56 protein-coding genes and 1 pseudogene (1 of these 57 cut by a window edge) are annotated in these 55481 nt (G+C 67.6%); 24 read left to right on the forward strand and 33 right to left on the reverse strand.

The genetic code is table 11. The features are described 5' to 3' along the window. The 7 genes from inhA to H289_RS0109530 form a co-directional block, all read right to left on the reverse strand. Positions 1 to 116, reverse strand: partial view of an NADH-dependent enoyl-ACP reductase InhA gene (gene inhA, locus H289_RS0109500; protein ID WP_020100545.1) — the start only. It extends 694 nt beyond the left edge of the window; 116 of the gene's 810 nt are visible here — the first part of the coding sequence; its start codon is at positions 114 to 116; the stop codon falls past the left edge of the window. A gap of 58 nt (positions 117 to 174) precedes the next feature. After that, a complete protein-coding gene (fabG1, locus tag H289_RS0109505; protein WP_029105018.1) occupies positions 175 to 927 on the reverse strand; it encodes a 3-oxoacyl-ACP reductase FabG1 in 753 nt (250 codons plus the stop codon). A gap of 86 nt (positions 928 to 1013) precedes the next feature. After that, positions 1014 to 1931, reverse strand: coding sequence for a DUF58 domain-containing protein (locus H289_RS0109510; RefSeq protein ID WP_029105019.1), 918 nt, complete (start codon positions 1929 to 1931; stop codon positions 1014 to 1016). A 53-nt stretch (positions 1932 to 1984) separates the two neighbouring features. After that, positions 1985 to 3133 (reverse strand): chaperone MoxR1, encoded by a 1149-nt coding sequence (gene moxR1 / locus H289_RS0109515; RefSeq protein ID WP_020100548.1) that lies wholly within the window; start codon positions 3131 to 3133, stop codon positions 1985 to 1987. Between the two features lie 176 nt (positions 3134 to 3309). Then, positions 3310 to 3990, reverse strand: coding sequence for an NlpC/P60 family peptidoglycan endopeptidase RipB (gene ripB, locus H289_RS0109520; protein ID WP_020100549.1), 681 nt, complete (start codon positions 3988 to 3990; stop codon positions 3310 to 3312). A 58-nt stretch (positions 3991 to 4048) separates the two neighbouring features. After that, positions 4049 to 5482: an NlpC/P60 family peptidoglycan endopeptidase RipA gene (gene ripA, locus H289_RS0109525; RefSeq protein WP_029105020.1), complete on the reverse strand. Its 1434-nt coding sequence runs from the start codon at positions 5480 to 5482 to the stop codon at positions 4049 to 4051. A 237-nt stretch (positions 5483 to 5719) separates the two neighbouring features. Then, the gene (locus H289_RS0109530) at positions 5720 to 6349 is read right to left on the reverse strand and encodes an Rv1476 family membrane protein (RefSeq protein ID WP_020100551.1); all 630 of its coding nucleotides are present in this window, start codon (positions 6347 to 6349) and stop codon (positions 5720 to 5722) included. Between the two features lie 161 nt (positions 6350 to 6510). Between H289_RS0109530 and acnA the strand changes: the two genes are divergently transcribed. Further along, on the forward strand, positions 6511 to 9333 hold the full coding sequence (gene acnA, locus H289_RS0109535; RefSeq protein ID WP_020100552.1) for an aconitate hydratase AcnA: 2823 nt from the start codon (positions 6511 to 6513) through the stop codon (positions 9331 to 9333). 62 nt (positions 9334 to 9395) lie between these two features. Then, positions 9396 to 9962, forward strand: coding sequence for a TetR/AcrR family transcriptional regulator (locus H289_RS0109540; protein WP_020100553.1), 567 nt, complete (start codon positions 9396 to 9398; stop codon positions 9960 to 9962). Positions 9963 to 10020: 58 nt separating this feature from the next. Here H289_RS0109540 and speB read toward each other — a convergent pair whose 3' ends face one another. Next, positions 10021 to 11031: an agmatinase gene (gene speB, locus H289_RS0109545; protein WP_020100554.1), complete on the reverse strand. Its 1011-nt coding sequence runs from the start codon at positions 11029 to 11031 to the stop codon at positions 10021 to 10023. A gap of 88 nt (positions 11032 to 11119) precedes the next feature. Here speB and H289_RS0109550 point away from each other — a divergent pair, with 88 nt between their 5' ends. After that, positions 11120 to 11719, forward strand: a complete 600-nt coding sequence (locus H289_RS0109550) for a helix-turn-helix domain-containing protein (protein WP_020100555.1) — start codon at positions 11120 to 11122, stop codon at positions 11717 to 11719. Here the strand turns inward: H289_RS0109550 and H289_RS0109555 are convergent, their stop codons facing one another. After that, positions 11720 to 13123 (reverse strand): purine-cytosine permease family protein, encoded by a 1404-nt coding sequence (locus H289_RS0109555; protein WP_020100556.1) that lies wholly within the window; start codon positions 13121 to 13123, stop codon positions 11720 to 11722. Between the two features lie 217 nt (positions 13124 to 13340). Here H289_RS0109555 and H289_RS0109560 point away from each other — a divergent pair, with 217 nt between their 5' ends. From H289_RS0109560 to H289_RS0109570, 3 genes are read left to right on the forward strand one after another with little or no spacing between them, the layout of a single operon-like run. Then, entirely contained in the window at positions 13341 to 14738 is a 1398-nt protein-coding gene (locus H289_RS0109560) for an amino acid permease (RefSeq protein ID WP_020100557.1), read from the forward strand. After that, the gene (locus H289_RS0109565) at positions 14739 to 15533 is read left to right on the forward strand and encodes a carbon-nitrogen hydrolase family protein (RefSeq protein ID WP_020100558.1); all 795 of its coding nucleotides are present in this window, start codon (positions 14739 to 14741) and stop codon (positions 15531 to 15533) included. Then, positions 15530 to 17251, forward strand: a complete 1722-nt coding sequence (locus tag H289_RS0109570; protein WP_020100559.1) for a flavin monoamine oxidase family protein — start codon at positions 15530 to 15532, stop codon at positions 17249 to 17251. Before H289_RS0109565 ends, H289_RS0109570 begins: the two co-directional genes overlap by 4 nt. Before the next feature lie 109 nt (positions 17252 to 17360). Here H289_RS0109570 and H289_RS0109575 read toward each other — a convergent pair whose 3' ends face one another. The 14 genes from H289_RS0109575 to H289_RS0109640 form a co-directional block, all read right to left on the reverse strand. After that, positions 17361 to 17555: a helix-turn-helix domain-containing protein gene (locus tag H289_RS0109575; RefSeq protein ID WP_029105025.1), complete on the reverse strand. Its 195-nt coding sequence runs from the start codon at positions 17553 to 17555 to the stop codon at positions 17361 to 17363. 96 nt (positions 17556 to 17651) lie between these two features. Then, positions 17652 to 19277, reverse strand: a complete 1626-nt coding sequence (locus H289_RS0109580; RefSeq protein ID WP_020100561.1) for an ABC-F family ATP-binding cassette domain-containing protein — start codon at positions 19275 to 19277, stop codon at positions 17652 to 17654. A 40-nt stretch (positions 19278 to 19317) separates the two neighbouring features. After that, on the reverse strand, positions 19318 to 20148 hold the full coding sequence (locus H289_RS0109585) for an enoyl-CoA hydratase (RefSeq protein WP_020100562.1): 831 nt from the start codon (positions 20146 to 20148) through the stop codon (positions 19318 to 19320). Positions 20149 to 20195: 47 nt separating this feature from the next. Continuing rightward, positions 20196 to 20561 (reverse strand): thioredoxin, encoded by a 366-nt coding sequence (gene trxA / locus H289_RS0109590; protein WP_020100563.1) that lies wholly within the window; start codon positions 20559 to 20561, stop codon positions 20196 to 20198. A 65-nt stretch (positions 20562 to 20626) separates the two neighbouring features. After that, positions 20627 to 21727 carry an NADH:flavin oxidoreductase gene (locus H289_RS0109595; protein WP_020100564.1) on the reverse strand — a complete coding sequence of 367 codons (1101 nt, stop codon included), beginning with the start codon at positions 21725 to 21727 and terminating at the stop codon, positions 20627 to 20629. 69 nt (positions 21728 to 21796) lie between these two features. Next, a complete protein-coding gene (locus H289_RS0109600) occupies positions 21797 to 22480 on the reverse strand; it encodes a DUF8548 family protein (RefSeq protein WP_020100565.1) in 684 nt (227 codons plus the stop codon). Between the two features lie 101 nt (positions 22481 to 22581). After that, positions 22582 to 23109, reverse strand: a complete 528-nt coding sequence (locus H289_RS0109605) for a hypothetical protein (RefSeq protein WP_020100566.1) — start codon at positions 23107 to 23109, stop codon at positions 22582 to 22584. Between the two features lie 12 nt (positions 23110 to 23121). Next, complete coding sequence (locus tag H289_RS0109610) at positions 23122 to 23499, reverse strand: metal-sulfur cluster assembly factor (RefSeq protein ID WP_020100567.1); 378 nt, start codon at positions 23497 to 23499, stop codon at positions 23122 to 23124. Next, entirely contained in the window at positions 23496 to 24014 is a 519-nt protein-coding gene (gene sufU / locus H289_RS30210; protein ID WP_051128427.1) for a Fe-S cluster assembly sulfur transfer protein SufU, read from the reverse strand. The genes H289_RS0109610 and sufU overlap by 4 nt, the downstream gene beginning before the upstream one ends. Continuing rightward, a complete protein-coding gene (locus tag H289_RS0109620) occupies positions 24011 to 25267 on the reverse strand; it encodes a cysteine desulfurase (RefSeq protein WP_020100569.1) in 1257 nt (418 codons plus the stop codon). Before H289_RS0109620 ends, sufU begins: the two co-directional genes overlap by 4 nt. Before the next feature lies 1 nt (position 25268). Next, positions 25269 to 26039, reverse strand: coding sequence for a Fe-S cluster assembly ATPase SufC (sufC, locus tag H289_RS0109625; RefSeq protein WP_020100570.1), 771 nt, complete (start codon positions 26037 to 26039; stop codon positions 25269 to 25271). Further along, positions 26036 to 27217, reverse strand: coding sequence for a Fe-S cluster assembly protein SufD (gene sufD, locus H289_RS0109630; RefSeq protein WP_020100571.1), 1182 nt, complete (start codon positions 27215 to 27217; stop codon positions 26036 to 26038). The genes sufC and sufD overlap by 4 nt, the downstream gene beginning before the upstream one ends. Further along, on the reverse strand, positions 27217 to 28644 hold the full coding sequence (gene sufB / locus H289_RS0109635; RefSeq protein WP_020100572.1) for a Fe-S cluster assembly protein SufB: 1428 nt from the start codon (positions 28642 to 28644) through the stop codon (positions 27217 to 27219). The genes sufD and sufB overlap by 1 nt, the downstream gene beginning before the upstream one ends. Further along, a complete protein-coding gene (locus H289_RS0109640; RefSeq protein WP_020100573.1) occupies positions 28641 to 29390 on the reverse strand; it encodes a helix-turn-helix transcriptional regulator in 750 nt (249 codons plus the stop codon). The genes sufB and H289_RS0109640 overlap by 4 nt, the downstream gene beginning before the upstream one ends. Positions 29391 to 29487: 97 nt before the next feature. Between H289_RS0109640 and mptB the strand changes: the two genes are divergently transcribed. Genes mptB through H289_RS0109660 form a run of 4 tightly spaced genes read left to right on the forward strand, consistent with a single transcriptional unit; the run spans position 29488 to position 33833 of the window. Next, complete coding sequence (gene mptB / locus H289_RS0109645) at positions 29488 to 31167, forward strand: polyprenol phosphomannose-dependent alpha 1,6 mannosyltransferase MptB (RefSeq protein WP_020100574.1); 1680 nt, start codon at positions 29488 to 29490, stop codon at positions 31165 to 31167. After that, complete coding sequence (locus H289_RS0109650) at positions 31158 to 32093, forward strand: ABC transporter ATP-binding protein (protein WP_036420326.1); 936 nt, start codon at positions 31158 to 31160, stop codon at positions 32091 to 32093. The genes mptB and H289_RS0109650 overlap by 10 nt, the downstream gene beginning before the upstream one ends. After that, the gene (locus tag H289_RS0109655) at positions 32090 to 32872 is read left to right on the forward strand and encodes an ABC transporter permease (RefSeq protein WP_020100576.1); all 783 of its coding nucleotides are present in this window, start codon (positions 32090 to 32092) and stop codon (positions 32870 to 32872) included. Before H289_RS0109650 ends, H289_RS0109655 begins: the two co-directional genes overlap by 4 nt. Before the next feature lie 46 nt (positions 32873 to 32918). Continuing rightward, positions 32919 to 33833 (forward strand): COX15/CtaA family protein, encoded by a 915-nt coding sequence (locus tag H289_RS0109660; RefSeq protein WP_020100577.1) that lies wholly within the window; start codon positions 32919 to 32921, stop codon positions 33831 to 33833. A gap of 174 nt (positions 33834 to 34007) precedes the next feature. On the opposite strand, the gene H289_RS0109665 is transcribed toward H289_RS0109660, so the two are convergent. Beyond that, a complete protein-coding gene (locus H289_RS0109665) occupies positions 34008 to 34943 on the reverse strand; it encodes an ATP-grasp domain-containing protein (protein WP_029105027.1) in 936 nt (311 codons plus the stop codon). Between the two features lie 18 nt (positions 34944 to 34961). Here H289_RS0109665 and H289_RS0109670 point away from each other — a divergent pair, with 18 nt between their 5' ends. Next, positions 34962 to 35936 carry a quinone oxidoreductase family protein gene (locus H289_RS0109670; RefSeq protein WP_020100579.1) on the forward strand — a complete coding sequence of 325 codons (975 nt, stop codon included), beginning with the start codon at positions 34962 to 34964 and terminating at the stop codon, positions 35934 to 35936. Here H289_RS0109670 and H289_RS0109675 read toward each other — a convergent pair. Both H289_RS0109675 and H289_RS0109680 read right to left on the reverse strand, forming a co-directional pair. Further along, on the reverse strand, positions 35933 to 36862 hold the full coding sequence (locus H289_RS0109675; RefSeq protein WP_029105028.1) for a DUF1254 domain-containing protein: 930 nt from the start codon (positions 36860 to 36862) through the stop codon (positions 35933 to 35935). The genes H289_RS0109670 and H289_RS0109675 overlap by 4 nt on opposite strands. 33 nt (positions 36863 to 36895) lie before the next feature. Further along, the gene (locus H289_RS0109680) at positions 36896 to 37912 is read right to left on the reverse strand and encodes a heme o synthase (protein ID WP_225433633.1); all 1017 of its coding nucleotides are present in this window, start codon (positions 37910 to 37912) and stop codon (positions 36896 to 36898) included. Between the two features lie 228 nt (positions 37913 to 38140). Here H289_RS0109680 and tkt point away from each other — a divergent pair, with 228 nt between their 5' ends. The 12 genes from tkt to H289_RS32920 all read left to right on the forward strand — a co-directional run bounded on the left by tkt (position 38141) and on the right by H289_RS32920 (position 48262). Beyond that, a complete protein-coding gene (tkt, locus tag H289_RS0109685) occupies positions 38141 to 40234 on the forward strand; it encodes a transketolase (protein WP_020100582.1) in 2094 nt (697 codons plus the stop codon). Between the two features lie 26 nt (positions 40235 to 40260). Next, a complete protein-coding gene (gene tal / locus H289_RS0109690; RefSeq protein WP_020100583.1) occupies positions 40261 to 41370 on the forward strand; it encodes a transaldolase in 1110 nt (369 codons plus the stop codon). Further along, complete coding sequence (gene zwf, locus H289_RS0109695; protein WP_020100584.1) at positions 41367 to 42926, forward strand: glucose-6-phosphate dehydrogenase; 1560 nt, start codon at positions 41367 to 41369, stop codon at positions 42924 to 42926. Before tal ends, zwf begins: the two co-directional genes overlap by 4 nt. Beyond that, on the forward strand, positions 42923 to 43834 hold the full coding sequence (opcA, locus tag H289_RS0109700) for a glucose-6-phosphate dehydrogenase assembly protein OpcA (protein WP_029105029.1): 912 nt from the start codon (positions 42923 to 42925) through the stop codon (positions 43832 to 43834). The genes zwf and opcA overlap by 4 nt, the downstream gene beginning before the upstream one ends. Next, positions 43827 to 44561, forward strand: coding sequence for a 6-phosphogluconolactonase (pgl, locus tag H289_RS0109705; RefSeq protein ID WP_020100586.1), 735 nt, complete (start codon positions 43827 to 43829; stop codon positions 44559 to 44561). The genes opcA and pgl overlap by 8 nt, the downstream gene beginning before the upstream one ends. A 2-nt stretch (positions 44562 to 44563) precedes the next feature. After that, a complete protein-coding gene (locus H289_RS0109710) occupies positions 44564 to 44932 on the forward strand; it encodes a hypothetical protein (protein ID WP_020100587.1) in 369 nt (122 codons plus the stop codon). Positions 44933 to 45104: 172 nt separating this feature from the next. After that, on the forward strand, positions 45105 to 46499 hold the full coding sequence (locus H289_RS30215; protein WP_020100588.1) for an HNH endonuclease signature motif containing protein: 1395 nt from the start codon (positions 45105 to 45107) through the stop codon (positions 46497 to 46499). Positions 46500 to 46804: 305 nt separating this feature from the next. After that, positions 46805 to 47257 (forward strand): hypothetical protein, encoded by a 453-nt coding sequence (locus tag H289_RS30220; protein WP_020100589.1) that lies wholly within the window; start codon positions 46805 to 46807, stop codon positions 47255 to 47257. A 67-nt stretch (positions 47258 to 47324) separates the two neighbouring features. Next, positions 47325 to 47498 carry a CsbD family protein gene (locus tag H289_RS32340; protein WP_020100590.1) on the forward strand — a complete coding sequence of 58 codons (174 nt, stop codon included), beginning with the start codon at positions 47325 to 47327 and terminating at the stop codon, positions 47496 to 47498. Between the two features lie 45 nt (positions 47499 to 47543). Next, the gene (locus tag H289_RS33365; protein WP_020100591.1) at positions 47544 to 47702 is read left to right on the forward strand and encodes a DUF6131 family protein; all 159 of its coding nucleotides are present in this window, start codon (positions 47544 to 47546) and stop codon (positions 47700 to 47702) included. Between the two features lie 125 nt (positions 47703 to 47827). Beyond that, positions 47828 to 48028, forward strand: coding sequence for a hypothetical protein (locus H289_RS0109735; protein ID WP_036420328.1), 201 nt, complete (start codon positions 47828 to 47830; stop codon positions 48026 to 48028). 66 nt (positions 48029 to 48094) lie between these two features. Continuing rightward, positions 48095 to 48262: a hypothetical protein gene (locus H289_RS32920; protein ID WP_020100593.1), complete on the forward strand. Its 168-nt coding sequence runs from the start codon at positions 48095 to 48097 to the stop codon at positions 48260 to 48262. 19 nt (positions 48263 to 48281) lie between these two features. Here H289_RS32920 and ppc read toward each other — a convergent pair whose 3' ends face one another. The 4 genes from ppc to secG form a co-directional block, all read right to left on the reverse strand. Continuing rightward, complete coding sequence (gene ppc, locus H289_RS0109745; protein WP_020100594.1) at positions 48282 to 51089, reverse strand: phosphoenolpyruvate carboxylase; 2808 nt, start codon at positions 51087 to 51089, stop codon at positions 48282 to 48284. Between the two features lie 54 nt (positions 51090 to 51143). Next, positions 51144 to 51506: a hypothetical protein gene (locus H289_RS31775; protein WP_155944084.1), complete on the reverse strand. Its 363-nt coding sequence runs from the start codon at positions 51504 to 51506 to the stop codon at positions 51144 to 51146. Then, positions 51503 to 52096, reverse strand: coding sequence for an MspA family porin (locus H289_RS0109755; RefSeq protein ID WP_020100596.1), 594 nt, complete (start codon positions 52094 to 52096; stop codon positions 51503 to 51505). The genes H289_RS31775 and H289_RS0109755 overlap by 4 nt, the downstream gene beginning before the upstream one ends. Before the next feature lie 180 nt (positions 52097 to 52276). Continuing rightward, on the reverse strand, positions 52277 to 52513 hold the full coding sequence (secG, locus tag H289_RS0109760; protein ID WP_029105032.1) for a preprotein translocase subunit SecG: 237 nt from the start codon (positions 52511 to 52513) through the stop codon (positions 52277 to 52279). A 169-nt stretch (positions 52514 to 52682) separates the two neighbouring features. On the opposite strand from secG, the gene H289_RS32925 reads away from it, so the two are divergent. Further along, positions 52683 to 52994, forward strand: coding sequence for a hypothetical protein (locus H289_RS32925; RefSeq protein ID WP_138158388.1), 312 nt, complete (start codon positions 52683 to 52685; stop codon positions 52992 to 52994). A 4-nt stretch (positions 52995 to 52998) separates the two neighbouring features. On the opposite strand, the gene tpiA is transcribed toward H289_RS32925, so the two are convergent. From tpiA to H289_RS0109780, 3 genes and pseudogenes are all read right to left on the reverse strand, one after another. Further along, the gene (tpiA, locus tag H289_RS33630) at positions 52999 to 53784 is read right to left on the reverse strand and encodes a triose-phosphate isomerase (RefSeq protein ID WP_020100599.1); all 786 of its coding nucleotides are present in this window, start codon (positions 53782 to 53784) and stop codon (positions 52999 to 53001) included. 3 nt (positions 53785 to 53787) lie between these two features. Beyond that, entirely contained in the window at positions 53788 to 55014 is a 1227-nt protein-coding gene (locus H289_RS33635) for a phosphoglycerate kinase (RefSeq protein ID WP_020100600.1), read from the reverse strand. A 23-nt stretch (positions 55015 to 55037) separates the two neighbouring features. Further along, a pseudogene (locus tag H289_RS0109780) lies at positions 55038 to 55481 on the reverse strand (type I glyceraldehyde-3-phosphate dehydrogenase); the annotation flags it as partial.

Below are 55481 nucleotides of genomic sequence, written 5' to 3' on the forward strand. Positions count from 1 at the left end.
GTGAGCACCAGCTCGGCGCCCTGTTCCTGGGCGACCTTCGCGATGTGGAACGCGATGGACGAGTCGGTGATGATCCCGGTGACCAGGATCCGCTTGCCTTCGAGCAAACCTGCCATTTGTGCTGACTCCTTTAAGTTCTGGTAAGCCAAAGCGTTTTCGATTGAGCGCCGCGGGTCAGTGACCCATGCCCATGCCGCCGTCGACCGGGATGACCGCACCGGCGATGTAGCCGGCGTCCTCGGACGCCAGGAAGCTGACGGCACCGGCGACCTCTTCGGCGGTGCCGACGCGCTTGGCCGGGATGAAGTCCAGCGCGCCTTCCTGGATGCGCTCGTCGAGGGCACGCGTCATCTCGGTGTCGATGTACCCGGGGGCCACGACGTTGGCGGTGACGCCGGCCTTGGAGAGCTCACGAGAGATGGAGCGCGCCATGCCGATCAGGCCGGCCTTGGCGGCCGCGTAGTTGGCCTGGTTGCCGATGCCCCACATGCCCGAGACCGAGCCGATGTAGATGATGCGGCCGAAACGCTTGCGCTGCATGCTGCGCGACGCGCGCTGCGTCACGCGGAACGCGCCGGTGAGGTTGGCGTTGATGACCTCGGTGAACCGCTCCTCGGTCATGCGCATCAGGAATGCGTCCTTGGAGATACCGGCGTTGGACACCAGCACCTCGACCGGGCCCTGGTGCTCCTCGACCTCTTTGAACGCACGGTCGACGGCCTCGGCGTCGGTCACGTCACACACGACGCCGAACAGGCCCTCGGGCGCACCCGAACCGCGGTGGGTCACCGCGACCTTGTGGCCGTCCGCGGCCAGCCGCTGCGCGATGGCCAGGCCGATACCCCGGTTACCACCGGTGACCAGCACGGAACGGGAAACGAAGGCCGGACGGCCGGGAGCAGCCTCAGTGGCAACAGCGTCACTCATGCTGGTCAACTTATCGTCTCGGCCGGTGCACGCCTAAATCGGCACGCCACGACGGCGAGCCGTCCAATGGACACAGTGGTTGACAGCTACCGGGCCGCCATGGCGCCGCGGCGACGGTTCGCCACGAACCGGACGACGTCGGCGATCCAGTCCCGGTCGGTGCGCAGCGTCAGCAGCGGGGCGTCGCATCGGCGCAGCGTGCGGGCCACTTCGTCGCGGTGCGCCTGGGCGGCGCGGGCGAAGTCATCCCGGAGTTGCTCGTCGATGGTGAACTCCTTGGTGATGCCGGACTCGGCGTCCTGCAGCACCACGTCCCCCACGGCCGGCAGCTCCACGTCGCGCGGGTCGATGATCTCGATGCCCAGCACCTCGTGCCGCCCGGCGATGGCGCGCAGCGGGCGCATCCAGTTGATCGGGCCGAGGAAGTCACTGATGATCACGGCCATGCCGCGGCGGCGCTCGGGCCGGCGCAGCGCGTCGATGGCGGCGGCCAGGTCACCACGGACCCCGGCCGGGGCCTTGGGTGTGGTGGCGATGGCGCGCAACAGTTCCTGCTCGTGCAGCCGGCCGGACAGTGCGGGTACCCGGCGGACGGTGTCGCCATTCGAGATGACCGCGCCGAGCCGGTTGCCGCCGCCGCTGTTGAGGAACGCGATGGAGGCCGCCGCGGCGACCGCCAGATCACGCTTCTCGCAGCCCGCGGTGCCGAAGTCCAGGCTCGCCGACATGTCGACGACGAGCCAGGTCTCCAATTCCCGGTCCGCGATCATCTGCCGCACGTGCGGATGCGTCGTGCGCGCCGTGACGGACCAGTCCATCCGGCGGACGTCGTCGCCGGGCTGGTAGAGCCGGGACTCCCCCGGCTCGGATCCCGGACCGGGGATCAGGCCCTGGTGGTCGCCGTGGAGGACACCGTCCAGCTTGCGCCGGACGGTGAGCTCCAGCTTGCGCAGTGCGGCCGACAGTTCGGGATCGCGAATCTGGCCACGCTGCAGTGACGGCAGATCGACGGACCGGCCGGTCTGCGGCGAAGCCGAACGATCAGACCCGGGGGCGGTCACCGACCAGAGGCCCCAGCTGCGCCGGCCATCACGGGCGGAACCGAATGTCCTTGCTGCGGAATGGCATTCACCTGCGGCAGCGCGACGGTCTGCAGGATGCGGTTGACGACGGTCTCGGCGGAGATCTCGTCGGCGAGCGCGTCGTAGGTGAGCACGAGACGGTGCCGCAGCACGTCCGGGATGACCTCGACGACGTCCTGCGGGATGACGTAGTCACGGCCCCGGACCAGCGCCAGCGCACGGGAGGCGCTGATGATGCCCAGCGAGGCACGCGGCGAGGCGCCGTAGGCGATCCACGCCTTGGCGTCGGGCATGCCGAACTTCTCCGGCTCACGCGTGGCGGTCACGATGCGGACCACGTAGTCGACGAGGGCGTGGTGCACGAAGGTGTTGGCGGCCACGTCCTGCAGGCGCAGCAGGTCCTCGGTGGTGAGGATCTGCTTGGGCTCCGGCGGCTTGACGCCCATCCGGTAGATGATCTCGCGCTCTTCCTCGGGCGACGGGTAGCCGACGTTGAGCTTGAACAGGAATCGGTCGCGCTGCGCCTCGGGCAGCTGGTAGACGCCCTCCTGCTCGATGGGGTTCTGGGTCGCCATGACCAGGAACGGGCTGGGCAGCGGGAAGGTCTTGCCACCGATGGAGATCTTGCGCTCGGCCATGACCTCCAGCAGCGCCGACTGCACCTTGGCGGGCGCGCGGTTGATCTCGTCGGCGAGCAGGAAGTTGACCATCACCGGGCCGAGCTCGATGTCGAACTCTTCCTTGCCGACGCGGTAGATGCGCGTACCGACGATGTCGGTGGGCACCAGGTCGGGGGTGAACTGGATGCGGGCGAACGAGCCACCGACCACCTTGGCGAAGGTCTCCACGGCGAGGGTCTTGGCGACGCCCGGCACACCTTCGAGCAGCACGTGGCCCTTGGCCAGCAGGCCGACCAGCATGCGCTCGACCAGCTGGTCCTGGCCGACGATGATGCGCTTGACCTCGAAGATGGCGCGTTCGAGGGTGTGCACCTCGGACTGCAGCGAGCCGCTGACGGGCTGCTGCGCGGCGGGGGCGGCGTGCGCCCCGGGCGGGTAACCCTGTGTGGGTGCCGGGCCTGGGTAGCCTCCGGCGCCGTCGGGCGGCCCACTCGGTGACGTCATCTAGCTTCCTCCCACAATTGTTTCGGCCGGATGTCCGGCGCAAAATCGCTGGTCTAGCGGGTAGCCGCCAATATAGCGGCGCGCCCGGAGTCAACTATTCCAGGCGGCCCGGGATCCGTCGAACGTTTGCCGACGGCGGAGCCGTCAGTGCTGCTAGGGCGGACTTTCCGCGTGTCTCAGGTCTCGATGATGCGGGACAGGTGCGGCGACATACCGGCCGTGCGGACCGGACTGACCGTCACCTTGCCGGCACTGCCGGACGCCTCGAGCATCTTTCCGTTGCCGAGGTAGATCGTGACGTGCTGGCTGCCGCCGGGGCCGTAGAAGATCAGGTCGCCGCGCTTGGCCTCCGACGGCGCGATGGCACGGCCGGTGTTGTACTGGTCGCCCGAGTACTTGGGAATCTGCACGCCCACGCCGGCGTAGGCGTAGCGGGTGAAACCCGAACAGTCATAACCGATCTTGCCGGCGTCGTAGTCCACGCCGGGTCCGGGACCGGTCAGCGTGCCGCCGCCCCACGAGTACGGGACCCCCATCTGGGAGCCGCCGCGCCGGATGACGTACTCGATGGCCTGCTTACCGCCGACGCGGCCGCCGGGCATCATCGCGGCGGTTCCGCCGCCACCGCCGCTCGGTTTGCCGCCCAGGCCCAGGCTGGACAGAAAGCTCTGACCGAGGTTCTGGGTGGTCTGCAGAGCCAGCTGGCTGGCCTGGAACGTCGCGTTGGCGATGGCCACCGGGTCACCGGGGGCGCCGGAGCTGGCCCGCATGGGCAGTGTCGGGTCCCACCCGCCGTCGGGCTCGGCAACCGCACTCGGCGCAGGCCCGAACGCGAGTGCCAGCGCCAGCGCGCCCACGCCCGCGAGGAGGTCTCTCCGGTGAAATTCCTTGCCCTGCAATGCAATAACCCCTGTATCAGTATTCGATGTAGCGGATCACGTACGGCGTCATGCCGCTGGTTCGCACCGGCGACACCTTGACGTTGGAACCGGTGTAGGGCGCTTCGAGCATCTGCCCGTTGCCGAGGTACAGGGTCACGTGCTGGCTGCCACCCGGGCCGTAGAAGATGACGTCCCCGCGGCGGGCCTGCGATGTCGGGATCTTGCGGCCCGCCTCATATTGGTTGCCGGAGTAGTGCGGCAGTTTGATGCCGACGCCGGCGAAGGCGTAGAGGATCAGACCCGAGCAGTCGAAGCCGACGGTGCCGGCACCCGAGTCGATGCCCGTGCTGGGACCGGCGGCGGTGCCGCCGCCCCAGGAGTACGGGACGCCGATCTGCGACATGGCGCGCTTGATGACGTATTCCGAGGCCTGCTTGCCGTAGACGCGCGGGATGGCGCCGTTGGTGTAGCCCGACTTGGTGACGGTGGCGGGCACCAGGCCGAGTTTCTGCAGGAAGCTGTGGCCCATCTGCTGGGTGACCTGCGCCGACGTGGCGGTCATGCCGAGCACGTTGTTGATGACGGCGATCGGGTCACCGGGGATGTTGGCGCTCGGAATCTTGGGCAGGGTGGGGTCCCAGCCGCCGTCGTCCCACTTGCGGGGACCGGCAGCGGCGGGCGCGCCGTCCCAGTTGGCGGCGTACCGGCCGGGGTCGGCCGCGGGAGTTCCGGACGCGGGGGCGCTCGCGGCCCATTGTGTGCGCGCCGCGTTGAGCTTGGCCTGCGCCGCGTCGCGCTGGCTGACCAGCTGGTCCAGCTGAGTCTGCTGGTCGGCGAACGTGGTCCGGGCGTCGGTCAGGGCCTTGACGGCGTCGTCCTGCCTGACCTGGGCATCTTTGACGGCCTGGTCGGCCTTCTGCTTGGCCAGGCGGGCGGCGGATTCGCGGTTGGCCAGTTCGGTGCGGCTGCGTTGCAGATCGGCGATGGCCTCCTGCGAGCTGATGGTCAGCGCCTGGCCGGTGGCGGCGGTGTTGATCATCTCGCCGGGATCGGTCGCGGTCAGGTAGGACGCGGACGGCCCGTTGATGTACGCCGCCTCGGCGTACTTGTCGAAGTGCGCCTGGGCGGCGGCGATGGCCGCGTTGGCGTCCTTCAGACCGGTCTGGCTGGTGTCGATGTCCTGCTGGGCGGTCGCGGCGTCGTCCCGGGCGGTCTGCACGTCGGCGATGGCCTTGTTGACCGATTCCTGCCGGGTCTGGATGGCGGCGCCGAGGTCCTGCAGTTTCTGGTTGGCATTGGCGAGATCGGTGACCAGGGCGGCGATCTCGCTGCTGCCGGGTTGCGCCGACGCGATACCGGAGGCGAACACGGACGCGGTCATGACACCGAACACGAGCGACCCGGTGCCGACGCGACTGCCCAGCCGGGTGGCCAGCCCACCGCTAAAGGGGCGAATGCTGCGTCCCATTGACTCAGGTCTCCTAAGGCTCCAGCGCGCTGGTGCCCGCCTAAGGCAAAAGCGGGCTCGATCCGTTGGTCCCGTAAGTCGCAGAAATCACAAATCATCACATCTGCAACATGCGGTACCAACTGCACCGTACGTCACAGGTTGCACAAATGAAACGTTAGTAACAAACCACACCGTTGTAATTGAAAAAGGTGTGACCGAATAGTGATATTCGAATTCGCGGCGCCCCGCGCGCAGCTACCGAGATGCCGGCGCGACGGCGTCCTGCGGCGCCGCAGCTGCGGCCGCTTTCCGGGCCCGGACCTGCAGAAACCGGGTACCGACGGCAGCCGCTACCACGCCGAGGATGACCACCACAGTGAACGACGTCCAGGGAAATATCGGCGTTTCCAGCTGGCTCACAAAATTCTTCGAGTTCTGCACAACGCTCGGCGTCTTCGCGAGGTCCTGACCGGCCTCCAACAGCGACCGGTCATAAGTCGGACTGACCGAGCCGGCGAAGCCGGGACTGAGGGTCAGCACGGTCGACTCGGGATACACCCGGCCGACGTCCGCGGCGATGTCACGCAGCGGGGTGTCGATGCCCGGACTCGTCGGCAGCACCACGATCTTGAGGTCGATGCCCTTGGCGTGGGCGTCGGCGACGACCTGACGCAGGGCGGCGGCCTCCTGCGCGGCCTCGGCGGCCTGCTTCGCTTCCTGCGGCGTGGCCGGCGTCTTGGCGGGCGCGATGCCCGGCGCACTGACCCCACCGTCACGAACCTGCGTGATCACCGTCGCCATGCACACGTCGACAGGGGTCTTGGCCGGGTCCTGCCCGACCGTGGCGCAGACGTCCGGCGGAATGAATGCCGCGAAAGTTGTCACGCGGCAAACGGTACTGGAATTTCCTCGAACTCCCTGACGGCGCACCCGGAACCCGACAAGACTGTAGCCACCCCCTGGGCGCTCATAGGACAAGCGTACTGTTAGGGTAGCAACGCGCCGCTGACACAGCCCGTCGCGGCGAGATCTAGCCGGGAGTTGATGTGAGCAGCAATTCATTTGGAGCCCGTGACACGCTCGTTGTCGGGGAGAACAGCTACGAGATTTTCCGCCTCGACGCGGTTCCGGGTACCGAGAAGCTTCCCTACAGCCTCAAGGTGCTTGCGGAGAACCTGCTGCGCACCGAAGACGGCGCCAACATCACCAAGGATCACATCCTGGCGCTGGCCAACTGGGATCCGTCGGCCGAGCCGAGCATCGAAATCCAGTTCACCCCGGCCCGTGTGATCATGCAGGACTTCACCGGCGTGCCCTGCGTCGTCGACCTGGCCACCATGCGTGAGGCCGTCACCGCCCTCGGCGGCGACCCGAACAAGGTCAACCCGCTCTCTCCCGCCGAGATGGTCATCGACCACTCCGTCATCCTCGACGTGTTCGGCACCGCCGACGCCTACGAGAAGAACGTCGCCCTCGAGTACGAGCGCAACTCCGAGCGCTACCAGTTCCTGCGCTGGGGCCAGGGCGCCTTCGACGACTTCAAGGTCGTCCCGCCGGGCACCGGCATCGTCCACCAGGTCAACATCGAGTACCTGGCCCGCACCGTGATGGTCCGCAACGGCCAGGCGTACCCCGACACCTGTGTGGGTACCGACAGCCACACCACCATGGAGAACGGCCTGGGCGTGCTGGGCTGGGGCGTCGGCGGTATCGAGGCCGAGGCCGCCATGCTGGGCCAGCCCGTCTCGATGCTCATCCCCCGCGTCGTCGGCTTCAAGCTGACCGGTGAAATCCAGCCGGGCGTCACCGCCACCGACGTGGTGCTGACCGTCACCGACATGCTGCGCAAGCACGGCGTCGTCGGCAAGTTCGTCGAGTTCTACGGCAAGGGCGTCGCCGAGGTGCCGCTGGCCAACCGCGCCACCCTGGGCAACATGAGCCCCGAGTTCGGCTCGACCTGTGCGATCTTCCCGATCGACGAAGAGACCATCAACTACCTGCGCCTGACCGGCCGCACCGACGAGCAGCTGGCGCTCGTCGAGGCCTACGCCAAGACCCAGGGCATGTGGCACGACGCCGACCACGAGCCGGCCTTCTCGGAGTACCTCGAGCTGGACCTGTCGACGGTCGTGCCGTCGATCGCCGGCCCGAAGCGCCCGCAGGACCGAATCCTGTTGTCGGAGAGCAAGATCGCGTTCCGCAAGGACATCCACAACTACGTGGAGGAGCAGCATCCGGCCGACCACACCAAGCTCGACGAGGCCGTCGAGGAGTCGTTCCCGGCTTCTGACCCGGCCGCCCTGTCGTTCGCCGACGACGGTGCCGTCAACGTCCAGTCCGCCGCCAACGGCGCCGAGGGCCGGCCGAGCAAGCCGGTGCGCGTCAAGGGCGACCGCGGCGAGTTCATCCTCGACCACGGCGCCGTCGCGGTCGCGGGTATCACCTCCTGCACCAACACCTCCAACCCGTCGGTCATGATCGGTGCCGCCCTGCTGGCCCGCAACGCCGTCGAGAAGGGCCTGACCAGCAAGCCGTGGGTCAAGACCAACATGGCCCCGGGCAGCCAGGTCGTCACCGACTACTACGAGAAGGCCGGCCTGTGGCCCTACCTGGAGAAGCTGGGCTTCTACCTGGGTGGCTACGGCTGCACCACGTGCATCGGTAACACCGGCCCGCTGCCGGAGGAGATCTCCAAGGCCGTCAACGAAGAGGACCTGACCGTCACCGCGGTGCTCTCGGGCAACCGCAACTTCGAGGGCCGCATCTCCCCCGACGTCAAGATGAACTACCTGGCCTCGCCGCCGCTGGTCATCGCCTACGCCCTCGCCGGCACCATGGACTTCGACTTCGAGACGGACTCCCTGGGCAAGGACACCGACGGCAACGACGTCTTCCTGCGCGACATCTGGCCGTCGGCCCAGGAGATCGACGACACCATCAAGAGCGCGATCAGCCAGGACATGTTCCGCAAGTCCTACGCCGACGTGTTCAAGGGCGACGACAACTGGCGCAACCTGTCGACCCCCGCCGGCGACACCTTCGCGTGGGACGACGCCTCGACCTACGTCCGCAAGGCGCCGTACTTCGACGGCATGGAAATGGAGCCGGCGCCCGTCACCGACATCAAGGGCGCCCGCGTCATGGCCCTGCTGGGCGACTCGGTGACCACCGACCACATCAGCCCGGCCGGCCCGATCAAGCCGGGTACCCCGGCCGCGGACTACCTGGACGCGCACGGTGTGGCCCGCAAGGACTACAACTCGCTGGGCAGCCGTCGTGGCAACCACGAGGTCATGGTCCGCGGCACCTTCGCCAACATCCGCCTGCAGAACCGGATTCTGGACACCATCGGCCTGGAGGGCACGCAGGGTGGCTACACCCGCGACTTCACCCAGGAGGGTGGCCCGAAGGAGTTCATCTACAACGCGTGCATGAACTACCAGAAGGCCGGCATCCCGCTGGTCGTGCTGGGCGGCAAGGAATACGGTTCGGGTTCGTCGCGTGACTGGGCCGCCAAGGGCACCACGCTGCTCGGCGTCAAGGCCGTCATCACCGAGTCGTTCGAGCGCATCCACCGGTCGAACCTGATCGGCATGGGCGTCATCCCGCTGCAGTTCCCGGCGGGCGAGAGCGCCAAGTCGCTGGGCCTGGACGGCACCGAGACCTTCGACATCTCCGGCATCGAGGAGCTCAACGCCGGCAAGACGCCGAAGACCGTGCACGTCACCGCCACCAAGGAGGACGGCACCAAGGTCGAGTTCGACGCCGTGGTCCGCATCGACACCCCCGGTGAGGCCGACTACTACCGCAACGGCGGCATCCTGCAGTACGTGCTGCGCAACATGCTGCGGTCGGGCAGCGAGGCCTGATAGCTGGCTGATTCGGTTGGGCAGCTCTCGGGCTGCCCAACCGAACGCCAGTAGGAGTCCTGGTGCCCAAAGTTAGCGACGATCATCTCGCCGCCCGTCGAGCGCAGATCCTCGACGGCGCCCGACGCTGTTTTTCCGAGTTCGGTTACGAGGGTGCGACCGTCCGGCTTCTCGAAGAAGCCACCGCGATGTCGCGCGGCGCGATCTTCCATCATTTCCGAGACAAGGACGCGTTGTTCTTCGCGCTCGCCGAGGAGGACGGCGAGCGGATGGCCGAGACCGTCGAGAAGGACGGCCTCGTGCAGGTCATGCGCAACATGCTGGCCAAGCCGGAGAACTACCAGTGGCTGGGCACCCGGCTGGAGATCGCCCGGCGGCTGCGCACCGATGCCGAGTTCCGTGCCGAGTGGCAGCAGCGCTACGAGGAACTCAACCAGGCCACCATCGCGCGTCTGGAGCGCAAGAAGGCCGCCGGCACGTTGCGTGACGACGTGCCCACCGAAGTGCTGCACATCTATCTCGACCTGGTGCTCGACGGCCTCATCGCGCGGCTCGCGTCGGGTCAGACCGGCGAGGATCTGACCGCCGTCCTCGACATCGTCGAGGCGTCGGTGCGGCGCAAGCCCTAGTCTGATCTGCCGAACTCCTCAACGCGGCTCGTACCTCGCCGCTTGATCGTCGTCCGGCTCAGCGGTTCGCGCTCATCACCGACAGCAGCTCGTAGCCGACGTGTGCGGCGGCGATGCCCGTCAGCTCGGCGTGGTCGTACGCCGGGGACACCTCGACGATGTCGGCGCCGACGACGTTCAGCCCGGTCAGCGAGCGCAGCGAATGCAGCAGCTCGCGCGACGTCAGTCCCCCGGCTTCCGGCGTCCCGGTCCCGGGCGCGTGCGCCGGGTCGAGCACGTCGATGTCAACGGAAACGTAGACCGGCGCACCGTTTTTCCCGTCGCTTCGCTCGCCCCCGCCGGCCAGGCGCTTCACCATGCGCTCCCGCACACTCGCCAGGCCGTCGACCTGGTAGTCGTCGGAGCGGATCACCTGGAAGCCGAGGATCGCGTCGTCCTCGAGGTCCTTCTTGCTGTAGAGCGGGCCGCGGATACCCATGTGCAGCGAGCGCTCCATGTCGATGAGGCCCTCTTCGCTGGCCCGGCGGAACGGGGTCCCGTGCGTGTAGGCGGCGCCGAAGTAGGTGTCCCAGGTGTCGAGGTGCGCGTCGAAATGCAGCACGGCGATGGGCCCGTGGTCGCGGTGCAGTGACCGCAGGATCGGCAGCGCGATCGTGTGGTCGCCGCCGAGCGTCAGCACGGCGCTGCCGTCCTTGCGCAGCGCGGTCACCTCGCTGTCGATGGTCTCGATGGCCTCATTGATGTTGAAAGGGTTGACGCCGATGTCGCCGGCGTCGGCGACCTGCTGGTTGGCGAAGGGCGACACGTCGAGCGCCTGGTTGTAGGGCCGCAGCAGCTTGGACGCGGCACGGATGTGCCCGGGGCCGAAGCGCGCGCCCGGCCGGTAGGACACGCCGGAGTCGAACGGGACGCCGAGGATCGTGACGTCGGGCGAGGAAACCTGGTCCAGGCGCGGCACCCGCGCGAAGGTGGCCGGTTCGGCGTAGCGCGGGAACCGGCTGGCATCGACCTGGCCGATGATCTCGCGGCCGTCGGGCGCGGTGGTCGTGATGTACCGGTCGAAGCTCATCAGTTCTCCAAAGTCGTGGCGTGTGGCTTGGGTCTCATTGTTTCCGGCAGTAGAATTATTGTCAACCTTTGTTTCCTAGGAGGAAAACGTGGGCGGTTCGCCGGCAACGCAACTAACGATCGCCGCACGGTTGAAGGCCGCCCGCAGCGCCAAGCGCATGACGCTCGACGAGCTCGCCGCCGCCAGTGGCGTGACCAAGGGCTACCTGTCGAAGGTCGAACGCGGCCAGTCCAACGCGTCCGTCGCCGCGCTCATCCGCATCTGTGACGCCCTCGAACTCCAGGTCGGTTCCCTGTTCGACGAGACACCCGTCGGCGAGGTGGTCCGCGCCGGCGAGTACCCGCGCATCGAATTCGGCGGCACCCGGATGACCGAATTCCAGCTGACGCCGACGGGCGAGCGCCGCTTCCAGGTCCTGATGAGCGACATCGCGCCCGGCGGCGGCAGCGGGAACGACACCTACTCGCTGCCGGCCGAAGTGGAGTTCGCGATGGTCATCGAGGGCCGGCTGCACATCGACTTCGTCGAGGGCAACGGCAGCCGCATCACCCTGAACCAGGGCGATGCGCTGACGTTCGAGGCCGACCGTCCGCACGCCTTCCACGCCGACGCGCAGTCCGGCGCGAAGGTGTTGTGGGTGCTGACCCCGGCCCTGGCGCACCGGCGCCTGGCCGAGGCCGCCGAATAGCTAGGCGGCGCTCAACTCCGCGCGGCTCCGTTCGACCGCGGCGTGCTCAGGCGCCAGGTCCACGCCGCGCGTCAGCACGTAGTACGCCAGCCCAGATACCGCCAGGCCGACGACGAACGAGATGTCCACTCCCCCAAGCATCTTGGCGATGGGCCCCTCGTAGAAGTGCAACGAGATGAACGGCACCATCGACACCATGCCGACGAGGTACGCCGCCAGTCCGCGCCACGACCACCGGCCGTAGATGCCGTCCGGCCGGAAGATGTCGACGATCGAATAGTGCCCGCGCCGAACGAAATAGAAGTCGACGAGGTTGACGGCCGTCCACGGGATCAGGAAGTACAGCATCAGCAGCACGAAGGTGTTGAACGACTCGAGGTAACCCTCGGGCAGCGACAGCGCGATGACGAAGGCGACGAACGACGTGAGCGCGATGCCGAGCACCCGCAGGCGCACGGTCGGCGTGATCGGCCGGAAGGCGTCGAGGGCGCTCATGCTCGTCAGGCTGGCGCCGTAGGCATTGACGGACATGATGGTCACCAGGGCGATCGACGCCACCACGACGGTGAAAGTGCCGAAGCCGGGCAGTAATTGGTTGCCGACGGTCTGGATCGAGACGATCGCGTCCGGCGTCGGCAGTGCCGATGCCAGCACCGCGCCGAGCGACATCAGCCACACCGACGACCCGGCGGCACCGAGGTAGGTCCACCAGATGACGTGCTTGGCCGAGGTGTTCTCGGGCAGGTACCGCGAGTAGTCGGAAACGTACACCGCGTACGAAATCTGGTATCCGGCCGCAGCGGCGAACTGCATGAGGAACACCGTCAGCGAGAACTTGCCGCCGTCGGGAACCGCCGCGTTGAGGTGCAACGTCGACAAGGCGTAGACGGTGAGGACGCCGAACACGACGATCAGCAGGTATGTCAGCCACCGCTGCACGACCATCATCAGGTCGAAGCCGACGACGGCGATGACGATCGCGGCCACCATCAGCCCGAGGTACCAGAGCCAGTTCGGGCCGGGGAAGACCGTCTTGAAGCCGGATGTGGCGAGGATCGTGTTGAAGACGTTGAAGCCGATGTACACGAAGATCACGGCGATGAACGGGACGAGCGCGCCGCGCGAACCGAACTGCGCGCGCGACTGGATCATCTGCGGCAGGCCCATCGTGGGGCCCTGGTTGGCGTGGAAGCACATGAAGAGCGTCCCGAAACAGGCGCCGGCGACGGCCGCCAGCACCGACCACCCGGCGGACAGTCCGTTGGCCGGCCCGAGGAAGCCCGTGACCATCGTGGTCAGCACGAAGTTCCCGGTGAACCAGAACGGTGCCTGGTGGTGCACCTTGCCCCTGCGTTCCCCGGTCGGGATCCAGTCGATGGACCGGGTCTCGATTGCACCTGCCATGGCATCCCCTTTGATGTGGCTCAGATCACTGGCCCTAGAGTAGGCATCCGCGGTCGCCAAAGGCAACAATTGTTTCCTAGCTCACTCCACATGTTGACAAGCGGGAGTGACGTACCGCACTCTGTTACGCGAGTCACAAATCTCGTGGCGCGCCCTCCTCCCCACGGAGCTCCCCTTGGCCATCACCGAGGCCCCTCGTCCGGGCATTCTGCGCGCCATGAGCGCACAAAAATCCGTCGACGACATCGTCGCCGCCAACGAAACCCCCGACGGCCCCCACCTCAAACGCTCGATGGGTTTCATCCATCTGACCGCCCTGTCCATCGGCGCGACGCTCGGCACCGGAATCTTCGTCATTCTCGGCGCCGCCGTCCCGAAAGCCGGTCCGGCAGTCCTGCTCTCGTTTATCCTCGCCGCCGTCACCGCGCTGTTCTCGGCGCTGTCGTACGCCGAACTGGCCGGCACCATCCCCGTCTCCGGCAGCTCCTACTCCTACGCCTACGCCACCCTCGGCGAGTTCTGGGCCTGGGTGTGCGGCTGGTGTCTGATGCTCGAATACGGCGTCTCGGTCGCCGCCGTCGCCGTCGGCTGGGGCGGCTACATCAACACACTGCTCCACCAGTTGTTCGGCATCGAACTTCCCGCCGCCATCACCGGCGCACCGGGCGAGGGCGGTGTCATCAACCTGCCGGCCATCGCGATCGTGGTCCTCGCCTCGATCCTGCTGCTCAGGGGCGCATCCGAGTCTGCCGCCGTCAACACCGCGATGGTGATCCTCAAGTGCATCGTGCTGGTGTTCTTCTGCGCCGTCGCCTTCACCGCGTTCAAGGCCGGCAACCTCACCCCGTTCATGCCGCTCGGCTTCCTCGGCGTCTCCGCCGCCGCGTCGCAGGTCTTCTTCTCCTACATCGGCTTCGACGCGGCCTCCACCGCGGGCAACGAGGCCAAGGACCCGAAGCGGGACCTGCCGCGCGCCATCATGGCCTCGCTGCTGATCGTCACAGTGCTGTACCTCGCGGTCGCGCTGGCGGCCCTCGGCGCGATGAGCTGGACCAAGTTCAGCGCCGACGAAGGCGCCACCCTGGCCGTCGCCCTCAGCGGCATCACCACCAGCAATGTGCCGGCCATCATCCTGTCGATCGGTGCCGTCATCGCGATCGCCAGCGTCGTCCTCGCCGTCCAGTACGGGCAGACCCGCATCCTGTACACCATGGCCGTCGACGGCCTGGTTCCCGGGCTGTTCGCCAAGATCAACCCGAGGACCTTCGTGCCGACCTGGAACATCGTCATCTGCGGTGTCGTCGTGTCGCTGTTGGCCGGTTTCGTCTCGCTGGGTGAGCTGGCCAACGCCACCTCGATCGGCTGCCTCTTCGCCTTCGCGCTCGTCAACATCGCCGTCATCATCCTGCGGCGCACGCGCCCCGATCTGCACCGCACATTCCGGCTGCGGCTGTTCCCCGTCGCGCCGGTGCTGGGATTCCTGTTCTGCTGCTACCTGATGTGGGCGCTGCCCATCGCGACGTGGATCGCGTTCGGCATCTGGGGTGCCCTCGGTCTGGCGATCTACTTCGGCTACAGCATCCGGAAGTCCAAGCTGCGAGTGGGCGCTGCCTAGATGATCACCGTCGGCATGTTCCAAGGTCCGCAGGAATCCGGGACCGTCGCCGAGAACCTCGCCGCCATCGCGGCGGCGGCCCAGCAGGCCGCCGCCGCCGGCTGCCAGATCGTCGTCACGCCCGAGATGTCGGCGACCGGTTACAACATCGGCACCGAGATCGCGCAGCGCGCCGAGCCGGCCGACGGCCCGATCTTCCAGGCAGTAAGCACGATTGCGCGTGACGCCGGGATCGCCGTCGTCTACGGATATCCCGAGTCCGCAGAAGGCAAGCCGTACAACAGCGTCCAGGTCGTCGGCCGGGACGGTGAGTCCCTCGCCAACTACCGCAAGACGCACCTGTACGGCTTCGACCGCGACTACTTCACCGCGGGTTCGCAGTGGGTCACGCAGTTCGAGCTCGACGGCGTCACCTGCGGACTGCTGATCTGCTACGACATCGAATTCCCCGAGAACGCCCGCGCCCACGCCGACGCCGGCACCCAGTGGCTCGTCGTCCCCACCGGGCTCATGGAGCCGTGGAGTTTCGTTGCGACACACATCGTTCCGGCCCGCGCCTACGAGAGCCAGATGTTCCTGTCCTACGTCAACCGCACGGGGTTCGAGAACGGCCTCGAGTACTGCGGACTGAGCTGCACCATCGCGCCCGACACGACCGAACTGAGTCGCGGTGGCCGCACCGAGGAACTCCTCGTCACCCACATCGATCCCGGCGCGGTGGCCGTGTCCCGCGCCGTCAACACACATCTCGGCGATCGCCGCCGAGATCTCTACCAGGAGAACCAGACCCGATGACCGTCCCTCAGCCCATCGAAGAGACGCAGCTGTCGGAGACCGGACCACGGTCGTCCGACAAGCCGATCACCATGTTCGGTCCCGACTTCCCGTTCGCCTACGACGACTACGTGTCCTCCGCCGACGGCCTCGGCGAGATCCCGGCCGACCGCCACGGCACCGAGGTCGCGATCGTCGGCGCCGGCTGCGCCGGCATCACCGCCGCCTACGAGCTCATGAAGATGGGCCTGAAACCCGTTGTCTACGAAGCCGATCAGATCGGCGGCCGCATGCGGTCCATCCCGTTCGAGCACGCCCCCGACGCGGTCGCCGAAATGGGGTCGATGCGGTTCCCGCCGACGTCCACGACGCTGTACCAGTACTTCGACAAGGTCGGCATCGAGACCGTCGAATTCCCGAACCCGCTGTCGGCCGCCGCCCCCAGCACCGTCGTCGACCTCAAAGGACAGACCTACTACGCCGAGAAACTCGCCGACCTGCCGCAGGCCTTCACCGACGTCGCCGACGCCTGGCGCCAGACGCTCGAGGACGGCGCCGACCTGCACGCGATCCAGAACGCCATCCGGGAGCGGGACACCCAGGCCCTGAAGTCGGCGTGGGGCAAGCTCGTTCGCGAACTCGACGACGAGACGTTCTGGGGCTTCCTGACCAAGTCGCATCACTTCAAGTCGTTCGAACTGCGCGAGATCTTCGGCAAGGTCGGCTTCGGCACGGGCGGCTGGGACACCGACTACCCGAGCTCGATGCTCGAAATCCTGCGCGTCGTGCTCACCGAGGCCGACGACAACCACCGCGGTGTGGTCGGTGGATCGCAGCAGCTGCCGCTGCGGTTGTGGAAGCGCGCCCCGCAGCGCCTCGCCCACTGGCCGGCCGGCACCTCGCTCGAATCGCTGCACGGCGGCCGCACCCGGGGCGCCGTCACCGACATCCGGCGCACCTACCCGAACCGCTACACCATCACCGACGCCGACGGGGAAACCCGCACCTACGACGCCGTCATCGTCACCGCCCAATCGTGGATGCTACTCAACAACATTCGCTGCGACGACGACCTGTTCCCGTCCAACGTATGGTCGGCCATCGAGCAGACGCACTACATGGGTTCGTCCAAGGTGTTCGTGTTGGTCGACCGCCCCTTCTGGAAGGACAAGGACGCGCAGGGCCGCGACGTCATGTCGATGACGCTGACCGACCGGATGAGCCGCGGCACCTATCTGCTCGACCAGGGGCTCGACGCCGACGGCAACGAGAAGCCCGGCGTCATCTGCCTGTCGTACACCTGGGAGGACGACTCCCGGAAGATCGTGCCGCTGAGCGCAACCGAGCGCATGGACCTGATGCTCAAGTCGCTGCAGGCGATCTACCCGAACGTCGACATCCGCAGCCACATCATCGAGACGCCCAAGACGGTGTCGTGGGAGACCGAGCGCAACTTCATGGGTGCGTTCAAGGCCAACCTGCCGGGCCACTACCGCTACCAGGAGCTGCTGTACACGCACTTCATGCAGCGCGATCTCGACCCACGGCATCGCGGCATCTACCTGGCGGGTGACGACATCTCGTGGACCGCGGGCTGGGCGGAGGGCGCGATCACCACGGCGCTCAACGCGGTATGGGCCGTGATGGATCAGTTCGGCGGGTCGACGTCGCCCACCAACCCCGGGCCGGGCGACGTCTTCGACATGATCGCCCCGGTCCGCCTGACCGACGAAATCTAGGACGCGTCAACGGGTTACGACCCGAGGAGCCGTCGTGCGCGTCCCCCGACCGCGCAGGGCGGCTCCGCGACGGTCCGTTCGCGGCGAAAGCGGCTGGGCCGCAGGATGTTCAGGCGATCTTGCGGCTGCGGTGATTCGGGCCGCCGCGGCTGCGCATGACCGCACCGGACTGCACCAGCATGCTGTGCACCGACCCATAGGATTTTCCGGACGTGGCCACCAATGACCTGATACTGGCGCCGCTCTCGTAGGCGTTACGCAGCTGGGTCATCATCTGGTCGCGAGATGCTTTGGATTGCCTCATCGCCGGTCCCCTGACTCTCCCCCGGCGGTATACCGGGCTGACGGGAATCAGCGTAAGAACAGCAGTCGCTCGGCGCGGGCGATTCGGTGAATCAGGTCAGGCCAATTCGATGAGATCGCGGTAGGTGTCCGACCAGAAGTCCTCAGTGGCGTCCGGCAGCAACAGCACGCGCTGCGGATTGAGCGCCTCGGCCGCACCCGGGTCGTGCGTCACGAGCACCACCGAACCGGCATAGCTGCGCAGCGCGTCGAGCACCTGCTCGCGCGACGCCGGGTCCAGGTTGTTGGTCGGCTCGTCGAGCAGCAGCACGTTGGCGGTCGAGGCGACCAGGCCGGCCAAGGCCAGTCGGGTCTTCTCACCACCGGACAGCGTGCCGGCGGGCTGATCCAGCTGCGGGCCGGTGAACATGAACGCGCCCAGCAGGCCGCGCAGATCCTGCTCCCCGGTGTCCGGGGCGGCGTGCCGGATGTTCTCCCACACCGTCGCGGCGTTGTCGAGGGTGTCGTGTTCCTGCGCGAAGTAACCGATCTTCAGGCCGTAGCCCGGTTCGATGCCGCCGGCGTCGGCGGTCTCCACGCCGGCCAGCAGGCGCAACAGCGTCGTCTTACCGGCACCGTTGAGGCCGAGCACGACGACGCGCGAACCCCGGTCGATCGCGAGGTCCACGCCGGTGAAGATCTCCAGCGAGCCGTAGGTCTTGGTGAGGCCCTTGACGATCAGCGGCGTCTTGCCGCACGGCGCCGGCGTCGGGAACTTGATCTTCGCGACCTTGTCGGCCACCCGCTCGGCATCGAGCTCGGCGATCATACGCTCGGCACGGCGCAACATGTTCTGCGCGGCAACAGCTTTGGTGGCCTTGGCGCCCATCTTGGCGGCCTGCGCCCGCAGTGCGCTGGCCTTCTTCTCGGCGTTCGCGCGCTCGCGGCGGCGGCGCTGCTCGTCGGTGGCGCGGGCGTCGAGGTACTTCTGCCAGCCCATGTTGTAGACGTCGGCCTCGCCGCGCACGGCATCGAGGAACCACACGCGGTTCACCACGTCGGCGAGGAGTTCGACGTCGTGGCTGATCACCACGAGGCCGCCGGTGTGGCTCTGCAGGAACGTCCGCAGCCAGCCGATGGAGTCGGCGTCGAGGTGGTTGGTCGGCTCGTCCAGCAGGAGCGTGGTGTTGGAGCCGGAGCCCTCGGATGCGGCGAACAGGATGCGGGCCAACTCGATACGGCGACGCTGGCCGCCGGACAGGGTGCGCAGCGGCTGCGTCAGCACCCGGTCGGGCAGACCCAGGCTGGCGCAGATGCGGCCGGCGTCGCTCTCGGCGGCGTAGCCGCCCAGGGCCGAAAACCGTTCCTCCAGAACGCCGTACCGCCGGACCGCCTTGTCGCGGGCGGCGTCGTCGACGACCTCGGCCATGATGGCCTGCTGCTTCTCCAGGTCGGCCAGCAGGGTGTCCAGGCCGCGGGCCGAGAGCACCCGGTCGCGGGCCAGGACGTCCAGGTCGCCTTCCTTCGGATCCTGCGGCAGGTAACCGACTTCGCCGATGCGCTCGACCGAGCCCGCGTAGGGCTGTCCTTCGCCGGCCAGGATGCGCAGCGTCGTGGTCTTGCCGGCTCCGTTGCGGCCGACCAGACCGATCCGGTCGCCCGGCTGGATGCGCAGCGCGGAACCCTCGAAGGCCAGCAGCGTGCGCGCTCCGGCGCGGACCTCCAGGTCCGTTGCGGTGATCACGCTGCTGCCTCCTTAGGGGTGCCGGGCTGCCCGGGCCGGCTTACTTGTCGTCTGTGAAGACCGCGGGTCGCTTTTCGGCGCGCGCGGCAACCGCCTCTTCGAAGTTGGCGGTGAGCAGTCGGATGAAGAGCTGACCCAGGCCTTCGGCCTGCATATGGCTCTCCAGACTACCGGCGTCCAGTCCACTCCAGAGAGTCCGCTTGGTCAATTCAATTCCCGGGCGGGAGAACGAGCCGATGCGCTCGGCCATGTCGAAGCAGGTTTGCAGGAGCTGATCGTCGGCGACGGTCCGCGACACCAGACCGATCCGCTCGGCCTCTGCCGAGTCGATGTCCCGGCCGGTGAGCATCACCTCGAACGCCCGCGACGTCCCGATGGCCCGCGGCAGCAGATAGGACAGGCCCAATTCGCTGGCCGTCAGACCGTTGTTGATACCCGCGGCCCGGAAGTAGGCGCCCTCGGCGGCGACGCGGATGTCGCACGCCAGCGCGAGGCACAGGCCGCCGCCGATCGCCGCGCCGTTCACGGCCGCGATGACGGGTTGATGCAGCTTGCGCAGGGCGAGGATGACATCGTCGAGCACTTCCATGGAGCGCAGTGCGAACGTCGGCCGGGTCAGTCCCGCGACGTGCGGCACCGAGCCGGCCGACTTGTGGTCGGCGCCGGACGAGAATCCGCGGCCGGCCCCGGTGAGGACGACCGCGCGCACGTCGTTGTCGTTGGTGATCTCGTCCAGGGCCGCCTTGAGCGGGACCATGACGTCGAATGCCATGGAGTTCATCCGCTCGGGGCGGTTGAGGGTGACCAGTGCGACGCCGGGGCGCGGACGGTCGACGAGTACCAGTGGGTTCTGTTCGCTCACGTCCTGCACGCTAGCGGGTGCGCAAAGTCACACCCGCCGGCAGTGCTCGGCCACTCTCAGGCGTCGGTGGCGTCGCCCTTTTCGGCCATCGCGGCGTCGATGTCGAATTCCTTGATCTGGCTGATGACCTCGTCGAGCTGGTTGGCCGCGAGCATGCCCGAGTGCCGGAAGACCAGCTGGCCCTTCTTGAAGGCCATCAGGGTCGGGATGGCCTGGATCTCGGCGGCGGAGGCCAGCGCCTGCTCGGCCTCGGTGTCGACCTTGGCGTGGAAGACGTCGGGGTGCTTCTCGGACGATGCGGTGAACGTCGGAGCGAACGCCCGGCACGGCCCGCACCATGACGCCCAGAAGTCCACCAGCACGATGTCGTTGTCGCTGATGATGCCGTTGAATTCGGCGGCGGTGATGTCTTTGGTGCTCACGCTTCTCCCAACATTGCGGTGTACCTGCTTGTTCCCAGTATGTGGTCGGCTCAATCCTGGTCTGGTCAGCTCAATCGCGCCAGCGCAGTGGCCGCGTCGTAGCCATTGAACCCGTCCAGGGTGCCGCTGCGCAGGCGGTTGACCCATCCGGGGTCGGCGAGCAGCGCCCGGCCGATCGCGACCATGTCGAACTCGCCCGCGTCGAACTGCTCCACCAGCTGATCCACCGGTCCCGGTTCGATGACCTGGCCGGGCTTCTCGGAGCGGAATGCGGTCTGCAGGCCGACCGAACCGACCGTGATGACGGGCGTCCCGGTGACCTTCTTGGTCCAGCCGGCCAGGGTCAGGGCGGGGTCGGCGTCGGGGAACGCCGGCACATAGTGCCGACGCGTCGAGGGATGCAGCGCGTCGACACCGGCATCCACCAATGGCGCCAGCAGTTCCTGCAGCTGCATCGGGTCGTCGACCAGCGTCGCGTTGTAGTCGGTGCCCTTCCACTGCGAGAAGCGGTAGATGATCGGGTAGTCCGGGCCGACCGCGGCACGCACCGCCGCCACCACCTCGGCGGGGAACCGGGTGCGGTTCTGGACCGAGCCGCCGTACTCGTCGGTGCGCAGATTCGTTCTGGTCCAAAGGAATTGGTCGAGCAGGTAGCCATGGGCGCCGTGCAGTTCGACGGCGTCGAAGCCGACCTCCTTCGCATTGCGGGCGGCCTCGGCGTACCACTGCGCGACGGCGGGGAGCTCGTCGGCGTCCAGCGCCCGGCCGATCTGCTCACCGTGGCCGTTCACGCCCGACGGACTGACCGGCGCCACCCCGTCGCGGTCGCCGCGCTCGGCACCCTGGTGCCACACCTGGGCGGCGATGGTCGCGCCGTGGCGGTGCACCGCGCTGGTGACGTTGCGCCAGCCGTCGAGCGCCTCGGCGCCCACGAGCGTCGGGATGTCCGGCGAGCCGGCTGCCGACGGGTCACCCACCCGCACGCCTTCGGTGATGATCAGGCCGACACCGCCGGCAGCCCGACGCGCGTAGTACTCCGCCACGTCGGGCCCCGGGATGCCTCCGGGCGACGCCTGCCTGGTCATGGGAGCCATCGCGAACCGATTGGGCACGGTCAGGTTCCGCAGGGCCAGTGGGGCGAAGAGTGCAGATGCATCGACGGTCATGAGCCTATGCAACACCGTGCCGGCTCAACCGATTCCGCCGGCGCCCGGCCGGCGGTCAATTGTCGGCCCTCACGCCGACGACGGCAGCTCCTGCGCGCGGCGTGCTTCGAACCGCCAGATCGCCTGGTGCAACGCATCGGCGTGCCAGCCTTCCGCTGCCGCGACAGCGGCCAGGAGCCCCGCCGTGTCGGCGGCGTCGTCACCGACCTCACGCGCGACGTATCCCGCGACCGTCGGATCGGTACCAGGCAGTTCGGCCAGCATCAGCAGGAAGCGCCAGGTGAAGCCCGACCGTTGCCCGGGCACCGCGCACCACGCCCGCTTGGCCTCCCTCGCCAACTCGGGGTCCCCGGCGATCACCCGCAGGTCCTCGGTGGTGCGTATCCCCAGTGCGACGAAGGCCTGCGCCGTCTCGGTCAGCGCCACCGATCGCAGCGGTGCGTCCTTCCTCGTGGACGTCGGCCGGCGGTTGCCGATCTGGGCGGCCCACTGCTCGGGACCACCGAGCGCTTCGACATTGGCGAGCAGTTCGGGTGCGCCGTCGGTGTCGGCGTCACCGCCCTGCCCGGCTCGGTAGCTGCGGTACCGCTCGACGATCGAGTCGACGGTGAGGTGCCGGGCGCCGGGTGCATAGATCGCGTCAATGATGCAGAGCGCCAACGAATCCGGATAGCCGACGGGCGTCGGCCAGCCGGCAGGGTCCCCGAGATCGCGTTCGCACGCGGCCCGCAGTCGTTCGATGTCAGCGTTCATGGTGATGCCTCCTGTCGCAGTGGACCGGTGTGGTCCTGTTGCGCTGGAAGCTAGAGAAAGGCTCCGACAAGAACGCGGCGAAATGGCGTCAGAATCGGGAGTTATCCACAGGCTCGATCGGCGTTTTCGAGTAGCTGACGTCGTCGCCGCGGCCACCAGAACACCTCGATCAACAGCATGCCGAGATAGATCGCGGACACCACCGCGTTGCCGGCCGATCCATACCAGGCGTCCCACACCGCGGTTCCCGCCGCGACCGCAAGCAAGAACGCCACGAGCCAGCGGAACCCGTGTGTGGCGTCAGCTGCGGCGTGCATCGCCACTCGATAGTCGTTGGCGGCGTGGACAAGTCGCTTCTCGGGCAGCCGTTCACCCCGGCGCGTCGCGCAGGCCACCCGCACTCGATCCATACCGCTGAGCTGCGCCGCCGTCGGCCACAGGCGCGCCATCCGCCGTGCCATCCAGACGCCGTACGTGAGTCCGACGACCACCAACACGATGACACCGGTGAGCAGTAGACCGGAGTCGATCCAGGCCAAGGTCCCCAGACTCAGGCCGACCGAACCGCCGACGATCGCGGCACGAGAGAAGAATCCACCTCGCCACACGAACGCCGGGACGGTCAGCACATCGGGAGAAAACTAGACCGTGAAGCCCAGCGCCCGAAGCTGTTCGCGACCGTCGTCGGTGATCTTGTCCGGACCCCACGGCGGGTTCCACACCCAGTTCAGCTTGAGGTCGCTGACGAGGCCCGCGCCCACCAGGGCGGTCCGGGACTGGTCCTCGATCACGTCGGTCAACGGACAGGCCGCCGACGTCAGCGTCATGTCCAGCTTCACGACGGTGCCTTCGTCGCCCTCTTCGAGGGTCATCCCGTAGACGAGACCGAGATCGACGACGTTGATGCCGAGCTCGGGGTCGACGACGTCGCGCATGGCCTCCTCGACGGCATCGAGCAGTTCGGGGTCGTCGACCACATTGGCCGCCGCGGTGGTGGCTTCGGGTGTGCCTTCGGTCATCGCTTGTCCTCCGCAATTGCGCCGGCGGATGCCAGCGCCGTGTCCGATGCGCTCGCCAACGCGAGCGCCGTGTCTTTGGCGCTCGCCTCGGCGAGCGCGGCTTTGAACGCGGTCCAGCCCAGCAGCGCGCATTTCACCCGCGCCGGGTACTTGGCGACACCGGCGAACGCGATGCCGTCACCCAACACATCTTCGTCCCCCTCGACGTTGCCGCGGGAGGAAATCATCTCGGTGAACGCGCCGACGGTCTTGAGCGCCTCGTCGATGCTCTGACCGATCACCTGGTCGGTCAGCACCGACGTCGACGCCTGGCTGATCGAGCAGCCCTGGCCGTCGTACGAGATGTCGGCGATGGTCTCGCCGTCGTCGGACAGCGTGACCCGCAGCGTGACCTCGTCACCGCAGGTCGGGTTGACGTGGTGCACCTGCGCGCCGAACGGCTCGCGCAGCCCGCGGTGGTGCGGGTGCTTGTAGTGGTCCAGGATCACTTCCTGGTACATCTGTTCCATTCTCATGCAAAGAACTCCACAGCGCGTTTGACGCCCGCGACCAACCGGTCCACTTCGTCGAGCGTGTTGTAGACGGCGAACGACGCGCGGGCCGTCGCGGCGATCCCGAACCGCCGGTGCAGCGGCGCCGCGCAGTGGTGCCCGACCCGGACCGCGATGCCCTCGTCATCCAGAATCTGGCCGACGTCGTGGGCGTGCACACCGTCGAGCACAAAACTCACCGGGGAACCGCGGTGCTCGGTGGTGGTCGGCCCGATGATCCGCACCTGCGGAATCTGGGTCAGACCCTCGAGCGTGGCGGCCACCAACTCGGCTTCGTGCGCCTCGACGGCAGCCATGCCGATGGCATCGAGATACCGTGCGGCAGCGGCCAATCCGACGACCTGGGACGTCATCGGGGTGCCGGCCTCGAACCGCTGCGGCGCCGGCGCATACGTCGCCTGCTCCATGGTGACGGTCTCGATCATGGAGCCGCCGGTGAGGAACGGCGGCAGCGCGTTCAGCAGATCGCGGCGCCCGTACAGCACACCGATTCCGGTGGGCCCCAACATCTTGTGACCCGAGAACGCCGCGAAGTCGACGTCGAGGGCGTGGAAGTCGATGGGCTGGTGCGGCACCGACTGGCACGCGTCCAGCACGGTCAGCGCACCGACAGCCTTGGCTCGCGACACCAGTTCCGCGACCGGCGCGATGGCGCCCGTGACGTTCGAATGATGGGTGAAGGCAACCACTTTCACCCGGTCATCGAGCTGCAGCGAATCCAGGTCGATGCGGCCAGCCTGATCGCCTGAGTCGGTCACTCCGAACCACTTCAGTTCGGCGCCGGTCCGGCGGGCCAGCTCCTGCCACGGGATCAGGTTGGCGTGATGCTCCAGCTCCGTGGTGACGATGACGTCGCCCGGGCCGACCACGCGGTCGAACCGGCTGTCCCCCACCGCATACGACACCAGGTTCAGCGCCTCGGTGGCGTTCTTGGTGAAGACAAGCTCGTCGTCGTCGGCACCGACGAACGCCGCGATGTCGGCGCGGCCCTGTTCGTAGGCGTCGGTCGACTCCTCCATCAGTTGGTGCGCACCGCGGTGCACCGCGCCGTTGGACGTGGTCAGGAACTCCCGCTCGGCATCGAGGACCTGCAGCGGCTTCTGCGACGTGGCCCCGGAATCCAGGTACGCCAACGTGTTTCCGCCGCGCATCACCCGACTCAGGATCGGGAAGTCGGCCCTGATCCGCGTCAGGTCGAGATCAACCGACGCCGTCATGTCAGGCTCCTGCGGCCGCGGCCTGCGTGTAGCGCTCGTAGCCGTTCTCTTCGAGCTCGTCGGCCAGCTCCGGACCACCGGAGGTGATGATGCGGCCGTCGAAGAAGACGTGCACGAACTGCGGACGGATGTAGCGCAGGATGCGGGTGTAGTGCGTGATCAGCAGGACGCCGCCGTGCTCGGCCTCGGCGTACCGGTTGACGCCCTCGGACACGACGCGCAGCGCGTCGACGTCCAGGCCCGAGTCGGTCTCGTCGAGGATGGCGATCTTCGGCTTCAGCAGGCCCAGCTGCAGGATTTCGTGGCGCTTCTTCTCGCCACCGGAGAAGCCCTCGTTGACGCTGCGCTCGCCGAACGCCGGGTCGATGTCCAGCTCCGACATGGCCGTCTTGACCTCTTTGACCCAGTGGCGCAGCTTGGGGGCCTCGCCACGGACCGCGGTGGCGGCGGTGCGCAGGAAGTTCGACATCGAGACGCCGGGCACCTCGACGGGGTACTGCATGGCCAGGAAGAGGCCGGCGCGAGCGCGCTCGTCGACGCTCATCTCCAGCACGTCCTCGCCGTCCAGGGTGATGGAGCCCGAGGTGACGGTGTACTTGGGGTGGCCGGCGATGGCGTACGACAGCGTCGACTTGCCAGAACCGTTGGGGCCCATGACCGCGTGGGTCTCGCCCGACTTCACGGTCAGGTTGACGCCCTTGAGGATCGGCACATCGGCGCCGTCCGGTGCGGTGACCGAGACGTGCAGGTCCTTGATTTCCAGAGTGGTCATGAGTTGTTGCGTCCTTCAGTCAGTTCAAGTTCGTGTTCGATGGCGGCGGTGAGGCGGTCGCGGACTTCCGGCACGGCGATCTTCTGGATGATCTCGCCGAAGAAGCCACGGACCACCAGGCGGCGGGCCTGGTCCTCGGGGATGCCGCGGGCCTGCAGGTAGAACAGCTGCTCGTCGTCGAAACGTCCGGTGGCACTGGCGTGTCCGGCGCCGACGATCTCGCCGGTCTCGATCTCGAGGTTGGGCACCGAGTCGGCGCGGGCGCCGTCGGTGAGCACCAGGTTGCGATTCACCTCGAAGGTGTCGGTGCCGGTGGCCGCGGCGCGGATCAGCACGTCGCCGATCCACACGGTGTGGGCATCGGGCTTCTTCGAGTCCGGATCCCCTTGCAGCGCACCCTTGTACAGCACGTTGGAGCGGCAGTTGGGCACCGCGTGGTCGACCAGCAGGCGCGACTCGAAGTGCTGGCCGTCGTCGGCGAAGTACAGGCCGAGCATCTCGGCGTCGCCGCCGGGGCCCAGGTAGCGGGTGCGCGAAGTCAGCCGCACGACATCGCCGCCGAGGGTGACGGCGACGTGCCGCAGCACGGCGTCCTTGCCCAGCGTCGCGTGGTGGGTGCTGACGTTCACCGCGTCGTCGGCCCAGTCGGCGATCGACACGACGGTCAGGCGGGCCGCGTCACCGACGACGAATTCGATGTTGTCGGCGTAGGTTCCGCTGCCGGTCTGGTCGACGACCACGACGGCCTCGCCGAGTTCGGCGACCCGCAGCTGCAGGTGGCCGTACGCGGTCTTGCCCTCACCCGGTCCGGCGATGGTGATCTCGATGGGCTCGGCGACCTGGACGTCGCGACCGACCGACACGATGGTCGCTTCGGTGAACGACGAATACGCCTGCGCGGCAACGCGGTCCGCGGGCACGCCGCCCTGGCCCAGGCGCTCGTCGTCGCGGCCGACGGTCTCGACGGTGACGCCGTCGCGCTCCGACACCTCGACGCGCGCGGCGCCGGTGGCGACCGCGGAGCCGTCGTGCAGACCGTGCAGACGCTTCAGCGGCGTGAACCGCCACAGCTCGTCACGGCCGCCCGGCACCTCGAAAGCGTTGACGTCGTAGGACGTGAACAGCTCACCCTTGTTGGCGACGATGCCTTCCGTCGCCTCAGTCAGATTCGAACTCACTAGCCGACAGCACCTTCCATCTGCAGCTCGATCAGCCGGTTGAGCTCGAGCGCGTATTCCATTGGCAGTTCCTTGGCGATGGGCTCGACGAAGCCGCGCACCACCATCGCCATGGCCTCGTCCTCGGTCAGGCCGCGGCTCATCAGATAGAACATCTGATCCTCGCTGACCTTCGAGACCGTGGCCTCGTGACCCATCGTGACGTCGTCCTCACGGATGTCGACGTACGGGTACGTGTCCGAGCGGCTGATGTTGTCGACAAGCAGCGCATCGCATTTCACGCTCGACTTGGAGCCGTGCGCGCCCTTGTTGACCTGGATCAGGCCGCGGTACGACGAGCGGCCGCCACCACGGGCCACCGACTTGGACACGATGTTGCTCGACGTGTTCGGCGCCAGGTGCACCATCTTGGCGCCGGTGTCCTGGTGCTGGCCTTCGCCGGCGAACGCCACCGAGAGCACCTCGCCCTTGGCGTGCTCGCCGGTCATCCAGACCGCCGGGTACTTCATGGTGACCTTGGAACCGATGTTGCCGTCGATCCACTCCATGGTCGCGCCGGCCTCGGCGCGGGCCCGCTTGGTTACCAGGTTGTAGACGTTGTTCGACCAGTTCTGGATGGTCGTGTACCGAACGCGCGCACCGGGTTTCACCACGATCTCGACGACGGCCGAGTGCAGCGAGTCCGACTTGTAGATCGGCGCGGTACAACCCTCCACGTAGTGCACGTAGGAGCCCTCGTCGGCGATGATCAGCGTCCGCTCGAACTGGCCCATGTTCTCGGTGTTGATCCGGAAGTACGCCTGCAGCGGGATGTCGACGTGCACGCCCTTCGGCACGTAGATGAACGAGCCACCCGACCACACGGCGGAGTTCAGCGCCGAGAACTTGTTGTCACCGGACGGGATCACGGTGCCGAAGTACTGCTTGAACAGCTCCGGGTGCTCGCGCAGGCCCGAGTCGGTGTCCAGGAAGATGACGCCCTGCGCCTCGAGGTCCTCGCGGATCTGGTGGTACACGACCTCGGACTCGTACTGCGCGGCGACACCGGCGACCAGGCGCTGCTTCTCGGCCTCCGGGATGCCCAGGCGGTCGTAGGTGTTCTTGATGTCCTCGGGCAGTTCCTCCCAGGACGTGGCCTGCTTCTCGGTGGACCGCACGAAGTACTTGATGTTGTCGAAGTCGATGCCCTCGAGGTCACTGCCCCAACGCGGCATCGGCTTCTTGTCGAAGATGCGCAGCGCCTTGAGCCGGAAGTCGAGCATCCACTCCGGCTCGTTCTTCTTCGACGAGATGTCGCGGACGACAGCCTCGTTCAACCCACGGGTCGCGGCGGCGCCGGCAGCATCACTGTCTGCCCAGCCGTAGCCGTACGTGCCCAGGGAGGCAATGGTCTCCTCCTGGGTCAACTGTTCCGGGGTGGTCGTCATTGCGACACTCCTTCTTCTTGGGTCGCGGGGTGGATCGAGTGGACTGCGTGCTCGGGGATGACGGGGACGTGCGTCGTGCACGCACAATCGCCGTTGACGATGGTGGCCAGGCGCTGCACGTGCGTACCCAGGACCTCGGCGAACGCTTCGCGCTCGGCGTCGCACAGCTCGGGGAACTCCTCGGCGACGTGCGATACCGGGCAGTGGTGCTGGCAGATCTGCACCCCGCCGATCGGGCCCGTCACCGGGGTCGTCGTGGTGGCGTAGCCGGCCTGGGTCAGTGCCGCGGCCACCTGGTCCGCGGTGGCGGTGACGTCGTCGGTGGCGGTGACGCCCGACAGGATCGAGTCGATCCGGCGACGCGCGAACGTGCGGATGGCGTCGTCACCGCCGATCTCGCGCAGCTGGCGCATGGCGGCCGCCGCGAGGTCGTCGTAGGTGTGGCCGAGCTTGGCGCGCCCGGCCGCCGTCAGTCGATAGCGCTTGGCGGGGCGGCCGCGGCCGTTGTGCTGCCACGCGGCGGCGGCGCTGGATTCGGCGTCGCCGGCCTCGATGAGCGCGTCGAGATGACGCCGCACACCGGCGGCGGAGATGCCGAGCTGCTCGCCGATCTGAGTCGCGGTGACCGCGCCTTCCAGCAGCAACTGCACGATGGCCGAGCGGGTGTGACCATCGGAAACAGCCGTCGCCGACGCCACCGCGGTCGCGGTGCCGACAGCTTCGGGAGCTCCGGACGGTAATTTCACAACACCATTGTGACGGAATTCAGAACCCGAATCTAGGAAGGTAACCCTTATCACCGAGTTGGCGGGGGCCGAACAGGCCTACGGCTAATCTGCTCTGATGCCCGACCGCCTTCAGCACCTGAGCACGGCCGTCGCGCATTGGCACGCCGACGAGCCGTCCGTCGGCTCCCCGCTCAACGCGTCCGAGGTCGCCTCGCTGCGCCGGACCCGGCGATTCGGCGCCACCGGAACGGTACTGATGGCCATCGGCGCACTCGGCGCCGGCGCCCGGCCCGTCGTGCAGGATCCGACGTTCGGGGTGCGCCTGCTGAACCTGCCGTCGCGCATCCAGACCGTCTCACTGACCATGACCACCACCGGCGCCGTCATGATGGCGCTGGCCTGGCTGATGCTGGGCCGCTACACGCTAGGCAAACGCCGGATGTCGCGAAGCCAGCTGGACCAGACGCTGCTGCTGTGGGCGTTGCCGCTGCTGATCGCGCCGCCGATGTACAGCAAGGACGTCTACTCCTATCTGGCGCAGAGCCAGATCGCGAGCATCGGACTGGACCCGTACCGCGTCGGCCCGGCGACCGGTCTCGGGCTCGGCCACGTCTTCACCCTGACGGTGCCGAGTCTCTGGCGCGAAACACCGGCGCCCTACGGACCGCTGTTCCTGTGGATCGGGCGCGGCATATCGGAGCTCACCGGCGACAACATCGTCGCCGGCGTGCTCTCCCACCGGCTGGTCGTGCTGCTGGGTGTCGCCGCCACGGTGTGGGCAACGCCACGTCTGGCCCGCCGCTGCGGTGTCGCCGAGGTCAGCGCCCTGTGGCTCGGGCCCTGTAATCCCCTGCTCTTCATGCACCTCATCGCCGGCATCCACAACGAGGCCCCGATGCTCGGCCTGATGCTCGCCGGCACCGAATTCGCCATGCGCGGCATCGATTCCGGCCGTCCCCTCATCCCCCGGCCACTGCACTGGCCGCGGCACCGCGAGGACTGGTCGGCGTGGTGGCCACTGGCGATGCTGCTCACCGGCACGGTGCTCATCGCCATGTCGTCGCAGATCAAGCTGCCGTCCCTGCTCGCGCTGGGGTTCGTCGCGATGGCCCTCGCACGCCGGCTGGGCGGGACGGTCAAGGCCTTCTTCCAGGCCTGCGTGCCGCTGGGCACCGTCGCGCTCGCGGTCATGGCGCTCATCGGCTGGGCCAGCGGCCTGGGCTTCGGCTGGCTGTTCACCCTCGGCACCGCGAACGTGGTGCGCTCCTGGATGTCGCCGCCGACGCTGGTCGCGCTCGGCACCGGGCAGGTCGGCATCCTGCTGGGCCTGGGCGACCACACCACCGCGGTCCTCGGACTGACCCGCGGGATCGGCGTCTTCGTCATCGGCGTGCTGGTGAGCTGGCTGCTGCTGTCGGTGCTGCGGGGACGGCTCCATCCGCTCGGCGGTCTCGGCGTCGCCATGGGCGCGACGGTGCTGCTGTTCCCCGTCGTGCAGCCCTGGTACCTGCTCTGGGCGATCATCCCGCTGGCCTGCTGGGCCACCCGGCCCGGGTTCCGTGGCACCACCATCGTGGTGACGTTCGTCGTCGGCGTCTTCGGCCCGACGGCCAATGGGGACCGGTTCGCGCTCTTCCAGATCCTCGACGCGACGCTGGCCAGCACCGTCATCGTCCTGCTGCTCATCGGCCTGACCCGCAACCGCCTGCCCTGGCGCGGATTGCCGGAATCAGACAACGGTGACGCCCCTGGTAGCGGCGCTGCCAGGCCCGACGCTTACGCTGAATCCCCGTGAGTTCCGGTGAGACGCCCGTATTGCTGCGCGGCGTCAGCAAGCGCTACGGCGATATCCAGGCCGTGAACAACCTGGATCTGGAGGTGCGGCGCGCCGAGGTGCTGGCCCTGCTCGGACCCAACGGGGCCGGCAAGACCACCACCGTCGAGATGTGCGAAGGCTTCAACAAGCCCGACTCGGGCAGCATCTCGATCCTGGGCCTGGACCCGACGGCCGACAACGCCAAGCTGCGCGCCCGCATCGGCGTGATGCTGCAGGGCGGCGGCGGCTACCCCGCTGCCAAGGCCGGCGAGATGCTGAACCTCGTCGCGGCGTATTCGGCGAATCCGCTCGACCCGCAGTGGCTGATGGACACCCTCGGTCTGACCGAAGCCGCGCGCACCACCTACCGCCGGCTGTCCGGCGGGCAGCAGCAGCGCCTCGCACTGGCCTGCGCCATCGTCGGACGCCCCGAGCTGGTGTTCCTCGATGAGCCCACCGCGGGCATGGACGCCCACGCCCGAATCGTGGTGTGGGAGTTGATCGAAGGCCTGCGCCGCGACGGTGTCACCGTCGTGCTGACCACGCATCAGCTCACCGAGGCCGAGGAACTGGCCGACCGCATCGTGATCATCGACCACGGCGCGGCAGTGGCCGCGGGCACGCCCGCCGACCTGACGCGAGGTGGCGCCGAGAACCAGTTGCGCTTCTCGGCCCCGCCCAAACTGGACCTGACCCTGCTGATCTCGGCGCTGCCGGAGGGCTACCGCGCCACCGAAGCCGGCGCCGGCGAGTACCTGGTGGAAGGCCACATCGACCCGCAGGTGCTGGCCACCGTGACCGCGTGGGCCGCCCGCCTGAACGTGCTGGCCACCGACATGCGCGTCGAACAGCGCAGCCTCGAGGACGTGTTCCTCGACCTGACCGGACGGGAGCTGCGGTCGTGAGTACCGAGACCAATCGGTTCGCCCCGGGAACGTTCACCCCGGACCCGCGGCCGGCGGGCATCCCCGCGATGCTGGCGGCGCAGTACGGCCTCGAGCTCAAACTGCTGCTGCGCAACGGCGAGCAACTGCTGCTGACGATGTTCATCCCGATCACGCTGCTGGTCGGGCTCACACTGCTGCCACTGGGCTCGCTCGGTGATCACCGGCCGGGGACGTTCACCCCGCCGATCATGGCGCTGGCGGTCATCTCGACGGCCTTCACCGGACAGGCCATCGCCGTCGCGTTCGATCGGCGCTACGGCGCGCTCAAGCGCCTCGGCGCCACCGCGCTGCCGGTATGGGGCATCATCGCCGGCAAGTCGCTGGCGGTGATCACGACGGTATTCCTGCAGTCAATCCTGTTGGGCGGCATCGGCATTGCGCTGGGTTGGCGGCCGAGCCCGCTGAGCCTACTGCTCGGCGCCCTCGTCATCGCGCTCGGCACCGCGTCGTTCGCGGCGCTGGGCCTGCTGCTCGGCGGGACGCTGAAGGCAGAGATCGTGCTGGCCCTGGCGAACCTGCTGTGGTTCGTCCTGGCCGCCCTCGGCGCCCTGACCATAGAGCACCGCGTCGTGCCCGAGGCGCTGCGCTGGGTGGCCCGGCTGACGCCGTCGGGTGCACTCACCGAGGCCCTCACACAGGCGATGATGCTGTCGGTGGACTGGTTCGGCATCGCCGTGCTGGCCGCGTGGGGCGTGCTCGCCGGGCTCGCCGCGATGCGCTGGTTCCGGTTCAGCTGACAGCCCCTACTACGCCGCGTAGTTAGCCCTGGCCTACGATCAGACCGTGCTCGACAAGCTGCCCATCCCCTCGCTTCGGGTCCAGCGGCTCATCGCGTTCCTGGTCATCCTGACCCAGGGCGGCATCGCCGTCACCGGGGCCATCGTCCGCGTCACCGCATCTGGACTGGGCTGCCCGACGTGGCCGCAGTGCTTCCCCGGCAGCTTCGTGCCGGTGCCACACGCCGAAGTGCCCGTCGTGCATCAGGCCGTCGAATTCACCAACCGCATGTTCACGTTCGGCGTCGTGCTGACGGCCGCCCTGGCGGTGCTCGCCGTCATCCGCGCCGGCCGCCGCCGCGAGGTCCAGGTCTACGCCTGGCTGATGCCGGCGTCGACCGTCGTGCAGGCGGTCATCGGCGGCATCACCGTCCGCACCGGACTGCTGTGGTGGACCGTCGCCGTCCACCTGCTGGTGTCGATGGTGATGGTCTGGCTGGCGGTCCTGCTCTACGTCAAGATCGGCGAACCCGACTCGGGCACCGAGGAACTCGTCGTGCCGCAGCCACTGCGCTGGTTCACCGCACTGACCGCCGTGACCCTGTCCGCGGTGCTGGTCACCGGGACCTTGGTGACCGGCGCCGGACCGCACGCCGGCGACAAGAGCGCCCTGCAGCCCGTCAAGCGCCTGCAGGTCGAGATCACCGATCTGGCGCACCTGCACTCGTCGCTGCTGGTGGCCTACCTCAGCTTCGTGATCGGGCTCGGCTTCGCGCTGCTCGCGGTGCACGCCCCCAAGCCGGTGCTGCTGCGGCTGGCGGTGCTGGCCGGGCTGGTGCTCGCGCAGGGCGCCGTCGGCGCGGTCCAGTTCTACACCGGCGTGCCCGCGGTTCTGGTCGCCATCCACGTGGCGGGCGCAGGCGCCTGCACCGCGGCCACCGCAGCGCTATGGGCGTCGATGCGAGTGCGGACGTCCGCGTAGCGAGTCCCTGGCTTCAGTCGGGTCTGCGACATCCCGTCACAGCTTGCAACCAGGGACGCCGCGACGCCGAACTTGATCCCTGACTTGGGCCAAAGTAGCGACACGTCGCCGCAGATTGATGTCAGGGATCTCGGCTCAGCACTTCGCCCGCTAACCATGCCCCAGGCAGCCTGGTTATCCCCGGCCCGACAGCGGGCCGAGGCCGAGCCGCTCGAGAGCTGACTCGACGCCGACGGCGAATTGTCGTTGGGCCGCGGCACGTTCGGGCTCGGCAAGCTGCCGCCAGCCCAGGCCCGGTTCGACCAGTTCCAGCTCGAGCAACCGCGGGTCCCGGTGATCGCCGATGACGTCCACCCGGGCGTACAAGAACTCCTCCGGCTCGATACCGAGATGCGCGGCCGCGGCGGCCAGCGTCGCGTAGCCGACGTCCCACAATTCGAAATCCGGGTCGGCCGGTTGCAGCTGTTCCTCGGCGTACGTGCCGGATTCGTGCATCTCCACGCTGCCACCGGGCGGCGGCAGCATCGGCCCCTTGAGGAACGCGTGCGATTGCTTGCCGGCCAGGAACACCAGCGCGGTCTCCCCCGCCTCGATGCGTTCGTCATACGGCTGGATCAGCGCCGTGCGGCCGTCGGCCTGGAGTGCGGCAGCGTGCGCCGCGGCCGCGGCGGCATCGGTGAATCGTTGCGCGCCAACCGAACCCGCCCCCACCGCGGGTTTGACCACGACCTGACCACTGGGCACCGTCACCGGCTCCCCCGGCGCGAAGAAGCCGCTGGGCACCGTCGGCACGCCGGCCGCCGCCAAATCCGCCAGGTAGCGCTTGTCGCTGTTCCACGCGACCACCTCGGGTGCGTTCAGCAGATTGGGCACCTTCCTGGTCCAGGCCACGAACTCATCGTGCCGCTCGGTGTAGTCCCACGTGGCCCGCAGGATCACGAGATCGGCCTGCAGCGTGGCTGGGTCGTCCCACGCCAGCCAATGCGCGTGCAAACCGCGGTCCCGTAACGCCTTGACCAACCCGTCGTCGTCGCCGTCGCCTTCGACGAGGGCCTGGCAACCTGCGAAAACGATACGGGGATGACGGATATCGGGCCGCGCGAGTTTCACGTTGGAATGATAGGTGGCATGCATGCCATCGAAGTCGCCGAACTCGGCGGTCCGGAAGTCCTGTCCTTCGTCGAACGCCCCGAGCCCACGCCGGGTCCGGGCGAGGTCCTGATCAAGGCCGAGGCCATCGGCGTCAACTTCATCGACACGTACTTCCGCTCCGGCCTGTATCAGCGCGAAGTGCCATACATCCCCGGCACCGAGGTCTGCGGCACCATCACCGCGGTCGGCGACGACGTGGCGGCGCTCGCCGTCGGCGACCGGGTGGTCACCGCCGCGGCCGACGCCACCTACTCCGAATACTGCGTCGCCCCAGCCGATTACGTGGCCTACGTCCCGGAGGGCGTGGACCCCGAGGTGGCCGCCGCGGCACTGCTCAAAGGCATGACGGCGCACTACCTGATCAAGTCGACCTACCCGGTGCAGCAGGGCGACACGGTGCTGCTGCACGCCGGCGCCGGCGGCGTCGGGCTGATCCTGACCCAGTGGGCCACCAGCATGGCGGTGCGCGTCATCACCACGGTCTCCAACAGCGACAAGGCTGCGCTCTCGCGGCAGGCCGGCGCCATCGAGGTGTTGGACTATCCCGACGATCCCGCCGAGTTCGGCGCCAAAATCCGTGAACTCACCGACGGCAACGGCGTCGCCGCGGTGTACGACGGAGTCGGCGCCTCCACGTTCGAGGCGAGCCTGGCCAGCCTCGCGGTACGGGGCACCTTGGCCCTGTTCGGCGCCTCCAGCGGCCCGGTGCCGCCGATCGATCCACAGCGCCTGAACAGTGGCGGATCCCTGTTCCTGACCCGGCCGACGCTCGCGCATTACACCCGCAACACCGACGAGTTCTCCTGGCGGGCAGGCGAACTGCTGCAGGCCATCTCCGATGGCACCCTCAACGTGACGATCAGCCAGCGGTATCCCCTGGCCGACGCCGCCCGGGCCCACGCCGACCTGCAGGCCCGCCTGACGGTCGGCTCCGTGGTGCTGGTGCCCTAAACCGGCGCGGCCGCCGGGAACGTCCAGGCGCCGTCGAGAATCTCGGGCCGCGGACGGTACAGCCGCACGGTGTAGTTCCAGCCCGGGGTGATCGGCAGCAGATTTTCAGCAACCGCGCCACCGAACTGGATGGTCGTCGAACCGTCGGCGGCCTTGACGGCAGTGATGTTGTTCACCGAGTAGGCATTCTGCTCGTTGGCGGTGAAGTAGCCGTCCTTGTTGTAGACCGTCACCGACCAGAAGCCGTCCACCGGAACGTCTTTGACGGTCAACCGGTGCACCGTGGTGCCGTCGTTCTGCGCGGGCACCACGGTCAGGTAGAACGCGTCGCGCTCGGGATTGCCGCCCCAGGCGTTGGCCGAGCCGATCAGATGCCGCACCGGGTCGGTGTCGGCCGCGGTGCCGAACATGCCCTTGGTGTCCGGCAGTGTGGTGGCCAGCGTGACGAGCGCGTCGCGGACGGTCTTCTGGCTGACCGGGTCCCAGTCGGGTACCGCAAAGCTCCCCGGCGCCTCCTGCGCGACGGTGATGGCGTCCTGCAGCGCGTGTACGGCGGCCAGATCAGCCGCATCGTTGGGATCGACCAACGTGCGGACGGCCACCGCCACGTAACGGGTACCGACGGCCGCGCACGTCAGGTGCACCGTCGCCGGGGCATAAGCGACCTCGGTCGTGTAGTGGTCCTCGTTGATGACCTGGAGCGACATGAACCGGCCCGCGCTATCGGGCAGGGTGACGGTGACCGGTCCGGCGTCGAGGTCGAACACCGCGGCCGAGTAGAGGGTGTCGCGGTTCTGCCGGATGACCACCTGGTGATCGATCGAACTCAGTTCACGGTGATGCAGAAAGCCACCGACGCCGCCGTCGTTGACGATGCCGGAGAAGTACAGATCCGATTCGGCGCGGGCGAAGTTGTCGGGGCTCACCAGTTGGGGCATGCCCCAAAACTAGCGGGTCCGTCAGTGGCCGAAGACCATCGGCAGCGCGAGCGCCGAGTCGACCGCCAGCGCGCAGAACACGACGGCGAGGTAGTTGTTCGACTGCAGGAACAGCCGCAGCGGCTTCACCGGCTCGCCGCGCTTCACGCCCGAGTACAGCTGGTGTGCCATCACCAGGAACCAGACGCCGGCGACCAGCGCCACCGCCGCGTACAGCCAGCCGGTGGCGAACGCCAGCGCGAGCGTCGTCAGCACCGTCGCCCAGGTGTAGATCAGGATCTGCTTGGTGACCTGGCGCTCGGTGGCGACGACGGGCAGCATCGGCACGCCGGCCGCCTCGTAGTCCTCCTTGTAGCGCATGGCCAGCGCCCAGGTGTGCGGCGGTGTCCAGAAGAAGATGATCAGGAACATCACCAGCGCGGGCCACTGGATGGTTCCGGTCACCGCCGACCAGCCGATCATCACGGGCATGCAGCCGGCGGCGCCGCCCCACACAACGTTCTGCGACGTGCGGCGCTTCAGCAGCAGCGTGTAGACGAAGACGTAGAAGGCGATGGTCGCCAGCGCCAGGAGGCCCGACAGCAGATTCGAACTGCGCCACAGCCACAGGAACGACGTGACGGTGAGCACCAGGCCGAAGATCAGCGCGTTCCGGGTGGGCACCGTCGCGCGGGCCAACGGCCGGCGGGCGGTGCGCTTCATCACCTTGTCGATGTCGGCGTCGGCGACACAGTTCAGCGTGTTGGCGCCGGCCGCCGCGAGTAGCCCGCCGACCAGGGTGTTGAGGATCAACAGCGGCTTGATGGGACCTTGGCTGGCCACCACGTCGAAGCGGTGCGCCAGCAGCATGGCCGGGATGGTCGTCACCAGCAGCAACTCGATGACACGCGGCTTGGTGAGGGCGACGTAGGCCAGCAACGTGTCCCGAACGCGGTGCGGCGACTTGGTCCCCGAAGCAGCGTCGTGCTCGTCAGACGCCGCAGCTCCGGGACCGAAACCGTGTGCCCCGTGGACGGAACGGCGCTCGCGAATGCTCACGCAGATATCTCCTCGGAAGTCACGGCCGCGCAGCCTCTACTACAGACGATGGTAGACCGCGCACCTGAGTGCTCCACACCGCAGGGTGCATTCAGGTGAACGGAAACCCAATCACGGACAGGCCAAAGGTGAAGCGGTCTGCACCACACCAGCGGCGCGCATTAGGGTAGTCATGCAGCTCGCTTGCGATTTGCCGAGCCCGAGACGTCCCTCAGTAGGAGTGCGCCCGTGACCACAGTCGAAGAGATTTCCGAACTCACCCGCCCGCACCACCCGGACGACTGGACCGAGCTGGACTCGGCCGCCGTCGACACCGTGCGCGTGCTGGCCGCGGATGCGGTTCAGAAGGTCGGAAACGGCCACCCCGGAACCGCCATGAGCCTGGCCCCGTTGGCCTACACCCTGTTCCAGCGCCAGATGCGCCACGACCCGTCCGACACCCACTGGATCGGCCGTGACCGCTTCGTCCTGTCGTGTGGGCATTCCAGCCTGACGCTGTACCTGCAGCTGTACCTGGGCGGCTTCGGCCTCGAGCTGGCCGACATCGAGGCGCTGCGCACCTGGGGCTCGCTGACCCCCGGCCACCCCGAGTACGGCCACACCAAGGGCGTGGAGATCACCACCGGTCCCCTGGGCCAGGGCCTGGCCTCGTCGGTCGGTATGGCGATGGCGGCCCGCTACGAGCGCGGCCTGTTCGACCCCGATGCCGCTCCCGGTGAGAGCCCGTTCGACCACTTCATCTACGTGATCGCCTCGGACGGCGACATCGAAGAGGGCGTGACGAGCGAGGCGTCGTCGCTCGCCGGCACCCAGCAGCTCGGCAATCTGATCGTGCTGTGGGACAACAACAAGATCTCCATCGAGCACGACACCAACATCGCGCTGTCCGAGGACACCTGCGCCCGCTACCGCGCCTACGGCTGGCACGTCCAGGAGGTCGAGGGCGGCGAGAACGTCGTCGCGATCGAGGAGGCGCTGGCCGCCGCACGCGCCGTGACCGACCGGCCGTCGTTCATCTCGGTGCGCACCATCATCGGCTACCCGGCCCCCACCAAGATGAACACCGGCGGGGTGCACGGTTCGGCGCTGGGCGCCGACGAGGTCGCCGCCACTAAGAAGGTGCTGGGCTTCGATCCGGACAAGAGCTTCGAGGTGAAGCCCGAGGTCATCGACCACACCCGTGAGCTGGTCGCCCGCGGCAAGAAGGCGCACGACGAGTGGCAGGTCGCGTTCGACGCCTGGGCCGCCAAGGAGCCCGAGCGCAAGAAGCTGCTGGACCGCCTGGAGGCCGGCGAACTGCCCGAGGGCTGGGACGCCGACCTGACGTACTGGGAGCCGGGCAGCAAGGCCGTCGCGACGCGTGCCGCGTTCGGCAAGGTGCTCAACGACGTGGCCGGCAAGCTGCCCGAATTGTGGGGTGGCTCAGCCGATCTCGCGGGCAGCAACAACACCACCATCAACGGGGTGAAGTCGTTCGGCCCGCCGTCGATCTCGACCGAGGACTACACCGCCGACTGGTACGGCCGCGTGCTGCACTTCGGCATCCGCGAGCACGCGATGGGCTCGATCCTCAACGGCATCGTGCTGCACGGCCCGACGCGTCCGTTCGCGGGCACGTTCCTGCAGTTCGCCGACTACATGCGTCCGGCGGTGCGGTTGGCCGCGCTGATGAACATCGACCCGATCTACATCTGGACCCACGACTCCATCGGTCTGGGTGAGGACGGTCCGACGCACCAGCCGATCGAGCACCTGGCCGCGCTGCGCGCGATCCCGAACCTGTCGGTGGTTCGTCCCGCCGACCCGAACGAGACCGCGTACACCTGGCGCACCATCCTGCAGCGCACCCACGGCAACAACCCGACCGGTTTCATCCTGACCCGTCAAGGGGTACCCGTCCTCGAGGGCACTTCTTCGGAAGGCGCTGCCAAGGGCGGCTACGTGCTCGGCGGCGGCAACCCGGCCGACGACGCCGACGTCATCATCATCGCGACCGGCTCCGAGGTACAGCTGGCCGTCGAGGCACAGAAGCTGTTGGCGGACAAGGACATCGTCGCCTATGTGGTATCGATGCCGTGTCTGGAATGGTTCGAGGCGCAGCCCAAGGAGTACCGCGACGCGGTGCTGCCGCCGGACGTCTCGGCACGTGTTGCGGTCGAGGCCGGCATCGCGCAGCCTTGGCACAAGCTGGTCGGTGACACCGGCGAGATCGTCTCGATCGAGCACTACGGCGCATCGGCCGACGACAAGACCCTGTTCCGGGAGTTCGGCTTCACCGCTGAGGCCGTCGTCGCCGCCGCAGAACGCTCGTTGGACAACTGACAACCAATTCAGAAAAGAGCACCCTCATGACTCAGAACCCGAACCTCGCGGCGCTGAGCGCCGCCGGTGTCTCCGTGTGGCTCGACGACCTGTCGCGTGAGCGGCTGCAGTCGGGGAACCTCACCGAGTTGATCAACACCCGCAGCGTCGTGGGCGTCACCACCAACCCGTCGATCTTCCAGGCCGCGCTGTCGAAGGGCACGGCCTACGACGAGCAGGTGCACGAGCTGGCAGCGCGTGGCGCCGATGTGGACGCCACCATCCGCACCGTCACCACCGATGACGTCCGCAACGCGTGCGACGTGCTGGCCAAGGTGTACGAGGCCTCCGGCGGGGTCGACGGCCGGGTGTCCATCGAGGTGGACCCGCGGCTGGCGCACGACACCGACAAGACGATCCTGCAGGCGATCGAGCTGTGGAAGATCGTCGACCGGCCCAACCTGCTGATCAAGATTCCGGCGACGCTGGCGGGCCTGCCGGCGATCACCGCGGTCATTGCCGAGGGCATCTCGGTCAACGTCACCCTCATCTTCTCGGTCGAGCGGCACCGCGCCGTGATGGACGCCTACCTGACCGGGCTCGAGAAGGCCCGCGAAGCCGGCCACGACCTGTCCAAGATCCATTCCGTCGCTTCGTTCTTCGTGTCCCGCGTGGACACCGAGATCGACGCGCGGCTGGAGAAGATCGGCGGCTCGGCGCTGGGTCTGCGCGGCAAGGCCGGCGTCGCCAACGCCCGGCTGGCCTACGCGGCCTACGAGCAGGTCTTCGGCGGACCGCAGTTCGCGAACCTCAAGGCCGAGGGCGCTCGCGTGCAGCGTCCGCTGTGGGCGTCGACCGGCGTGAAGAACCCGGACTACCCGGACACGCTGTACGTCACCGAGCTGGTGGCCGCCAACACGGTCAACACCATGCCGGAGAAGACGCTGGAGGCGGTCGCCGACCACGGTCAGATCACCGGAGACACCATCTCCGGCACGGCGGCCGCGGCGCAGGCCGTGTTCGACGAGCTCTCGGCCGTCGGCATCGACCTGGACGACGTGTTCAACCTCCTCGAGGTCGAGGGCGTGGAGAAGTTCGAGAAGTCCTGGGCCGAGCTGCTCGAGGCCACTCAGGGTCAGCTCGACGCGCTGAAATGAGCGACAGCAGCGGGCGGCCGACGGACTGGGTGAACCCGCTGCGGGACAAGCGTGACAAGCGCATGCCCCGCATCGCCGGCCCGTGCGCGGTCGTGATCTTCGGTGTCACAGGCGATCTCGCCCGGAAGAAGCTCATGCCGGCGATCTACGACCTCGCGAACCGTGGGCTGCTGCCGCCGTCGTTCGCCTTGGTCGGGTTCGCCCGGCGAGACTGGGCCGACGAGGATTTCGGCAAGGTCGTCTACGACGCCGTCAAACAACATGCTCGGACACCGTTCCGGCAGGAGGTCTGGGACCGACTGGCCGAGGGATTCCGGTTCGTGCAGGGCACGTTCGACGACGACGCGGCGTTCCAACGGCTGCGTGACACGTTGCGCAAGCTCGACGAGGAACGCGGCACCGGCGGCAATCACGCGTTCTACCTGTCGATTCCGCCGAACGCGTTCCCGCAGGTGTGCGAGCAGCTGTCGACGTCCGGCCTGGCCAACAAGTCGGACGGGTCCTGGAGCCGGGTGGTCATCGAGAAACCGTTCGGTCACGACCTGGCCAGCGCCGAAGCGCTCAACGGGGTCGTCAACAGTGTGTTCCCGGAGTCGTCGGTGTTCCGCATCGACCACTACCTGGGCAAGGAGACCGTCCAGAACATCCTGGCCCTGCGGTTCGCCAACGAGTTGTTCGAGCCGGTGTGGAACGCCCATTACGTCGACAGTGTGCAGATCACCATGGCCGAAGACATCGGGCTCGGTGGCCGCGGCGGTTACTACGACGGGGTGGGCGCTGCCCGCGACGTCATTCAGAACCACCTCCTGCAGCTGCTCGCGCTGACGGCGCTGGAGGAGCCGGTCAACTTCTCGCCGCATGAACTGCAGGCCGAGAAGATCAAGGTGCTGTCGGCGACGCACCTGGCCGAGCCGCTGGACGAGACCACGGCACGCGGTCAGTACGCCGCCGGCTGGCAGGGCGGGCAGAAGGTGGTCGGGCTGCTCGATGAGGAAGGCTTCTCGAAGACGTCCACCACCGAGACATACGCCGCGATCACCGTCGAGGTGGACACCCGACGGTGGGCCGGGGTGCCGTTCTACCTGCGCACCGGAAAACGGTTGGGGCGCAGGGTCACCGAGATCGCGCTGGTGTTCAAGCGGGCCCCGCACCTGCCGTTCGATGCGACGATGACCGACGAGCTCGGGCAGAACGCATTGGTGATCCGGGTGCAGCCCGACGAAGGCATCACCCTGCGGTTCGGTTCGAAGGTGCCCGGGCATCTCATGGAGGTCCGCGACGTCAGCATGGACTTCTCGTACGGTTCGGCGTTCGCCGAGGACTCCCCCGAAGCCTACGAACGACTGATCCTCGATGTCCTGCTCGGCGAACCGTCGCTGTTCCCGGTCAACGCCGAAGTCGAATTGTCCTGGAAGATATTGGATCCCGCGCTCGAACATTGGGCGGCGCAGGACCGCGCCGGCGGCCGGCCCGAGGCCTACGAAGCAGGCACATGGGGGCCGGATTCGGCGTTCGAGATGTTGCGGCGCACCGGCCGCGAATGGAGGCGGCCGTGATTCTCGAACTGCCCGACACCGATACCGGTGCGATCAACAAGAAGATCGTCGCCCTGCGCGAAGAGGGCGGCGCCATCACCCTCGGGCGGGTGCTGACCCTGGTGGTGGCACCTGACACCGAAGCCATGCTGGAAGAGGCTATCGACGCGGCCAACACCGCCAGCCGCGAACACCCGTGCCGCGTGATCGTGGTGATCCCAGGTGACCGCCTTGCCACCGAGGCTCGCCTGGATGCCCAACTCCGGGTGGGCCGCGATGCCGGCGCCAATGAGGTTGTGGTGCTTCGCCTTTCGGGGCCGCTGGCCGGCCACGCCAGCAGCGTGGTGACGCCATTCCTCCTTCCGGATACCCCGGTGGTCACCTGGTGGCCCGATGTGGCACCGGCGGTGCCGGCGGCCGACCCGTTGGGCAAGCTGGCCATCCGCCGGATCACCGACGCCACCAACGGCGAAGACCCGCTGGCGTGCATCAAGAGCCGACTGGCCGGCTACACGTCCGGGGACACCGATCTGGCCTGGAGCCGGGTGACCTACTGGCGGGCGCTGCTCGCCGCCGCGCTGGACCAGGCACCGTATGAACCGATCACCGAAGCACTGGTGTCGGGGCTGAAAGACGAACCGGCCCTGGACATCTTGGCCGGCTGGCTGGCGGCCTGCATCGACGGTCCTGTGACACGTGCAGTCGGCGATCTCAAAGTCGTGCTGACCCGGCCGAGCGAGACCATCACGCTGAGCCGCCCGCAGACCGGTGTCACCGCGTCGCTCACCCGCACCGGCCGACCGGAGGCCCACATTCCGCTGGCACGCCGGGAAGCTCGCGACTGCCTCGCCGAAGAGATGCGCCGGCTCGACGCCGACGAGATCTACCATCGCGCCCTGGTGGGCCTGGACAAGGTCGTTTATGTCTGAACAGATCATCGAAAAGTATTCCGACGCAGACGCTCTGGTGACCGCGGTCGGCGATCGCCTCGTGACGGCCATCAACGGCGCCATCGAGGCCCGCGGCGTGGCGTACATCGTGCTGACCGGCGGCGGAACCGGCATCAAGTTGCTCAAGCATGTCGGCGGGCATCCGATCGACTGGGCCAAGGTGCACCTGTTCTGGGGTGACGACCGTTTCGTGTCGGCCGACGACGCGGACCGGAACAGCAAGCAGGCGCGCGAGGCGTTGCTGAATTCTGTTGCCATTCCGGCGGAGAACGTGCATGCGATGGCCGCCAGCGATGGCGAGTTCGGCGACGACATCGACGCCGCGGCCGCCGCCTACGCGCGCGAGCTGGCCGAGGTGGCCGGGAATGGTTCGCCGACACCGGAATTCGACGTGCACCTGTTGGGCATGGGCGGCGAGGGCCACATCAATTCGCTGTTCCCGCACACCGACGCGGTGCGCGAGACGGCACGGTACGTCGTCGCTGTCACCGACTCCCCCAAGCCACCGCCGCGGCGGATCACCCTGACGCTGCCCGCAGTCCGCCGCGCCCGTGAGGTGTGGCTGGTCGTGGCCGGTGCCGAGAAGGCCGACGCGGTCGCGGCCGCCGTCGGTGGCGCTGCGCCAGAAGACATTCCAGCAGCCGGCGCCATCGGCACCGAGGCGACGGTGTGGTTGCTCGACGCGGCCGCGGCGGCGAAGCTGTAGCCATGGTCGACAAAGGCGATGGGCGGACCCGTCCGGTCGGCGGCCGGATCCGGACGCTCACGCAGGCGGCGCTGAACGCCGATGTCACCGTCTCCCAGGTCGATGCACTGCTCGTCGACATGGAAGGCACGCTGGCCACCCTCAGCGGGCTGACCGACAACCTCGACGCGACGATGTCGCGGTTCAACGAGACCATCACCCAGATCGACGAACTCGCGCCCCGCATTTTTGGGGTCGTCGATCGGATGGAGGCGATCGTGACGCGTGTCGAGGCAATCGTCGGCGTCGCCGAGACAGTGCTGTCGCCCATCGCGCTCACCGAGAGTGCCGTGCGTGGCGTGCTGAAGTCAGTTCGCGGTTGGGCTCCGTAGCGCACCTGCTGCCTACCCAACGGCATCCCAAGGCGCCGTTAGGCCACGATTTCCACTGCCATCCGCGCACCGCCCAAAAAACTCTGGTCACTTTGTTTTCCCTGGTCACAGTAGGTAACTAGCGCCACATTTCCCGCAGGTTCTTGTCGGTGCTTCGAACTAGTGTTCGAATATGGCCACGGACCGCGCCACCATCTTCGCCGCTCATGCGGCGCTGGAGAATGCGGTCACCGAGATCAACGAGTTCGACTACAGCGGCCTATCGGTCACTGATCAACTCGAACTGCTGTCGCGCCGGGAAGTGCTCGCGCGCCGCATGCCGGTCGCCGACCACGCACTTCTGGCGGGCCTTCAAGGGCAAACCACGCCGCGCGAGATCGGAGCGAAGAGTTGGGCCGACGCCCTGACCATCCGCCTTCACATCTCCGCAGATGAGGCCCGGCGACGCGTCCGCGACATGGCCGATCTGGGCCCACGCACCGCTGTCACCGGCGAGACGCTGGCACCGGCGTACGAACACATCGCCGCAGCCCAAGCCGCGGGCGCGATCGGCGCCGAACACATCGCGATCATGAACACGTTCGTCAAGAACCTGCCCGCCTGGGTGGACACCACCACCCGCAGCCAATGCGAAGAAACGCTGATCACCAACGCCGCCGCAGGTCAAACCCCCGAAGAACTCAAAGCGGCCGCCGATCTGCAGTTGTACCTGCTCGACCAGGACGGGCCACTACCCGATGACGCCGAACGCGCCCGCAAACGCAGCTTCCGAATCGGCAAGCAGCAACCCGACGGAATGTCCAAGGTGCAGGGCTGGCTCGACCCCGAAGCGCGCGCCACCCTCGAAGCAGTCCAGGCCAAACTCGGCGCCCCCGGCATGTGCAACCCCGCCGACCCCACACCATGTCAGTCGGGCACACCCACTCAGGCCCAGATCGACAACGACACCCGCAGCGCCGAACAACGCAACCACGACGCCCTCACCGCAATGGGCCGGATCACCCTCGGCACCGACCTCGGCCATCACAACGGCATACCCGTCACCATCGTGGTCACCACCACCCTGCAAGAACTCGAACACGGTACCGGGCTGGCCCTCACCCACACCGGCTCCAAACTGCCCATCCCTGACCTGATCCGGATGGCCGCCCGCAGCGCCCAACCGTATCTGCTCGTGTTCGACAAGCACACCAACGTCCCCCTGTACCTGGGCCGCAGCCGCCGCACCGCATCACTGGGACAGCGGCTGGCACTGTTCGGCCGCGACCGCGGCTGCACCCGCCCCAACTGCACCGCCCCCGCCTCGCGCTCCCAAGCTCACCACGTGAATACCGACTGGCGTGACGACGGACCCACCGACATCACCAATCTCGCCTTGGCGTGCGGCTGCGACAACCGCCTCGCCGACACCGGCGGCTGGACCACCACCATGAAAAACGGCAGAGCCCACTGGACCCCACCACAACTACTCGACGTCGACCAACCAAGAACCAACCAATACTGGCACCCGCAGCTCTACCCCGCCGAAGGCGAAGGTGACAGCGAAAGTGACAGTCCCGCAAATTGATTGGGCGTTTCACAGCGTCCCACCATCGCCGAGCGCCCGGTCGGCTGACGAACTGCGCCCGCCGGCAAATGGGGTGCGGCGCGCCACGAACCGCTCGTTGCGCCGCAGTTCTCGGAGATGAACTGGTCGCTGTTGCCGACGCTCGCCGCCGCGGTCTGCACTTCCACCCTCGCGCCCGCTACCGCATCACCGAAGAGGCCGGTCAGCCCTTCGCGACAATGTAGGTCGATGCTGTAGCTCTACACTGTTGACAGCAGGGAAAATGGGGCGTGTACTGGACTTCTAGCAGTATTAGAGGTGCCACCATGATCGTCATCATTGGACTAGTCGTACTGCTCATGGCGATGATCGCAGGATTCGCCGGCGTGCTCACCAACTCGGGAGCCGCCCACCCGCTGACCGAGAACTTCTCGCTCCTGGGCTATCACGTCACAGGGTCGACCGGCGCGGTGTTCCTGGCCGGGATCGCGGTCGGCGCAGTGGCGATGCTGGGTCTTGCCGTGTTGCTGGCAGGCGCACAGCGTACCGCTGGGCGCGGGCGAGATGCCCGACACCAACTCAAGGATTCGCAACGTGAAACGGCGTTGCTCAACCAGGAGCGCGATCAACGGCTCGAGCATCAGCCAGCCGACACCACCACCGGATCACCGGTGAAGCGCCAGCGAACGACCTTGGGGCACAGCAGGTTTCCCTTGCTCCAGCGCTGGACGCGCGGTCTGCGACCTGCGGGCACCGCGCATGCCTACAGGCCGCGGTAACACCCGCCTGCGATCACAAGCGTCAGCCGCAGTCGCGGCGTAACCAAAAGAAGGAAGGCGACAGCCAATGAGCATCACCAGGACCATGGCCAACAAGGCCGAGGCCGCCAAAGGCGCCTTGAAGAAGTTCATCGGCCAGAGCACCGGCAACACCCGGTTGCGCACCGAAGGCCGGGTCGATCAGTTCAAAGGCAACGCCAAACAGGCCGGCTCCAACATCAAAAACGCTTTCAAACCCTAACCAGCTATCCCCCAACCACATCGGCATCGAAACGAGGTAGACGCCATGATCGTCGCCGGAATCGTCCTCATCATCGCTGGCATGCTGCTCAACACCAACCTGCCCCTGGTGCCCATCGGAGTCGTCCTTCTCGTCATCGGCTTGGTACTGATGGCCATGGGACGGATGGGACGCCCCGCATTCGGCCGCCGCCACTACTACTAGCACTGGCCGGCAACACGTCTCGCCGATGGTGATTCACCGCGGCGTGGGCACGGCGCAACCACTTACCACTGCCAGGTGATGCAACTCCCCGCAGCCACCCGGCCGAATGTCAGAGGAGAAACATCATGCGATACGCAGGGCTATTGGTAGTCGTATGGCTGGTCATCGGCGCCTTCGCCACCGGCCAACGCGGCTACTTCACCCACGCCGAACAGAACTGCGCCAGCGTGGGGACCATCGCGGTCACCGTGATCGCAGGACCACTGAACTACCTGGGTGTCAATCCGAAGGTCACGAACTGTGTTGTGCCCCAGCCCAGTTCGTGACAACCATGGCTCAAGTCCGATCGACCTGCACCTAGGTATCCTACTCAACCACTCCAAGAAGCCAGCATGATCATCAGCACCCAGGCTTTGATCGTCGTCGTCGCGATCGCAGCCATCGTCTTACTCATCGCCCTCGGGGCGATGTTGATGAAAAAGAGCGTTCTCCTGCTTGTCAAAGGCCGGGCAAGCCGGCCGGCGCGCGCCGCCCACCACGGCTCGACGCCGTTCGTCTAACGGCGGGCCAAAATCGCCGCTACCCGCTGTTGCGCAGTGCGGTGGCCAACCCACTCATGGTCAGGAGAATGCCGCGCTGCACGAGTTCGTCTTCGTCGCCCGAGCGGTAGCGGCGCAGCAGCTCGACCTGGAGGTGGTTCAGCGGCTCCAGGTACGGGAACCGGTTGAACACCGACCGTGCCAGGGCCGGGTTGTCGGCGAGCAGGTCGTCCTGTCCGGTGATCAGGGCGTGCATCCGGATGGTGCGCTCGTGTTCGGCGGCGATCTTGTCGAACACCCGGTGGCGCAGCGCTTCGTCGTCCACGAGCTCCGAATACCGCGCCGCCAGGCCCAGATCCGACTTGGCGAGCACCTGCGCCATGTTCGACAGCACGGTCCGGAAGAACGGCCACTTCGCGTACAGGTCCTGCAGCACCTCGAGGCCACCGTCGGTGTTGTCGATGAACTCCTCGAACGCGGTCCCGGTGCCGTACCAGCCGGGCAGCATGACGCGCGACTGGCTCCAGGCCAGCACCCACGGAATGGCCCGCAGATCGGCGATCGACGTGGTCGGCTTGCGGGACGTCGGGCGGCTGCCGATGTTGAGCGCACCGATCTCGCTGACGGGCGTCGACGCCTTGAAGTACTCGACGAATCCCGGTGTCTCGTGCACCAATTCGCTGTAGGCCCGTTGCGCGCGGGCGGCGAGATCGTCGAGCACGTCGTAAGCGGGTGGCGCGGCGTCGCCGAGCCCTTCGACGTCGAGCAGGGTCGATTCGAGGGTCGCGGCCAGCAGGGTCTCCAGATTCCGATGTGCGGCATGCGGTTCGGCGTACTTGGCGGCGATCACCTCACCCTGCTCGGTGATCCGCAGCGAGCCCCGGACCGCACCGGGCGGCTGGGCGAGGATCGCGTCGTAGCTCGGGCCACCACCGCGGCCGACGGTGCCGCCGCGGCCATGGAACAGCCGCAGCCGGATTCCGGTCTTGCGCGCCGATTCCACGAGATCGAGCTCGGCGCGGTACAGCGCCCAGTTGGCCGCCAGGTACCCGCCGTCCTTGTTGGAGTCGGAGTAGCCGAGCATGACCTCCTGGTGGTCGCCTCGCGCGGTGACGATCGACCGGTACAGCGGAATGGCAAGGGCCGCTTCCAGAATGGCCGACCCGCGTTGCAGGTCGTCAATGGTCTCGAACAAGGGCACGATGCCGACCGGGCTGTACGGCTCGGGCCCCGCGGCATCGAGCAGGCCGGCCTCTTTGAGCAGCACTCCCGCCTCGAGGAGATCGGATACCGACTGACACATCGAGATGATGTAGTTGGGGACGGCCTCGGACCCGAACACCTCGACGGCCCGGGCAGCCGCCGCGACGATGTCCAGTTCCTTGCGCGCCAGTTCCGACAGCTGGGCGTCGCGCCCCACCAGCGGCCGCCGCGTGGACAGCTCCTCGACCAGGACGGCGACCCGCTCGTCCTCCGGCAGCGAGGCGTAGTCGGGGTGCACACCGGCCCAGGCCAACAGCTCAGCCACCACCTGCTCGTGCACTTCGGAGTTCTGGCGCAAGTCCAGGCCACACAGATGGAACCCGAAGACGCGCACCGACTCTCGCAACCGGGCCAGCCGGTCGTCGGCCAGCACGCTGGTGCCGCCGGCGCGCAACGAGGCGTCGATGACGTCCAGGTCGGCGAGCAGTTCGGCGGGCGTGGCGTACGGCGGCAGGCCGAGGTCCAGCTCGTGCTCGGGCTGCCGGTCGAGAATCTCGGCGGCGGTGGCCGTCAGGCGCCCGCGCAGCACGTGCAGCGCCTGGCGGTACGGTTCGTCGGCGTGGGCCGGTTCGGGATGCTGGTCGGCCAACTCCTGCAGCGCATCGCTGACGCGGACCAGCCGCGCCGACATCGACAATTCGTGTTCCAGCGCAAGGAGTTCGGCGAAGTAGCGGTCGAATGCGGTGTAGGCCGCACTGCCGGTGGCCAGGCGTACCACGTCGGCGGTGACGTTGGGATTGCCGTCGCGGTCACCGCCGATCCATGAACCGGGCCGCAGGATCGGCGTCTCCAGCAGCGGCTCACCCGGCCAGCGGGCCTGCAGCGCGCCACGCACCTCCGCGTTGACGCGTGGGATGACGTCGAAGAACGCAGCCGGGTAGTAACGCAGCCCGGTGGCGATCTCGTCTTGAATCTTCAACCGCGACAAGCGGATCAGCGCCGTCTGCCACAGCGTGAGAATGTGCCGGCGCAGCTCGGTCTCGATGTCGCGGTCGTCGCGCGTCAGGCTGTGCCCGTGCAACCGCAGCCGCATCAGGTCGGTGATCCGGTTCTGGGTGTCGAAAATGGTGCGCCGCCGGGTTTCGGTGGGATGGGCGGTGATCACCGGCGAGACCAGCGCACCGCGCAGCGCGTCGGCGACCGTGGCACCGTCCAATCCCCCGGCTTCGTCCAGCTTGCGGTACGTCGCGGCCAGGCTGCTGTCCTGCGGCGGCTCCCCCGCTGCCACGTGCACCGCGCGCCGCCGTTCGCGGTGAATGTCCTCGGCGACGTTGGCCAGCAGCGCGAAATGCGTGAATGCCCTGATCACCGGGATGGCCTGATGAATGTCGATGCCGGAGAACAACGCTGCGAGCTCCGCCCGGTCGATCTCGGAACGACGCACGCGGAACGATCCGACCCGTGCCCGTTCCACGAGGTCGAAGACGGCGTCACCGTTCTGCTCGCGCACCGTGTCACCGAGAATGGCGCCGAGCAGCCGGATGTCTTCGCGCATGGGTTCGGTGGCCTCACGGCCCAGTTCGGTGCGCTGAACCGATCCGATCGGCAGCAGCGTGGTGTCGGGAGCGTTCGGAACCTCGGCCATCACTTCAGTATCGACGCCATCCGCCGTTGGCGCAGAGCACGGAGACCGACTCGGTCACGGGGAACCAACGGGGACGATCGGCGTCGACGACGTCGTGGGTGTGGCCGGGCCGCTCGTTCGCGACGTCGTGGTCGACGGTTTCTGCCCGTCGGGCAACACAATTGGGTGCGAATCGCCGCCGTCGCCGCCCTCGCCGGAACTGTCCGCATCCAGGTTCGGCGGCCAGTCCACCGATGTCGGCGGCCAGGCCTTCGCCGACGAGCTGCCGCCACCCGGTGGGGCACAACCCGATCCGGCGCCGAAGTCGCCCGCGCCGGTGCAGTCGGCACGAGCGGCCGGCGGAGAAACCATGAACCAGACGACCACGACGCCGACCACCGCGGCCCGGCGTCTCACCGGCGTTCGTACGGCGCTCATAGCTGCAGGATGTCGCCGTAGGCGTTCACGCTGTCGTCGTTCTTGTCGGTGTCGATCGTCACCGTCGAGAAGAACCGGACGGCCACTGCTCCGCCGCAGCCGTCGACCTTGACGTGGGCGTCGTGGACGGTGATGCCGCCGGTGCGGCCCTTCAGCGATTTCTTGCCGAGCACGACGTTGGTGATCGTGCCCGGCAGCAGGTTCACCGAGACGTTGCCCTCCAGATCGGCGTAGGGACCGATGGCATTCAGCACGTTTCCGCTGAATCCGGGGTTGATTCCGATGTCGGCGTCGCCGCCGACGCTGGCGCCCTCGCTGAGGTCGACCTGGCAGCCCAGCTGCAGGCCCACGATCAACGTCCCGTTGTTGACAGCCGACGAGCCGCTCCCGTCGATGGCGGCCTCGGCCCGGCCGGTGACGAAGCCTTCGCGCGTGAAGGCCGTCGCCGCCATGTTGGGCACCGAGTTGACGGTCATCTGGGTGAGCGAAACCCCAAGGCGCCAGCCATCTTCGGTGTTGACGGCCTGGCGGACATCGGCGACCGGCAGCGGATCGGCAGACGCCACACCACCGGCCACGCAGAGCAGCACCGCCGCGCCTGCGCCGATACGAAGAAGATGCACCACGAGGCGAGATTAGGGGCCGGCGCTATGCGCGCCCTGTCATCGGGATAAGCGCCGGCACAGCACCCGCTGGACGGTTGCTGTCAGTAGCTGAACAAACAGAACCGGCCACGCCTGAGAGGCGTGGCCGGTTCTGGAAGTCTGAAGCTAGGCGCCGTACTTGATCTGCAGCGCGATGCCGATGATCGACACCAGCCAGATGCCGGTGATGAAGTAGGTCAGTCGGTCGAGGTTCTTCTCGACCACGGTGGACCCGGACAGGCTGGACTGCACACCGCCGCCGAACAGGGTCGACAGACCGCCACCCTTGGCCCGGTGGAGCAACACCAGCAACACAACCAACACGCTGGTGATGATCAACGTGATCTGCAGGGCCAAAATCATGAGCCACAGCTTACCGGGTGACGTGCCGTAGCCCGGCCGCGGTCCGCCGTCGCGTCGTCCCCATGGCCACAACTGCGTTGCTGATTCCGCGCCACCGGCGACCGTGACGGCGCACCATGGACACATCAACATCCACTACTCGGCCCATTTGGAGGCCAACATGTCCGTAGTGAAACGTGCTTCCGCGGCTTTGCTGACTGCCGCATTTGCGCTGACGACACCGGCAATATCGCTCGCCGCGCCCAGCGACGACACCTGGGATATCGAGGCATACGACAACTGCATGAAGAAGACCATCCGGAATCCGGACTTGTGCTGTGTCGAGTCCGGGGGCATTCCCGGAATGGACCCCGAGACAGGTTGCCACGCGCCGCCGGCCAAGGCGGCAGACGCCCCGTTGACCACCACGCCGACCCGGCAGCTACCGGGAGGCATCAACAGGGGCAACCTGCCCACCATGGTGTTGGAGCCGGCGAACTAGCCCGTCAGGGCAGCGGACCGCCCGCGGCGATCGCCGACAGCGTCGCGAACTGCTCGCCGTCGAGGGATGCGCCGCCGACCAGCGCGCCGTCGATGTCGGGCTTGGCGACCAACTCGCCGACGTTCTTGGCGTTGACCGAGCCGCCGTAGAGCACGCGCACGGTCGCGGCGATCTCGGGCGACGCCAGCTCGCCCAGGGTCGAGCGGATGGCGGCGCACACCTCCTGCGCGTCGCCGGCGCTGGCCACGCGCCCGGTGCCGATGGCCCAGACGGGCTCATAGGCGATGACCACCTGGCTGATCTCGTCCGCCGACAGCCCCGCCAGCGAGCCCGTGAGCTGGCTGGTGCAGTGCTCGACGTGGTTACCGGCCTCGCGGACGTCCAACCCCTCGCCGATGCACACGATCGGGGTCAGGCCGTGCTTGAGCGCGGCCTTGGCCTTCGCGGCGACCAGGGCGTCGTCCTCGTGGTGGTAGGTCCGGCGCTCGGAGTGCCCGACGACGACGAACGTGCAGCCCAGCTTGGCCAGGAACGCGCCACTGATCTCACCGGTGTAGGCGCCGGAGTCGTGCTGGGACACGTCCTGGGCGCCGTAGGTGAGCAGCAGCTTGTCGCCGTCGACCAGGGTCTGCACGCTGCGCAGGTCGGTGAACGGCGGCAGGACGGTGACGTCGACCTTGGCGAAGTACTTGTCCGGCAAGGCGAATGCGATCTTCTGTACCAGGGCGATGGCCTCGAAGTGATTGAGGTTCATCTTCCAGTTGCCGGCGATGAGCGGCTTACGCGCCATGGTCTACGACCCCAGAACTTCGATGCCCGGGAGGGTCTTGCCCTCGAGGTACTCCAGTGACGCGCCGCCGCCGGTCGAGATGTGGGAGAAGCCGTCCTCGGCGAGTTCGAGCTGGCGCACCGCGGCAGCCGAGTCGCCGCCACCCACGACGCTGAACGCGCCCTTGGACGTTGCGGTGATGATGGCCTCGGCGACGCCCCGGGTGCCGTCGGCGAAGGCGGGGAACTCGAAGACACCCATCGGGCCGTTCCAGAACACGGTCTTGGCGTTGGACAGCAGCGCGGTGAAGCGCTTGACCGACTCGGGGCCGATGTCCAGGCCCATCTTGCCGTCCGGGATGCGGTCGGAGGCGACGGTCTCCGGCACGGCGTCGGCGGCGAACTTGTCGGCCACCACGATGTCGACGGGGAGGTGGATGACGTCGGCGTAGGTGTCCAGCAGCCGCTTACAGGTGTCGATCATCTCCTCCTGCAACAGCGAGGTACCGACCGAAAGCCCTTGGGCCGCAAGGAAGGTGAAGCACATGCCGCCGCCGATGACGATGCTGTCGGCCTTGGTGGCGAGGTTCTCGATGACCGCGAGCTTGTCGGACACCTTCGAGCCACCGAGCACGACGGCATACGGTCGCTCGGTCGAGCTGGTCAGCTGCTCGAGCACCTTGACCTCGGTGGCCACCAGCGTGCCGGCGTAGTGCGGCAGGATGTTCGCGACGTCGTACACCGAGGCCTGCTTGCGGTGCACCACACCGAAGCCGTCGGAGACGAATGCACCCGGCGAGCCGTCGGGACCCTCGACCAGCGCCGCCAGCTCACGGGCCAGGGCCGCGCGCTCGGCGTCGTCCTTGCTGGTCTCGCGCGGGTCGAAGCGGATGTTCTCCAGCAGCAGCACGTCGCCGTCGGTCAGACCCTCGGCGCGGGCGAGCGCGTCGGTGCCGACGACATCACCGGCCAGCTGGACGTGGCGGCCCAGCTTCTCTCCGAGCGCGGCGGCAACCGGCGCGAGCGAGAACTTGGGGTCCGGTCCGCCCTTGGGCCGGCCCAGGTGCGCGGTGATGACGACCTTGGCACCGGCGTCGGCCAGCGCGGCCAGCGTCGGGACCGAGGCGATGATCCGGCCCGGATCGGTGATGTTGCCGTTCTCGTCGAGCGGGACGTTCAGGTCGGAGCGGACCAGGACGCCCCGCCCCTCTACGCCTTCGGTCAACAGCTCATCGAGGGTCTTGATGCTCATACCTGTCTTTCTCTTACGTGCGTCTACAGCGACTTGCCGACCAGTGCGGCCAGATCGGCGATCCGGTTGGAGTAGCCCCACTCGTTGTCATACCAGGACACGACCTTGGCTTGGTTGTCGATCACCTTGGTCAGTCCCGCATCGAACAGTGAACTGTGCGGGTCGGTGACGATATCGGACGACACGATGGGCGCGTCGTAGTACTTCAAAATCCCCTTCAACGGACCCTCGGCCGCGGCCTGCATCGCCGCATTGATCTCCGCGGCCGTCGCCGACTTACCCAGGTCCGCGGTCAGATCGGTCACCGACCCGGTCGGCACCGGCACCCGCAACGCATACCCGTCCAACTTGCCCTTGAGCTCGGGCAGCACCAGCCCGATGGCCTTGGCCGCCCCGGTCGAGGTCGGCACGATGTTGATCGCCGCCGCCCGCGCCCGCCGCAGATCCTTGTGCGGCCCGTCCTGCAG

Source organism: Mycobacterium sp. 360MFTsu5.1 (assembly GCF_000383495.1).
Taxonomy (GTDB): Bacteria; Actinomycetota; Actinomycetes; order Mycobacteriales; family Mycobacteriaceae; genus Mycobacterium; species Mycobacterium mucogenicum_B.

What these genes read in the sequence shown, in the direction of transcription:
- fabG1 (WP_029105018.1), bottom strand. Translation starts at nt 927, where the DNA reads ATGAGTGACGCTGTTGCCACTGAGGCTGCTCCCGGCCGTCCGGCCTTC.
- moxR1 (WP_020100548.1), bottom strand. Translation starts at nt 3,133, where the DNA reads ATGACGTCACCGAGTGGGCCGCCCGACGGCGCCGGAGGCTACCCAGGC.
- ripA (WP_029105020.1), bottom strand. Translation starts at nt 5,482, where the DNA reads ATGGGACGCAGCATTCGCCCCTTTAGCGGTGGGCTGGCCACCCGGCTG.
- speB (WP_020100554.1), bottom strand. Translation starts at nt 11,031, where the DNA reads ATGAGCTTCGACCGGTACATCACGACCACCGCGCCCGACGGCCGCGAG.
- H289_RS0109555 (WP_020100556.1), bottom strand. Translation starts at nt 13,123, where the DNA reads ATGGCAGGTGCAATCGAGACCCGGTCCATCGACTGGATCCCGACCGGG.
- H289_RS0109560 (WP_020100557.1), top strand. Translation starts at nt 13,341, where the DNA reads ATGAGCGCACAAAAATCCGTCGACGACATCGTCGCCGCCAACGAAACC.
- H289_RS0109565 (WP_020100558.1), top strand. Translation starts at nt 14,739, where the DNA reads ATGATCACCGTCGGCATGTTCCAAGGTCCGCAGGAATCCGGGACCGTC.
- H289_RS0109570 (WP_020100559.1), top strand. Translation starts at nt 15,530, where the DNA reads ATGACCGTCCCTCAGCCCATCGAAGAGACGCAGCTGTCGGAGACCGGA.
- H289_RS0109575 (WP_029105025.1), bottom strand. Translation starts at nt 17,555, where the DNA reads ATGAGGCAATCCAAAGCATCTCGCGACCAGATGATGACCCAGCTGCGT.
- H289_RS0109595 (WP_020100564.1), bottom strand. Translation starts at nt 21,727, where the DNA reads ATGACCGTCGATGCATCTGCACTCTTCGCCCCACTGGCCCTGCGGAAC.
- H289_RS0109600 (WP_020100565.1), bottom strand. Translation starts at nt 22,480, where the DNA reads ATGAACGCTGACATCGAACGACTGCGGGCCGCGTGCGAACGCGATCTC.
- H289_RS0109610 (WP_020100567.1), bottom strand. Translation starts at nt 23,499, where the DNA reads ATGACCGAAGGCACACCCGAAGCCACCACCGCGGCGGCCAATGTGGTC.
- sufU (WP_051128427.1), bottom strand. Translation starts at nt 24,014, where the DNA reads ATGAGAATGGAACAGATGTACCAGGAAGTGATCCTGGACCACTACAAG.
- H289_RS0109620 (WP_020100569.1), bottom strand. Translation starts at nt 25,267, where the DNA reads ATGACGGCGTCGGTTGATCTCGACCTGACGCGGATCAGGGCCGACTTC.
- sufC (WP_020100570.1), bottom strand. Translation starts at nt 26,039, where the DNA reads ATGACCACTCTGGAAATCAAGGACCTGCACGTCTCGGTCACCGCACCG.
- sufB (WP_020100572.1), bottom strand. Translation starts at nt 28,644, where the DNA reads ATGACGACCACCCCGGAACAGTTGACCCAGGAGGAGACCATTGCCTCC.
- mptB (WP_020100574.1), top strand. Translation starts at nt 29,488, where the DNA reads ATGCCCGACCGCCTTCAGCACCTGAGCACGGCCGTCGCGCATTGGCAC.
- H289_RS0109670 (WP_020100579.1), top strand. Translation starts at nt 34,962, where the DNA reads ATGCATGCCATCGAAGTCGCCGAACTCGGCGGTCCGGAAGTCCTGTCC.
- tal (WP_020100583.1), top strand. Translation starts at nt 40,261, where the DNA reads ATGACTCAGAACCCGAACCTCGCGGCGCTGAGCGCCGCCGGTGTCTCC.
- zwf (WP_020100584.1), top strand. Translation starts at nt 41,367, where the DNA reads ATGAGCGACAGCAGCGGGCGGCCGACGGACTGGGTGAACCCGCTGCGG.
- pgl (WP_020100586.1), top strand. Translation starts at nt 43,827, where the DNA reads ATGTCTGAACAGATCATCGAAAAGTATTCCGACGCAGACGCTCTGGTG.
- H289_RS0109710 (WP_020100587.1), top strand. Translation starts at nt 44,564, where the DNA reads ATGGTCGACAAAGGCGATGGGCGGACCCGTCCGGTCGGCGGCCGGATC.
- H289_RS30215 (WP_020100588.1), top strand. Translation starts at nt 45,105, where the DNA reads ATGGCCACGGACCGCGCCACCATCTTCGCCGCTCATGCGGCGCTGGAG.
- H289_RS30220 (WP_020100589.1), top strand. Translation starts at nt 46,805, where the DNA reads ATGATCGTCATCATTGGACTAGTCGTACTGCTCATGGCGATGATCGCA.
- H289_RS32340 (WP_020100590.1), top strand. Translation starts at nt 47,325, where the DNA reads ATGAGCATCACCAGGACCATGGCCAACAAGGCCGAGGCCGCCAAAGGC.
- H289_RS33365 (WP_020100591.1), top strand. Translation starts at nt 47,544, where the DNA reads ATGATCGTCGCCGGAATCGTCCTCATCATCGCTGGCATGCTGCTCAAC.
- H289_RS0109735 (WP_036420328.1), top strand. Translation starts at nt 47,828, where the DNA reads ATGCGATACGCAGGGCTATTGGTAGTCGTATGGCTGGTCATCGGCGCC.
- H289_RS32920 (WP_020100593.1), top strand. Translation starts at nt 48,095, where the DNA reads ATGATCATCAGCACCCAGGCTTTGATCGTCGTCGTCGCGATCGCAGCC.
- ppc (WP_020100594.1), bottom strand. Translation starts at nt 51,089, where the DNA reads ATGGCCGAGGTTCCGAACGCTCCCGACACCACGCTGCTGCCGATCGGA.
- H289_RS31775 (WP_155944084.1), bottom strand. Translation starts at nt 51,506, where the DNA reads ATGAGCGCCGTACGAACGCCGGTGAGACGCCGGGCCGCGGTGGTCGGC.
- secG (WP_029105032.1), bottom strand. Translation starts at nt 52,513, where the DNA reads ATGATTTTGGCCCTGCAGATCACGTTGATCATCACCAGCGTGTTGGTT.
- tpiA (WP_020100599.1), bottom strand. Translation starts at nt 53,784, where the DNA reads ATGGCGCGTAAGCCGCTCATCGCCGGCAACTGGAAGATGAACCTCAAT.
- H289_RS33635 (WP_020100600.1), bottom strand. Translation starts at nt 55,014, where the DNA reads ATGAGCATCAAGACCCTCGATGAGCTGTTGACCGAAGGCGTAGAGGGG.